The organism is Caballeronia sp. LZ032, from assembly GCF_031451315.1.
Classification (GTDB): Bacteria; Pseudomonadota; Gammaproteobacteria; order Burkholderiales; family Burkholderiaceae; genus Caballeronia.
In genome coordinates, this window is record NZ_JARUXP010000004.1 from 1,125,530 (window position 1) to 1,182,710 (window position 57,181).

At 65.7% G+C, this 57,181-nt stretch carries 52 protein-coding genes and 1 tRNA gene (1 of these 53 only partly in view); 26 read left to right on the forward strand and 27 right to left on the reverse strand.

Going from position 1 to position 57,181, the window contains the following annotated elements:
* On the forward strand, positions 1–548 hold the 3' portion of the coding sequence (locus tag QCE69_RS33010; protein WP_309935131.1) for a dimethylsulfoniopropionate lyase. The gene continues 43 nt to the left of window position 1, outside the view; the window shows 548 of its 591 coding nt (coding positions 44–591); its start codon lies off the left edge, out of view; its stop codon occupies positions 546–548.
* A gap of 13 nt (positions 549–561) precedes the next feature.
* Here the strand turns inward: QCE69_RS33010 and QCE69_RS33015 are convergent, their stop codons facing one another.
* Positions 562–1,848 (reverse strand): diguanylate cyclase, encoded by a 1,287-nt coding sequence (locus tag QCE69_RS33015; protein WP_309935132.1) that lies wholly within the window; start codon positions 1,846–1,848, stop codon positions 562–564.
* A gap of 410 nt (positions 1,849–2,258) precedes the next feature.
* Between QCE69_RS33015 and QCE69_RS33020 the strand changes: the two genes are divergently transcribed.
* Both QCE69_RS33020 and QCE69_RS33025 read left to right on the forward strand, forming a co-directional pair.
* A complete protein-coding gene (locus QCE69_RS33020; RefSeq protein ID WP_309821213.1) occupies positions 2,259–2,462 on the forward strand; it encodes a cold-shock protein in 204 nt (67 codons plus the stop codon).
* A 290-nt stretch (positions 2,463–2,752) separates the two neighbouring features.
* Positions 2,753–2,887, forward strand: coding sequence for a hypothetical protein (locus QCE69_RS33025; protein ID WP_309935134.1), 135 nt, complete (start codon positions 2,753–2,755; stop codon positions 2,885–2,887).
* A 20-nt stretch (positions 2,888–2,907) separates the two neighbouring features.
* Here QCE69_RS33025 and QCE69_RS33030 read toward each other — a convergent pair whose 3' ends face one another.
* On the reverse strand, positions 2,908–3,900 hold the full coding sequence (locus QCE69_RS33030) for a LysR family transcriptional regulator (RefSeq protein ID WP_309935136.1): 993 nt from the start codon (positions 3,898–3,900) through the stop codon (positions 2,908–2,910).
* Between the two features lie 217 nt (positions 3,901–4,117).
* On the opposite strand from QCE69_RS33030, the gene QCE69_RS33035 reads away from it, so the two are divergent.
* The 10 genes from QCE69_RS33035 (at position 4,118) to QCE69_RS33080 (ending at position 15,328) form a co-directional block, all read left to right on the forward strand.
* Complete coding sequence (locus tag QCE69_RS33035; RefSeq protein ID WP_309935137.1) at positions 4,118–4,861, forward strand: ABC transporter permease; 744 nt, start codon at positions 4,118–4,120, stop codon at positions 4,859–4,861.
* Positions 4,858–6,045, forward strand: coding sequence for an ABC transporter ATP-binding protein (locus QCE69_RS33040; RefSeq protein ID WP_309926912.1), 1,188 nt, complete (start codon positions 4,858–4,860; stop codon positions 6,043–6,045). Before QCE69_RS33035 ends, QCE69_RS33040 begins: the two co-directional genes overlap by 4 nt.
* A complete protein-coding gene (locus tag QCE69_RS33045) occupies positions 6,042–6,758 on the forward strand; it encodes an ABC transporter permease (RefSeq protein ID WP_309926914.1) in 717 nt (238 codons plus the stop codon). Before QCE69_RS33040 ends, QCE69_RS33045 begins: the two co-directional genes overlap by 4 nt.
* 23 nt (positions 6,759–6,781) lie before the next feature.
* On the forward strand, positions 6,782–7,714 hold the full coding sequence (locus QCE69_RS33050) for a glycine betaine ABC transporter substrate-binding protein (protein ID WP_309926917.1): 933 nt from the start codon (positions 6,782–6,784) through the stop codon (positions 7,712–7,714).
* Between the two features lie 3 nt (positions 7,715–7,717).
* Complete coding sequence (locus tag QCE69_RS33055; protein ID WP_309935139.1) at positions 7,718–8,599, forward strand: nitrilase-related carbon-nitrogen hydrolase; 882 nt, start codon at positions 7,718–7,720, stop codon at positions 8,597–8,599.
* An 85-nt stretch (positions 8,600–8,684) separates the two neighbouring features.
* The gene (locus QCE69_RS33060) at positions 8,685–9,938 is read left to right on the forward strand and encodes an aromatic ring-hydroxylating dioxygenase subunit alpha (RefSeq protein ID WP_309935141.1); all 1,254 of its coding nucleotides are present in this window, start codon (positions 8,685–8,687) and stop codon (positions 9,936–9,938) included.
* Complete coding sequence (locus tag QCE69_RS33065; RefSeq protein ID WP_309935142.1) at positions 9,931–10,998, forward strand: iron-sulfur cluster-binding domain-containing protein; 1,068 nt, start codon at positions 9,931–9,933, stop codon at positions 10,996–10,998. Before QCE69_RS33060 ends, QCE69_RS33065 begins: the two co-directional genes overlap by 8 nt.
* Positions 10,995–12,398 carry an MmgE/PrpD family protein gene (locus tag QCE69_RS33070; RefSeq protein ID WP_309935143.1) on the forward strand — a complete coding sequence of 468 codons (1,404 nt, stop codon included), beginning with the start codon at positions 10,995–10,997 and terminating at the stop codon, positions 12,396–12,398. The genes QCE69_RS33065 and QCE69_RS33070 overlap by 4 nt, the downstream gene beginning before the upstream one ends.
* Before the next feature lie 32 nt (positions 12,399–12,430).
* Positions 12,431–14,056 (forward strand): FAD-dependent oxidoreductase, encoded by a 1,626-nt coding sequence (locus QCE69_RS33075; protein WP_309926923.1) that lies wholly within the window; start codon positions 12,431–12,433, stop codon positions 14,054–14,056.
* A 60-nt stretch (positions 14,057–14,116) separates the two neighbouring features.
* Entirely contained in the window at positions 14,117–15,328 is a 1,212-nt protein-coding gene (locus tag QCE69_RS33080) for an FAD-binding oxidoreductase (protein ID WP_309926926.1), read from the forward strand.
* A 4-nt stretch (positions 15,329–15,332) separates the two neighbouring features.
* On the opposite strand, the gene QCE69_RS33085 is transcribed toward QCE69_RS33080, so the two are convergent.
* Positions 15,333–16,316 carry a GlxA family transcriptional regulator gene (locus QCE69_RS33085; protein ID WP_309926928.1) on the reverse strand — a complete coding sequence of 328 codons (984 nt, stop codon included), beginning with the start codon at positions 16,314–16,316 and terminating at the stop codon, positions 15,333–15,335.
* 110 nt (positions 16,317–16,426) lie between these two features.
* Here QCE69_RS33085 and QCE69_RS33090 point away from each other — a divergent pair, with 110 nt between their 5' ends.
* From QCE69_RS33090 to QCE69_RS33120, 7 genes are all read left to right on the forward strand, one after another.
* On the forward strand, positions 16,427–17,437 hold the full coding sequence (locus QCE69_RS33090) for a LysR family transcriptional regulator (protein ID WP_309935145.1): 1,011 nt from the start codon (positions 16,427–16,429) through the stop codon (positions 17,435–17,437).
* Positions 17,438–17,578: 141 nt separating this feature from the next.
* Entirely contained in the window at positions 17,579–18,604 is a 1,026-nt protein-coding gene (locus QCE69_RS33095; RefSeq protein ID WP_309935147.1) for an ABC transporter substrate-binding protein, read from the forward strand.
* A 10-nt stretch (positions 18,605–18,614) separates the two neighbouring features.
* Complete coding sequence (locus QCE69_RS33100) at positions 18,615–19,388, forward strand: ABC transporter permease (RefSeq protein ID WP_309935148.1); 774 nt, start codon at positions 18,615–18,617, stop codon at positions 19,386–19,388.
* On the forward strand, positions 19,376–20,161 hold the full coding sequence (locus tag QCE69_RS33105) for an ABC transporter ATP-binding protein (protein WP_309926941.1): 786 nt from the start codon (positions 19,376–19,378) through the stop codon (positions 20,159–20,161). The genes QCE69_RS33100 and QCE69_RS33105 overlap by 13 nt, the downstream gene beginning before the upstream one ends.
* A gap of 114 nt (positions 20,162–20,275) precedes the next feature.
* Positions 20,276–21,463, forward strand: a complete 1,188-nt coding sequence (locus QCE69_RS33110) for an FAD-binding oxidoreductase (protein WP_309935150.1) — start codon at positions 20,276–20,278, stop codon at positions 21,461–21,463.
* Positions 21,464–21,476: 13 nt separating this feature from the next.
* Positions 21,477–22,226: an electron transfer flavoprotein subunit beta/FixA family protein gene (locus QCE69_RS33115; RefSeq protein WP_309935151.1), complete on the forward strand. Its 750-nt coding sequence runs from the start codon at positions 21,477–21,479 to the stop codon at positions 22,224–22,226.
* Entirely contained in the window at positions 22,227–23,156 is a 930-nt protein-coding gene (locus tag QCE69_RS33120) for an FAD-binding protein (RefSeq protein WP_309926947.1), read from the forward strand.
* Between the two features lie 13 nt (positions 23,157–23,169).
* Here the strand turns inward: QCE69_RS33120 and QCE69_RS33125 are convergent, their stop codons facing one another.
* From QCE69_RS33125 to QCE69_RS33160, 8 genes are read right to left on the reverse strand one after another with little or no spacing between them, the layout of a single operon-like run.
* Entirely contained in the window at positions 23,170–23,916 is a 747-nt protein-coding gene (locus QCE69_RS33125; RefSeq protein WP_309926949.1) for an SDR family oxidoreductase, read from the reverse strand.
* Positions 23,917–23,930: 14 nt separating this feature from the next.
* Positions 23,931–25,037: a glycerol dehydrogenase gene (locus QCE69_RS33130; RefSeq protein WP_309935153.1), complete on the reverse strand. Its 1,107-nt coding sequence runs from the start codon at positions 25,035–25,037 to the stop codon at positions 23,931–23,933.
* A complete protein-coding gene (locus tag QCE69_RS33135) occupies positions 25,030–25,707 on the reverse strand; it encodes an HAD family phosphatase (RefSeq protein WP_309935155.1) in 678 nt (225 codons plus the stop codon). The genes QCE69_RS33130 and QCE69_RS33135 overlap by 8 nt, the downstream gene beginning before the upstream one ends.
* The gene (locus tag QCE69_RS33140) at positions 25,704–27,221 is read right to left on the reverse strand and encodes an FGGY family carbohydrate kinase (RefSeq protein WP_309935156.1); all 1,518 of its coding nucleotides are present in this window, start codon (positions 27,219–27,221) and stop codon (positions 25,704–25,706) included. Before QCE69_RS33140 ends, QCE69_RS33135 begins: the two co-directional genes overlap by 4 nt.
* A gap of 1 nt (position 27,222) precedes the next feature.
* Positions 27,223–28,122, reverse strand: coding sequence for an MBL fold metallo-hydrolase (locus QCE69_RS33145; protein WP_309935438.1), 900 nt, complete (start codon positions 28,120–28,122; stop codon positions 27,223–27,225).
* Positions 28,122–28,901 (reverse strand): SDR family NAD(P)-dependent oxidoreductase, encoded by a 780-nt coding sequence (locus QCE69_RS33150; protein WP_309935158.1) that lies wholly within the window; start codon positions 28,899–28,901, stop codon positions 28,122–28,124. Before QCE69_RS33150 ends, QCE69_RS33145 begins: the two co-directional genes overlap by 1 nt.
* 29 nt (positions 28,902–28,930) lie before the next feature.
* The gene (locus QCE69_RS33155) at positions 28,931–29,917 is read right to left on the reverse strand and encodes a shikimate dehydrogenase (protein ID WP_309935160.1); all 987 of its coding nucleotides are present in this window, start codon (positions 29,915–29,917) and stop codon (positions 28,931–28,933) included.
* The gene (locus tag QCE69_RS33160) at positions 29,914–30,555 is read right to left on the reverse strand and encodes a glucose-6-phosphate isomerase (RefSeq protein ID WP_309935161.1); all 642 of its coding nucleotides are present in this window, start codon (positions 30,553–30,555) and stop codon (positions 29,914–29,916) included. The genes QCE69_RS33155 and QCE69_RS33160 overlap by 4 nt, the downstream gene beginning before the upstream one ends.
* A 211-nt stretch (positions 30,556–30,766) precedes the next feature.
* On the opposite strand from QCE69_RS33160, the gene QCE69_RS33165 reads away from it, so the two are divergent.
* The 5 genes from QCE69_RS33165 (at position 30,767) to QCE69_RS33185 (ending at position 36,757) form a co-directional block, all read left to right on the forward strand.
* Positions 30,767–32,170, forward strand: coding sequence for an FAD-binding oxidoreductase (locus tag QCE69_RS33165; RefSeq protein ID WP_309926964.1), 1,404 nt, complete (start codon positions 30,767–30,769; stop codon positions 32,168–32,170).
* A 74-nt stretch (positions 32,171–32,244) separates the two neighbouring features.
* On the forward strand, positions 32,245–33,222 hold the full coding sequence (locus tag QCE69_RS33170; protein WP_309820940.1) for a substrate-binding domain-containing protein: 978 nt from the start codon (positions 32,245–32,247) through the stop codon (positions 33,220–33,222).
* Between the two features lie 65 nt (positions 33,223–33,287).
* Positions 33,288–34,814: a sugar ABC transporter ATP-binding protein gene (locus QCE69_RS33175; protein WP_309926967.1), complete on the forward strand. Its 1,527-nt coding sequence runs from the start codon at positions 33,288–33,290 to the stop codon at positions 34,812–34,814.
* Positions 34,811–35,821: an ABC transporter permease gene (locus QCE69_RS33180; RefSeq protein WP_309935163.1), complete on the forward strand. Its 1,011-nt coding sequence runs from the start codon at positions 34,811–34,813 to the stop codon at positions 35,819–35,821. The genes QCE69_RS33175 and QCE69_RS33180 overlap by 4 nt, the downstream gene beginning before the upstream one ends.
* 78 nt (positions 35,822–35,899) lie before the next feature.
* Positions 35,900–36,757 (forward strand): SIS domain-containing protein, encoded by an 858-nt coding sequence (locus QCE69_RS33185; protein WP_309820946.1) that lies wholly within the window; start codon positions 35,900–35,902, stop codon positions 36,755–36,757.
* A 90-nt stretch (positions 36,758–36,847) separates the two neighbouring features.
* Here QCE69_RS33185 and QCE69_RS33190 read toward each other — a convergent pair whose 3' ends face one another.
* The 13 genes from QCE69_RS33190 to fdhE all read right to left on the reverse strand — a co-directional run bounded on the left by QCE69_RS33190 (position 36,848) and on the right by fdhE (position 51,895).
* Positions 36,848–38,155, reverse strand: coding sequence for an MFS transporter (locus QCE69_RS33190; RefSeq protein ID WP_309926971.1), 1,308 nt, complete (start codon positions 38,153–38,155; stop codon positions 36,848–36,850).
* Between the two features lie 119 nt (positions 38,156–38,274).
* Positions 38,275–39,126, reverse strand: a complete 852-nt coding sequence (locus QCE69_RS33195) for a class II aldolase/adducin family protein (protein ID WP_309926974.1) — start codon at positions 39,124–39,126, stop codon at positions 38,275–38,277.
* Positions 39,127–39,179: 53 nt separating this feature from the next.
* Positions 39,180–40,193 carry a ketol-acid reductoisomerase gene (ilvC, locus tag QCE69_RS33200; protein WP_309935164.1) on the reverse strand — a complete coding sequence of 338 codons (1,014 nt, stop codon included), beginning with the start codon at positions 40,191–40,193 and terminating at the stop codon, positions 39,180–39,182.
* Positions 40,194–40,250: 57 nt separating this feature from the next.
* Complete coding sequence (locus QCE69_RS33205; protein WP_309935166.1) at positions 40,251–41,270, reverse strand: PDR/VanB family oxidoreductase; 1,020 nt, start codon at positions 41,268–41,270, stop codon at positions 40,251–40,253.
* A 62-nt stretch (positions 41,271–41,332) separates the two neighbouring features.
* The gene (locus tag QCE69_RS33210) at positions 41,333–42,877 is read right to left on the reverse strand and encodes a Rieske 2Fe-2S domain-containing protein (protein WP_309935167.1); all 1,545 of its coding nucleotides are present in this window, start codon (positions 42,875–42,877) and stop codon (positions 41,333–41,335) included.
* Positions 42,878–43,179: 302 nt separating this feature from the next.
* Positions 43,180–43,860, reverse strand: coding sequence for a GntR family transcriptional regulator (locus QCE69_RS33215; protein WP_309820977.1), 681 nt, complete (start codon positions 43,858–43,860; stop codon positions 43,180–43,182).
* 85 nt (positions 43,861–43,945) lie between these two features.
* On the reverse strand, positions 43,946–44,491 hold the full coding sequence (locus tag QCE69_RS33220) for a hypothetical protein (RefSeq protein ID WP_309935169.1): 546 nt from the start codon (positions 44,489–44,491) through the stop codon (positions 43,946–43,948).
* 181 nt (positions 44,492–44,672) lie between these two features.
* Positions 44,673–44,768 (reverse strand) — tRNA-Sec (locus QCE69_RS33225).
* A 75-nt stretch (positions 44,769–44,843) separates the two neighbouring features.
* Positions 44,844–45,473, reverse strand: coding sequence for a DedA family protein (locus QCE69_RS33230; RefSeq protein ID WP_309935170.1), 630 nt, complete (start codon positions 45,471–45,473; stop codon positions 44,844–44,846).
* A 31-nt stretch (positions 45,474–45,504) separates the two neighbouring features.
* Positions 45,505–47,508, reverse strand: coding sequence for a VTT domain-containing protein (locus QCE69_RS33235; RefSeq protein ID WP_309935439.1), 2,004 nt, complete (start codon positions 47,506–47,508; stop codon positions 45,505–45,507).
* A gap of 48 nt (positions 47,509–47,556) precedes the next feature.
* Positions 47,557–49,476 carry a selenocysteine-specific translation elongation factor gene (selB, locus tag QCE69_RS33240; protein ID WP_309935171.1) on the reverse strand — a complete coding sequence of 640 codons (1,920 nt, stop codon included), beginning with the start codon at positions 49,474–49,476 and terminating at the stop codon, positions 47,557–47,559.
* Positions 49,473–50,927, reverse strand: coding sequence for an L-seryl-tRNA(Sec) selenium transferase (gene selA, locus QCE69_RS33245; RefSeq protein WP_309926989.1), 1,455 nt, complete (start codon positions 50,925–50,927; stop codon positions 49,473–49,475). Before selA ends, selB begins: the two co-directional genes overlap by 4 nt.
* Positions 50,924–51,895 (reverse strand): formate dehydrogenase accessory protein FdhE, encoded by a 972-nt coding sequence (gene fdhE / locus QCE69_RS33250; RefSeq protein WP_309935174.1) that lies wholly within the window; start codon positions 51,893–51,895, stop codon positions 50,924–50,926. The genes selA and fdhE overlap by 4 nt, the downstream gene beginning before the upstream one ends.
* 255 nt (positions 51,896–52,150) lie before the next feature.
* Between fdhE and QCE69_RS33255 the strand changes: the two genes are divergently transcribed.
* A complete protein-coding gene (locus tag QCE69_RS33255) occupies positions 52,151–52,426 on the forward strand; it encodes an AbrB/MazE/SpoVT family DNA-binding domain-containing protein (RefSeq protein WP_309926994.1) in 276 nt (91 codons plus the stop codon).
* Here QCE69_RS33255 and QCE69_RS33260 read toward each other — a convergent pair.
* The 3 genes from QCE69_RS33260 to fdnG are packed head-to-tail and all read right to left on the reverse strand — an operon-like array spanning position 52,390 to position 57,050.
* A complete protein-coding gene (locus QCE69_RS33260; protein ID WP_309926997.1) occupies positions 52,390–53,040 on the reverse strand; it encodes a formate dehydrogenase subunit gamma in 651 nt (216 codons plus the stop codon). The genes QCE69_RS33255 and QCE69_RS33260 overlap by 37 nt on opposite strands.
* Positions 53,027–53,971 carry a formate dehydrogenase subunit beta gene (gene fdxH, locus QCE69_RS33265; protein WP_309820995.1) on the reverse strand — a complete coding sequence of 315 codons (945 nt, stop codon included), beginning with the start codon at positions 53,969–53,971 and terminating at the stop codon, positions 53,027–53,029. Before fdxH ends, QCE69_RS33260 begins: the two co-directional genes overlap by 14 nt.
* 10 nt (positions 53,972–53,981) lie before the next feature.
* Complete coding sequence (fdnG, locus tag QCE69_RS33270) at positions 53,982–57,050, reverse strand: formate dehydrogenase-N subunit alpha (protein WP_309935176.1); 3,069 nt, start codon at positions 57,048–57,050, stop codon at positions 53,982–53,984.
* Positions 57,051–57,181 lie beyond the last annotated feature (131 nt).

Below are 57,181 nucleotides of genomic sequence, written 5' to 3' on the forward strand. Positions count from 1 at the left end.
CGGAACGCCTGTTCCAGTCCACGCAGCTTCCCGAAGGCGGACGCGTGGTTGCGTCAAAGGTGTTTGAAAAATTACGCACGCCGTCCGACGACGGCACGCGGCGTACGGACCGCTTCCCCGCCTGCGCGTGGTTCGATGCCGCGCTCGCACCGCGCATCGGCGAGGATACGGACCTCGGCGCGGCCGCGCGCGCGCTCAAGGCGCTGGAACCTTCTCTGGGCTGGTCGCGCCGGAATTCGGGTGAGAACGGCAGCGAGAATTACATCGAAGGTCACGTACACGGCATGATCTGCGGAACGGGCGGCGCCGAGAGCCGTCATGACGTGCGGCTCGGCTTCTCCGTGATGGCGCCCGAAGTCCGCTATCCGGATCACTCGCATCCACCGGAAGAAGCCTATGTGCTGTTGAGTGCCGGCGAGTTTCGCCAGCGCGACGGCGACTGGTTCAATCCGGGCATCGGCGGCGGCATCCATAACTTTCCGGGCAGCCGTCATGCGATGCGCTCCGGCCGCGAACCGTTCATCGCCGTCTGGTGCCTGTTGCCGTAAGCCGTACGCCTCGCTATCCCACCTCGACGCGGTTGCGCCCGCGCTCTTTCGCCTGATACAGCGCGCGGTCGGCGCGCCGCATCAAGGCATCGACATCCGATTCGCCCGGCTCGCGCGTCACCACGCCGATGCTCACCGTGAACGGAATCGGCTTCACGCGCCACGCGTGCTCGAAGTCCTGCTGCTCGAAGCGCCGGCGCAGTGCGTCGGCGATCTCACAGGCGAGCCGCGCATCCGCGCCCGGCAGCGCCGCGACGAACTCCTCGCCGCCCCAGCGCGCGAACAGTTTCGACGCATGCGGGATCGACATGCCGACCTGCGCCAGCACGCACAGCACTTCGTCGCCGATATCGTGGCCGTGGCTGTCGTTGATCTTCTTGAAGTAATCGATGTCGAGGATGAACACGGACAGCACCTGATCCGTGCCCAGCACCTTCTCGACAAAATCCAGGAATTCGCGACGGTTCGGCAGGCCGGTCAAGGCATCGGTCGCGGCCTGCTTCCTGAGCAATTCCATGAGTTGCGCGCGCTCGGTAATGTCACGGATCACCGCCGTGAATTCGATCACGCCATCCACCTTGATCTTGGAGATCGCGATCTCCACGGGAATGATCCGCCCGTCGCGATGCCGTCCGTACACGCTGTTGCTTTCGTCCATGCGCGGCGGCGTGATCGAACGCAGGTTCATCTTGTCGGAGTCGGCGAACTGCCTGACATTGCGCGAGTGGTTCGCGCGGAAGCGTTCGGGCAGCAGCGTCTCGATGCGTCGGCCGAGCACTTCGTCGGAGCGATAGCCGAACAGGTTTTCCGCCGCGCGATTGAACAGCGTGATGTTGTGCTGCTCGTCGATCGTGACGATGGCGTCATAGGCCGAATCCACGACCGCGCGAAAACGCGAGTCGCTGACTTCGAGTGCGTGGGTCAGATCGCGCTTCGGGGGATTGACGAAGCCCGTCAGCAGGATCTCCTTCGCGTCCGCACCGCCGAGCGGCTTGAGCGTGAGCCGCCACAGCGGTTCATTCGCGCCGCGCATCACGGGATGCGCCAGTTCCTGCACATCGCCCGACGTAAAACCTGCGTTCAGTTTCTCGCGCAATGCGGACCATCCGTGATCCGGAATCAGCGTATCGAACAGGAACGGAAATGAAAGCGGCTCGGCGTGCGCCACGCCCGCCATCGCGAGGAACGCGTCATTGCAAGCGTTGATGACAAAAGCACCGTGCGCATCGCGCGCGAAGAGAGCGACGCAGATCGTCACGCCATCCGCGGGCTCCTGAGTTGTGTTGGGCAAACCGGACATAGTCTCACCTGGGCGACACCGCCTTACGGTACCGAAAGCAAAAGCGCGTGACGTTGTCGCGGGCGTCACATCGCCCATGGTTATCGGCGCGGAGTCGTGAGCCTTGAGCTTGAAATCGAAGATGATCGACATGGCAAACCGCTTTCGGTCTCCCACGAACGGCTCGCCCTCCAGCGAAAACATGGCGCAAGAACCGTGCTTCGCCCGGCAAGGCCGACGAACTTTCGTTCGAAAATTGTTGACCAATTCACTAAGGATTTGGTAGCATCCGTGGCTGGAGTACAAGAAGTCGATTGCTGTTCATCAATAGTCCGTTTATCTCTTGCGGTATTCGTTGTCCATTCCCTCCTTGCTGCTTCGCCCCGCTCAATCGAGCACTTTTTTTTGTTGTATTTCAATTCAGGATTTTCATGGACACCGGTATTGTCAAGTGGTTCAACGACACCAAGGGTTTCGGTTTCATCACGCCGGACGCAGGCGGCGATGACCTTTTCGCGCATTTCTCGGAAATTCGCGCTGACGGTTTCAAGACCCTGGCAGAAGGCCAGAAGGTAAGCTTCGAAACGAAGCGCGGCCCGAAGGGCATGCAGGCTTCGAACATCAAGCCGCTGTAAATTTGCCGCTGCAGATTTGCCGCTGTTAATTCGCGGCACGCCGGGAGCCTTCAAGACAAGGCTTCCGGCTTCCTCCGGTTCACCTTCGCGGCTCCGCGACACTCCTTCGGCCTGGCCCTGGTTGCCGCCATCTTTCGATCGCGTTAAAGACGCGCATCGCCTCGTGTTCTCTGGTTGCGCCGGAAACACTCACTCTTAAAATTAAAATGACACAACTCAATCAATACCGCGGTTATGCGGTACACGCCTTTACGCATCGCCTGCACGACAAAACGTTTTCCGCGAATGTCATGCTGGAACGTCCCGAAACGCAATCGGACGAATCCACTTATCGCTTTTTCTCGCTGGATTACTTTTCCCAGGAATCCGATGCGATCGAGTATTCGCGCCGCTGGGCGCGCGACTGGATCGACACGCGCGGCTGACGGCATCGCCGACCCATGCATCATGCTGGGCGCAACGCGTCGTCCGGCAACGTCGGCACGGCGCGCACGAGCGCCGGGCGAATCAGATGCTCGAGCACACGTCGCGTGAGCGTCACGGTCTCATCGACGAAACCGTCCCACTCTCCCTGCCGATGCAGCACGAAGAACTCGCGCCGCGCGAGCCGTCCTTCGGGCAGCGGCAACACGGCGATCTCGTCGAGATAATGCCGTGCCTGCCACAGGCACAGCGGCGTCGAGATGGCAAAGCCGAGCTTCGCGCTGACGAGACTCAATAGCGGATCGGTGGCGTCGAATTCGTAGCGGCGCGGGCTTTCGATACCCAGATGCCGCGCAAAGCGATCCACCTGCTGGCCAATCACCGAACGCGCCGTATAGCGGATCAGCGGCAGTTCGTCCGCGAGCGTGGGCCAGTTCGGCGTGCTGCCTTGCGCGTGACCAGCCGCGCGTTCCTCCAGCCAGCGCCGCGACACCACCGCGACGAACGCCTCCGAGAACAACGGCACTTCGACGATGCGCGCGTCGGTCAACGCCGTCTGCGTGCAGACCACGACGTCCACTTCGCGCGCGTGCATCTGCGCCGCCAGCCCGGGCGTCAGGCCCGACCACAGCGTGATCTGTCGCGCCAGACCGGACATCGCGCGAATCAGTTCGGGGCCGACCGTCGCCGCGAAGGAATCGACGCAACCGAGCCGCAAAGGCAACGTCCCCGCCAGCGATTCGGCGCCGAGCCGCGCGCTCACCGTCTGCGCATGTTCCAGCAGCGGGCCTGCGAGTTCGAGCAGCGCGCGCCCGGCGCGATTCGGACGCGGCGGACGGCTGTCACGATCGAAGAGATCGGCGCCCTGTTCGCGTTCCAGTGCGGCAATCGACTGGCTCACCGCGCTCTGACTCAGGCCAAGGCAGCGGGCGGCGGCCGTCATCGAGCCGGTTTCGCAGACGGCGACGAACGCCTGCAACGCGCGCAAATCGATCGGGGCTGGGGTGCGTCTCATCAAGTCTCCGCAAGAAGAACGGCCGCCCGCGCGGCGCTCATCATCAGTTTGCCTTCTACAAAACCGCCACGCGCACTTTAAAACAGAGTCCAGCGCTTTGATGCACCCGCACAGGCCCGGTCGGTTTGGTGACAGTTGATGTCGAGTTTGTGTTGGTTCACGTGTTATTGGCCCGTTACATTCGATCCACACCCGCATCGGGTGCACGGAGGCCGCATTGGATACGCTGGTTTTCATCTGGAGTAATGCGGCATCGATCGGCCAAATGCTGGTCGATCACGTGCTGATCGTGCTGGCCGGCGTCGGCTGCGCGACCGTGACGGGCGTCACGCTCGGCATCGTCATCACGCTCAACGAGCGGCTCGCGCGCGTCGTGCTCTATACGGCCGCGATGCTGATGACGATTCCGTCCATCGCGCTGTTCGGCCTGCTGATCCCGGTGCTGTCGCTGATCGGCCAGGGCATCGGCTTCCTGCCGGCGGCCATCGCGCTGTTCCTCTATTCGCAGTTGCCGATCCTGCGCAACACCTACGCGGCCATCCGCAATCTCGATCCCGCGCTGCGCGAAGCCGCGCAAGGCATGGGCATGACTTCGTGGCAGCGGCTGCGGCGCGTCGAAATGCCCATTGCCGTGCCGATCATCATGGCCGGCGTGCGCATGGCGGTGGTAATGAACATCGGCATCGCGGCGATTGCGACGTATATCGGCGCGGGCGGACTCGGGCGGCTCATCAGCCGCGGCATATCGCAGTCGGACCCGCGGCAGCTGGTGGCGGGCGCGCTGATCGTCGCGCTGCTGGCCATCCTCGCCGATCTCGGCCTGGCCGCGCTGCAATGGCGGCTGACGCCGGAAGGCATGCGGCCGCGCCGGGCGCGCTTTCTGTGGCGCCGCGCCACGGCCCGTCCGCCGCTCGCGGCGCCTCTTGCACACACGCCTGCCACTCCGGCGGAGGGACGATGATCGAGCTTCGAAACCTGACCAAGCGCTTCACTGCGCGCGGCGACAAGGCGGTCGTCGACGACATCTCGATGACGGTCGAGGAAGGCGAACTGTGCGTGCTGCTGGGACCGTCCGGCTGCGGCAAGACCACGACGCTCAAGATGGTCAACCGGCTCGTGCAGCCGACCTCGGGCCGCATCCTGATCGGCGGCGTGGACACGGCGGGCTTCGATATCGTCGAGCTGCGGCGGCGCATCGGTTATGCGATCCAGCAGGTGGGCCTGTTTCCGAACATGACGGTGGCGGACAACATCGCGCTCGTGCCGGAGATGCTCGGCTGGAACAAGACGCGCATCCGCGAGCGCACGGAACAGCTGCTGGCGATGGTCTCGCTCGATCCGGCGACCTTCATGCCGTGCTATCCGCGCGATTTGTCGGGCGGCCAGCAGCAGCGCGTCGGCGTGGCCCGGGCGCTCGCCGCCGATCCGCCCGTGATGCTGATGGACGAGCCGTTCGGCGCGATCGATCCGATCAACCGCACGTCGATCCAGGACGAGTTCCGCCATATCCAGAAGAGCCTGCGCAAGACCGTGATGTTCGTGAGCCACGACATCGACGAGGCCATGAAGATGGGCGACAAGGTAGCCATCTTTCGCGACGGCAAGATCGAGCAGATGGCCAGTCCCGACGAGTTGCTGGCGCGTCCGGCGAGTGCGTTCGTCGCGGATTTCGTCGGCACGGACCGGGCGCTGAAGCGCCTGCGCCTGATGCGCGCCGCCGATGCCGCGCTGGAACCGGCACGCGTCGCGCGACTGGGTTACGCGAGCGCCGATGCACGCACGCTCCTGCGCGATCATCTGGCCGACACGCTGGTCGTCCTCGATGCGCAGAACCAGCCGGTGGGCCATGTCGGGCCGCTGGAACTCGCCGCAGCAGGCGCAACCTTGGAGGCCGTGCGGCTGCGTCCGCTACCCGCCGTGATACGTGCAACCGACGACCTGCGCTCCGTCATGTCGATGCTGCTCGCGCACGGCGTGACGTGGCTGCCGGCCGTGGATGCCGAGGGCGCTTTCATCGGCTATGTGACGCATGAACGCATCGCTTCGATGGCGCGCGCGGCATGCGTTTCGGGCGAAGCATCGCCGCAGGTTGCCGCCGCGCCGCGGGCGGACGATATCGCGCTCGCCGCCGGAGCCGTGCGATGAAGCCGCGCGCCGCTCGCCTTGCGTGTGCTCTGGCGGTGGCATGCGTCAGCGCATCGGCGCATGCGGACAACTGGCTGGCGTCGATCGGCCAGTATCGCGCGGACATCGTCTATCAGGCCGGCCAGCAGATGCTGATGGTGCTGATCGCGGGCGTCGCGGCCATTCTCGTGGCCGTGCCCGCCGGCATCTGGCTGAGCCGTCCGGAGAACGGCCGCGCCGCGCATTTCGTCATGTTCACGCTGAACGCGGGCCAGGCCGTGCCGAAGCTCGCGATCCTCGCGCTCGCCATGAGCGTGCTCGGCATCGGCGCGAAGCCCGCGATTCTCGCGCTGTGGCTCGCCACGCTGCTGCCCATCGCGATGAATACCTACGAAGGCATCCGCGCCGTGCCGCCCGCGCTGATCGAGGCGGCCAACGGCATCGGCATGACGCAGTGGATGATCCTGCGCAAGGTCGAACTGCCCAACGCCATGTTCGTGATTCTCGCCGGCGTGCGCACCGCGCTGGCGATCACCGTCGGCACCGCGCCGCTGGCGTTTCTCGTCGGCGGCGGCGGACTGGGCGAACTCATCTTCACCGGCATCGACCTGAACGACTTCACGATGTTGCTTGCCGGCGCCATCCCGACCGCCCTCCTCGCGGTCGCCACCGACCTGTTCGTCGCGCAGCTGCAGCACTGGCTCGTGCCGCGCGGCGTCAGTCCTCAACGTTGATCCTTCTCCCGGAACCGAAGCCCATGTTCAAGCCGCTGTTGTCACGCACGTCGTGGTCACGCCTGCTCGGCGCATCCCTGTTCACGCTCGCATTCGGCGCATTCAGTGCGTTGGGCGCGAGCCAGGCGGCGCAGGCCGCATCGACCATTACGGTCGGCGGGAAGAACTTCACCGAGCAGGTCCTGCTCGCGGAGATGACCACGGAACTGCTGAAGGCCAAGGGCTTCGATGTCGTGAAGAAGGACGGCATGGGCAGCACGGTGCTGCGTCAGGCGCAAGAGAACGGTCAGGTGGACGTGTACTGGGAATACACCGGCACGTCGCTCATCACCTACAACAAGGTGACCGACAAGCTCGATCCGCAGCAAACCTACGCGCGCGTGAAGGAACTCGATGCGCAGAAGGGCCTCGTGTGGCTCGACCCGTCGAAGGCGAACGACACGTATGGCCTCGCGATGAACCGCGATGTCGCGCAGAAGCTCGGCATCGCGACGCTCAGCGATCTCGCGAAGGTGCTGAACAGCGGCAAGGAACTCACCTTCGCGTGCAATTCCGAGTTCTACGCGCGCCCCGACGGCCTGCGTCCGCTGGAGAAGGAGTACGGCTTCCACTTCGGCCCGGCGCAGATCAAGCGGATGGATTCGGGTCTCACGTATCAGGCGCTGAAGGATCGTCAGGTCGATACCGCGCTGGTCTTCACGACCGATGGCCGCGTGCCCGCGTTCAACTTCATCGTCCTGCGTGACGACAAGAACTTCTTCCCCGCCTATGCGCTGACGCCGGTGGTGCGCAAGGCGACGCTCGACGCCAATCCGAACCTGGCGGGCATCCTGAACGCGCTGTCCGCCAAGCTCGACGACGCGACCATGGCCCGTCTCAACGCCGAAGTGGACGTGCAGAAGAAGTCGCTCAGCGACGTCTCCGGCGCGTTCCTCAAGTCCGCCGGCCTGCTCTGATCCATGCGCGCGCAGCCAGCCTTGCGCGTCGCGGCCGCGCAGATCGAAACCGTTCCCGGCGATCTCGCGGCGAATCTCGCCGTGCATCGGCGGGTGATCGAACAGGCGACGGAAAGCGGCGTGCGGCTGCTGGTGTTTCCAGAACTGTCGCTGGCCGGACACGGCGCCGGCGAGCACGCGCTGAAGCTCGCCCTCACCCGCGATGACGAAGCCTTGCTCGAACTCGCGCGCGGTTGCTCGGAGCTATCGGCGGTAGTCGGGTTCATCGAGGAAGCCCCGGGCGCGCTGTTCTACAACAGCGTCGCGACGCTGCATGCGGGACGCGTGGTGCAGGTGCATCGCAAGATTGCGCTCGCGACCTACGGCAAACTCGACGACGGCAAGTACTACGGACACGGCGAGCGCCTCGATCAGTTTGCGCTGCCGGACGACCCGCGCTGGCGTGTCGCGACGCCGATCTGCGCGGACTTGTGGAGCCCCGCGTTGATGCATCGGCTGGCGCGCGACGGCGCCACGCTGTGCGCCGCGCCGGTGAGTTCGGCGGTGGAAGCAGTCGGCACCGAGTTCGACAACCCGCGCGGCTGGGACACCGTGTTGCGCGCCCATGCACTCGTCTATGGGCTGCCGATCGTGTTCGCCAATCGCGTCGGACGCGAAGGCGCGCTGCATTTCTGGGGCGGCTCGCGCATCGTCGGCCCGCGCGGCGAGGTGCTCGCGCAAAGCGAGACGGCGCACGAGGAACTGGTGATCGCCGACCTCGACTACGGCGCGGTGCGCAACGCCCGCTTCGACCTGCCGACGGTCCGCGATGCCCGCGCCATCGACACGGCTCTGTCTCGCCACGCTTCCGGAAACGATGAAAACGACATCGTGTCGGTTTCGTGATCGGGTAGGTCGTGTGGCTGTCGGCATGCGCCAAATCAGCGGCAGACAATCGGTCTAACTGATCGTTCGCACGGAGAACACGACGATGATCGACCCGACACGCGTGCGCGCCGCCCTCGCGCAACGCCGTGACAACTTCTCGCTGCCGCAGCCGTTCTATACCGACGACGCGTTTCATCAACTCGATATCGACGCCGTCTTCAACAACGAATGGCTCTTCGCCTGCAATAGCTGCGAACTGCGAGAACCGGGCGATTACCTGACACTCGAAATCGGCGCGACCTCGGTCATTGTTCTGCGCGACCGGGACGGTGAGATTCGCGCCTTCTTCAATACCTGCCGACATCGCGGCTCGCGCATCTGTCTCGACGAAAAGGGCCATGCGCACCGCCTCACCTGCGCCTATCACCAGTGGGTCTACGAACTCGACGGTTCGCTGCTGCATGCGCGGCAGATGCCCGCGGACTTCGAGCGCGAAGCGTACGGACTGCGTCCGGTGCATGTCGGGATCGTGTGCGGGATGGTCTACCTCTGCCTCGCCGATACGCCGCCGGACCTCACGCGCTTTCGCGAAGCGGTGACGCCCTACATCGCACCGCATCAGCCGTGGCGCACCAAGGTAGCGGCCGTCTCGACGATGATCGAGGACGCGAACTGGAAGCTCGTCATCGAGAACAATCGCGAGTGCTATCACTGCGCAGGCAATCATCCGGAGCTGCTCGCGACGCTGGTCGAATTCGCGCTGCCCGACGATCCCGCCGGCTCGCGCGACTTCCGTTTGCTGATGGACACGCAGGCCGCCAAGTGGGAACGGCACGGCCTGCCGCATCTGCCGGCCGATGGCGGCGACGAGTTCCGCTGCATCCGCCTGCCGTTTCATCGCGGCGCGGTGTCGTTCACGCCGGATGGCTCGCCTGCCTGCGGCAAGCTGCTCGGCGATCTCACCGAGCCCGACCTCGGCTCGGTACGCATGTTCCGCGTGCCGAACAACTGGAATCACTTCCTCGCCGATCACATCATCCACTTCCGGATCCTGCCGCTGTCGGCGTCGCGCACGATGCTGCGCACGACCTGGCTCGTGCATGAAGACGCGGTGGAAGGCGTCGATTACGACGTCGATACGCTGACCTCCGTGTGGAACGCCACCAACACGCAGGACGCGCGGCTCGCGGCCAACAATCAGCTGGGCGTCGGCTCGATCGGCTACACGCCGGGACCGTATGCGCCATCCGAATTCATGTTGCGCAACTTCACCCACTGGTACGCGAACAAGCTGGCGACGTATCTGGACGGCTCGCATCCGCATCGCTCGATTGAACTGAAGGTGTCGAATGGCTGACGTGCTGATCGACCCCGACACCGTGAATGCATTCGATGAAGCCGCCGCGCGCACGCTCGAATGCATCGGGGTGCGTGATGAAGCGCCGGGCGTGCGGACCTTTTTCCTGCGCGATCACCATGCCGACGGCGCGCGCCGCCATGCGCCCGGACAAGCCATGTTGCTGACGCTCGATATCGACGGCGTGCGGCATGACCGGACCTTCTCGATTGCGTCGTCGCCGCTCGGGCGCGGCGTGATCGAGCTGACCATCAAGGCGCAGCGCGACGGCGTCGTGACGCGCTGGCTGCATGAACATTGCGTGCCGGGCCTGCAAATCGAGGCACGCTATCCACTCGGCCGCTTCACGCTCGACGTGGCAAATCCGGAGCCGCTTGCGCTGGTGTCGGCGGGATCGGGCGCCTCGCCGCTGATGTCGATGCTGCGCACGCTCGCACACAGCCGGCCGGATGCGGACGTCGCCTGGCTGCACAGCGCGCGTCATGCCGACGACATCCTCTTCGCGGCCGAACTCGCCGCGCTGCAGGCGCGCATGCCGAACCTGCGGATCAGCGTCTGGCTCAGTGCGCCGGAGCCGGGCTGGTTCGGCCTGCGCGGACGCATGACGCGCGGCACGCTTTGGGCGATGACGCCGGACTTCGGCCGCCGCACGGTGTACTGCTGCGGCCCGGCGGGCTTCATGCAAGGCATCCGGCAGATTCATGCGGCGGAAGGCGCGCGACGCGCGGCGTTTCATATCGAGCATTTCGGACCGGCACCCGTCGATCCGGCAACACCGACGCCCGATGACACGACCGGCGTCATCCATCACGCCACCTTCGGCGACAAGCGCTTCGACGTGCGCGCGGGCGAAACGCTGCTCGTCGCGGCGACGCGTCAGCAAGTCGTGATTCCCTGCGGCTGCGCGAGCGGCATGTGCGGCACATGCAAGGTCCGCCGCGTCTCCGGCGAAGTCTCGATGCAGCACGCGGGCGGTTTGTCCGCCGCCGAGGAATCGCAAGGCTGGATTCTCGCGTGCTCCAGCCGCCCTTCCACCGACATCGAGATCGCGCTCAGATGACACGCACCGCCGCTCTTTTGCAAGACGACGCCAGCCGCTTCACACATGCGTTGCGTTTCGACATGCTGCCGGATACGGTGGTCCGCGACGCACAGCGCCGCCTGCTCGATCTCTTCGGCATCGCGGCGGCGGGCACGAGCACGCGGATGTCGTCGATTGCGCGCGAACATGCGCTCGACTGTTTCGCCGCCGGCCGCAGTCCGGCGCGCATGCTGTTCGACGGGCGGCTCGCTAGCGCGGCGGGCGCGGCCTTCGCGGGCGCGGCGACCATCGACAGTTTCGACGGCCACGACGGCCACGCCCTCACCAAGGGCCACGCAGGCGTCACGGTGCTGCCCGCACTGCTCGCGATGACCGAACGCGCGCCCGGCATGAGCGGCCGCGAGTTCATCGTGCAGACGGTGCTCGGCTATGAGCTCGGCACGCGCGCGGGGATCGCGCTGCACGCGACGAGCCGCGAATATCACACGTCGGGCGCGTGGAATGCGCTTGCGGCGGCGGCCATCGCGAGCCGCGCGCTCGGCTTCGATCTGCCGACGACGCGTCACGCGCTCGGCATCGCCGAGTATCACGGACCGCGCTCGGACATGATGCGCTGTATCGATCATCCGACCATGCTGAAGGACGGCTCGTGCTGGGGCGCGCTCGCGGGCATCAGCGCGGCGTGGCTCGCGTCGCGCGGCTTCACCGGCGCGCCGGCCACGACCGTCGAACGCGATGCGCCCGCCGTCTGGGCCGATCTCGGCGAACGCTGGCTGATCCTCGAACAGTATGTGAAGCCGTATCCGGTGTGCCGCTGGGCGCACGCTTCGATTGCGGCGGCGCTCGCGGTGCGCGCACAGGCCGGTTTCGATGCGGCGGACATCGTGCGCGTGGAAATCGAGACCTTCCATCAAGCCGCGCGCCTGTGGTCCGACGCGCCGCGCACGACCGAAGAAGCGCAATACGGCGTGCTGTTCCCGGTCGCCGCCGCGCTGCTGCATGGACGCGTGGATGCGGACACCATCGGCGATGCGGGTCTCGCCGATCCCGCGGTGCGCGCACTGCTGCCGCGGCTCGTCACGCGCGAACACGCGGACTTCAACGCAGCCTTTCCCGCCGAGCGCTGGGCGCGTGTGGGCGTCGAACTGAGCGACGGACGCCGCCTCGATTCCGGTCCGATGCAGGCAGGCGGCGACCTCACGCGCCCGCTATCGCCCGGCGTCGAACGCGACAAATACCGCAGCCTGACGAGCGCGCGTTTCGGCGCTCGTTTCGCGAGCGAACTCGAAGCCGCCGTCGATGCACTCGCCGAACCCGATGCAAGTGCCGCCCGCTTGTGCGAACTCGTGCTGAACGCGCCGCCCGCCATCGAAGAAGCCGATGCACGCGCCTGCGACGACCAGGCCGTCCCCTCCTGAACGATCGAACCGAAACAGTGGAAAACGAAGCCATGCACACGCCGTTCCATGATCCCGCCAGCGTCGCGGGCAAGGCGCCGCCGGTCGGCGAAGCGACCGATCTGCTCATCGTCGGCGCGGGTCCCGCCGGCATTGCGGCCGCGCTCGAAGCGGCGGGACGCGGCATCGGCGTGACGCTCGTCGATGAAAATCCGGTGCCGCTGGAAACCATGGGCGAGGACGTGCCGTTGCACTTCGGCGGACGCATGGGCGCGACAGCGGGCAATGCCAACGCGATGCTCGAAGCGATGCTGGAGGCGCGTCCCGAACTCGGCGACGCGCTGGAAGCGGGCGTCGACGTCAGACTCGGCACGGCGGTCTGGGGACTTTTCCCGCACGGCCCGGCGCGCGCGTGGATGGACACCCACGCCGCCGGTCTCGCCGATGCCTCGCATGCGTGGCTGATGAGTTTCAAACAGGTGATCGTCGCGTCCGGACGGCGTGACATGGGCCTCGCCTTCGACGGCTGGCAGCGGCCCGGCGTGATGGGCGCGAGCGCCGCATGGCGGCTCGCGGTGCTCTACGGCGCACTCGATGCGCGCCGCGCGGTGCTCGTCGGCAGCGATACGGATGCACTGAACGTGGCCGTCGAACTGATGGCGCGCGGGGTGCGCATTGTCGCGGTGATCGAACAGTCGGAGGCGATTCTCGGCGATCCGGCGCTCGCCTCGCAACTCGAGGCAGGCGGCGCGCGGCTGCTCGTGCGTCATGCGGTGCGGCACGCGCACGGCGACGCCTACGGCGTGACCTCGGTCGAAGCGGCGTCGCTGGATACGGGCGCATCGACCGCGTTCGAGTGCGACACGGTGTTGCTCGGCATCGCCGCCCTGCCCGCGATCGAACTGCCCGAAGCAGCCGGCTGCGCAACGACGTTCGATGCCGCGCGCAGCGGTCATGTCGTGATCGTCGATGCGATGCAACGCACATCGCTGCCGTTCATTCACGCGGCCGGCGACTGCGCGGGCGTGTGGGCAAGCAAGAGCCGTGATGAAGATGTCGCGCGAGAGGAAGGCCGGCGCGCAGCGCGCGCGGCGCTCGAAGCGCTGGGCGCTTCCCGGGACGAAACTGCCGCGACCAAGCCGATTGAACCCGACACGCCCGCATACGACATCGCGCAGGCACGCGTGGCATGGGTCCAGGCGAGCGTCATCGGCGCGGCGGGCGAGCCGTTCGTGTGCCAGTGCGAGGAAGTAACCGCGCGCGAGATCCTCGATGTGCGTCCGCCGCGCTATCTCGACTGGCATCCCGCCGATGCCGCGCACGACACGCGCGGCGTCGCCGGGCTGGCGCAGAGCGGCCCGCCGAATCCCGATGCGGTCAAGCGCCTGACACGCGCCTGCATGGGTCCGTGTCAGGGCCGCCGCTGCCGCGAACAAGTGGCGGCGCTGCTGGCCATCGGTTCGGGCTGCGCGCTGCCGCAGATTCCGCTCGCCACCTTCCGCGCGCCGGTGCGTCCGCTCGCATTGCGCCAGCTGGCCGAAGTCGCCGAAGCCTCATCGACCGCCGCGCATTGGGACAGCTGGTTCGGCATGGCCTCGCAATGGGTGCCGTTCTGGCGCGTCGAGCCGCTCTATCGCGCGGGCACGCGCCAGGTCGGCGAAGCAGTGGCGAGCGAATAACATGACGTCGACTCCATCGCATCCAAAGGCAACTCCCAATCGCAATCGAGGCACGCAGGCATGAACACATCGGCAGCAGGCAAGACCACGGACGGCGGCACGGTCAAGGGCGCATCGGTCGTCATCGTCGGCGGCGGGGTGACGGGATTGTCGGCGGGATGGTGGCTCGCGCGCGAGGGCATCGACGTGCTGGTGCTCGAAGCAGGCATGCTGGGCTGGGGCGCGTCGGGGCGCAACGGCGGCGGCTGTTCGCATCATCACAGCCCGCTTTTCATGGAAGAGCAGCGCCTCTGGCCGATGATGGACGAACTGCTCGGCTATCCGACCGAGTTCTGCCGCGAACGCATCCGCATCGCACTGGACGAACAGCAGTTCATCCTCTACCGGCGCGCGCTGGAGAACGGCGAACATCACGGACTGCGCTCCGACGTGCTCGACGCGAAGCAGGTGCGCGAACTCGTGCCGCTCGCGGGCGACAACGTGCATGCCGGTTACTTCTATCACTTCGGCGGCCATGCGAATCCGCATCGCACGTTGCAGGCTTATGCGTGGGCCATGGAGGATCACGGCGGGCGCATCCTGCAACACACGCCGGTGACGGGTTTCGTCTCGCAAGGCGGACGCGTCTCCGCGGTGCAGACGCCCGCAGGGGAGTTTGCCTGTGACCATCTGGTCATCGCGGCCGGACCGCATACCGGCGTGCTGGCGGCGCAGCTCGGCATCGACGTGCCGCTGGCGGCCGCGCGCGCGGAGATGATCGTCACCGAGCCGCTGCCGCTGATGCCGCTGGGCGGTATCGACGGCAACGGACTGTATGGACGGCAGACGCTGCGCGGCAATCTTGCGTATGGCGGCGGACCGCACGAATGGCTCGCGCTCGACGACGTCCCGAAAGTCCGTCCACATTCGACGCCGCTTCAATGCAGCATCGCGGCCCGGCTCGCGGCCCTGCTGCCGAAGGCCGCGCATGCGAAGGTCATCCGCAGCTGGGCGGGCTATATCGAGAACACGCCGGATGGACGGCCCGTGATCGATCGGCCGGCGGCGCAAAGCAACGTGACGGTCGCGACCTTGTCGAGCGTGGGCTTTGGCTTGTCGCCGGCGAGCGGGCACGCAATCCGCGATCTCGTCGTGGACGGGCATTGCGGGTTCGCCGATCTGTCATCGCTCTCGCTCGCGCGCTTCGCCGAACTGGAGCCGAACTGGCGCGAATTGCAGGGCTGGCTGCCGTTGCCGTTGCGCGCTGCGGCGCCCGTACTGGAAGCCGCGTAGAAGCTCAGGAGCGCGGCTGCGCCGCGCGCAATTCCGTCGGGCTGATGCCGTACGCCCGGCGCACCCAGCGCGCCAGATGCGACGGCGACGCAAAGCCCGTCGCCACCGCCACATCGGCTACGGGCACGCTCGAATACGTCAGCATGTCGTGCGCGCGCTCCAGCCTTAGCTGCACGTAATAGCGCGCGGGCGTCGCGTTCAGATGCCGCAGGAACAGGCGCTCCATCTGCCGCGACGTCATGCCGATCGCGGAACCGATATCGTTGATCTGCACCGGCGTCTCCACGTTCGCGCGCATCATCTCGATGGCCCGGCGAATGCCGCGCGGCAGGCTCGCGTGATTCTGGTCGCGCCAGCCGCGCTGGTTGTCGGCGGTGTCGCGCATGCGTTCGTGGTGGAACTGGTTGGCGACGCGCACCGCCAGATCGCTGCCATGCTGCGTCTTGATGAGCTGCAGCATCATGTCCATCGCCGCGATGCCGCCCGAGCACGTCATGCGGTCGCGATCGATGTCGAACAGCCGGCTGCTGCACAGCAGATCGGGAAAGGCTTCCGTAAAGGCCGGCAGGTTCTCCCAGTGAATCGTGCAGTGATAGCCGTCGAGCAGGCCAGCAAGCGCGAGCAGCCAGGTTGCCGTCGACAGCGAGCCGATCACCGCGCCCGTGCGCGCCGCGCGCTTCAGCGCCGCGACGAAGGCCGGTTCCTGCGCGGGCGCGAGACGCAGGCCGCCGCAGATGAACACGTAGTCGGCCTCCTTATACACGTCGTCGAAGCTGCGCGCCGCCAGCGCAATGCCATTCGATGACTCGACCGGCTCGCCATCGAGGCTCGCAAGCGTCCAGCCGTAGAGCGTTTCTCCCGCGAGGCGGTTGGCCGAGCGCAAAGGCTCGATGGCGGACGAGAGGCTCATCATCGAGAGGCCTTCGGCCAGCAGGAACACGAACCGGCGCGGCGGCACGGCGGCGGATGAAGAAGAGTGAGTGACCAAGGCGCGCGACGTGGGGTTGACGATGCAAGCCTTCGCTGAGCAGCAAGCGCACCCGCGAAGACGCCGTGTTCGATGCTTGTGCCCGCTATTATGGCGCGCAGGAGGATGCCATGCGAAATACATTCGTCGGGGTGGACCTGCGCGCGTTGCAGGCGTTCGTCGCGGTATGCGAGACGCGCTCGATGACCGAAGCCGCCCGCGTGCTCGGCGTCACGCAGAGCGCGGTGAGCCAGCTGATCGCCGCGCTGGAGCGCGAACAGGGCGTCGCGCTGTTCGACCGCGAGTTCCGGCCCGTGCGGCCCAACGCGGCGGGACGCATCCTGTTCGAGCAGGCGGGCGGGCTGCTCGAACATGCGCAGGCGGTCTCGCACAACGTGCGGACGGCGACGAGCGAAGGCGTGTCGAGCCTGCGTATCGGCTGCGTGGACTCGTTCGCCGCCAGTGTCGGGCCGTTCATCGTGCAGCGGCTGGCGGAGCGCATGAAGACGCTTTCGATGTGGTCCGGTCTCACGCCGATCCTGAGCGAACAACTCGCCAACCGCGAACTCGATCTCGCCATCTGCACGGACGCGACACTCGATCCGCGCCGTGTCGAATTGCGTCCGCTGTTTTCGGAGACCTTTGTCGCCGTCGCGCCGAAGGCCTTCTGCGCGGAACACCCACCGCGCAACTTCCACGACGTCGTGCGTGAACTGCCGCTGTTGCGCTACACCGGGCGCTCGCTGATCGGGCAACAGGTGGAGCGGCTCGTCAAGCACATGAACTTCCACGCGCCGAACCGCTACGAGTTCGATGACACCGATCCGCTGCTCAGTCTCGTCGCGTCCGGCTTCGGTTGCGCGATCACTTCGCCGCTGTGCCTGTGGCAATCGCGTGCACATCTGCCGGACGTGACGGTCGTGCCGCTGCCTCTCACGCGCATCGGGCACCGGGACTTCTACATCCTCACGCGCCGTTCCGAATGGTCCGCGATGGCCGAAGCCGTGTCGCGCGAGTCCATCGCCGTGACGCGCGACGTGATCGCGCCCGGTCTGCATGCGGCCCTGCCGGGCATGCCCGCCCATCTCTTCGATACCCACGCGGCAGAAGCCGGAGCAGTGGGCAATGCAGCATCGAATTAGCGCAACTGCTTCAAAACATAAGAGTTGCTGATTCGGCAACCCGCTTTATGGCGAGCACGCGTTCGCCACTACCATCGATGGCGGACCAGATCACCCCGGGCACGCCGCCGGTTCAAACCTCTCATTCGGACGGACATAACGATGACAAGCAGTCGCCGCACTTTTCTGAAGCAGGCTTCCTGGATCGGCGCGGCCGCCGCCACGGCGGGCATCTCGGCAGGCTTCGCGCCGCTGGCGCGCGCGGCGGCTGTCCCCGTCAACTACGGCGGCTCGGCATGGCTCGGGCACTACGCGGCCTATGTCGCGATGAAGACCGACATCTTCACGAAGCTCGGCATCGACTGTCGCTGGCAGTCGTTCTCGACCTCCTCCGCGCGCATGGGCGCGGTGATGTCGGGAAACCTCGATATCGCCGGCACGGGCGTCGTCTCGGCGCTCGCGCTGATGGCCAACGGCGCGAAGCAATTTCAGCTCATCACCACGCCCAACAACTTTGGCAAGTCCGAAGGCTTGCTGGTGCATGCGAACGTGAAGTCGCTCGCGGATCTGAAAGGCAAGAAGATCGGCGTCACCTATGCGTCGAGTTCGCATGTGCTGCTGCTCGACGTGCTGCGCCAGGCCAACATGGACCCGACCAAGGACGTCAGCATCATCAATCTGCCGGCCACTGAACTGCTCACCGCCTATCGCGGCAACCAGATCGACGCCGCCGCCGCATGGACGCCGACCTTCGACCGCATCCGCGCCCTGCCCGACACGAAGCTGCTGCTCGACGATTCGTCGTTCTCGCTCTACAAGCAGTTCCAGCTGACGCCGGGACCGGACGTGCTGCTGGTCCGCACGGCCTTCGCGAGCGCGCATCCCGAAGTGCCGAAGGCCTTCCTGCAAGGCATCGCGCAAGCCAACGACCTGATGATGCAACAGCCCGAAAAAGCCGCGCCGATCCTGATGACGCTCACCAGCCTGTCCCAGGACGAACAGATGGCCGTCCTCAAGCAGACCCAGTGGTATTCGCACGCGCAGCAGAAGGCGCTCTTCGTGGGCAACGGCGGCAAGCCGGGGCCGTTCGTCGATGGCGTGCAGAAGCTCTCGGACATGCTCGTCGACCTGAAGCAGATCGATCAGTCGCCGAAGGTGGCGGACTGGATCAACGCAACTTATCTCTGAGCGCGCGCGGATGGCCTCCAATCGTAGATGGCGTGACGGCGGCGGTCTGTTCGTCGTCAGCGCCTGCTCGTTGATCGGCTTCCTGCTGCTGTGGGAACTCATCTGCCGCGCCGGCCTGGTCGATCCCGTGTTCCTGCCCGCGCCGTCGCAGGTGCTGGCGCGCGGCATCCGCATGTGGAACCAGCATGCGCTGCTCGACCACGTGCTCGCCTCGACGCGCCGCGTGATGGTCGGCTTCCTTGCGGCCGCGCTGGTGTCGATCCCGCTCGGCATCGTGCTCGGCACGTCACGCGTGGCGCGCGCCGTGTTCGATCCGCTGCTGTCGTTCCTGCGCCCGCTGCCCTCGATGAGCTGGATCCCGCTGTCGCTGCTGTGGTTCGGCATCACCGAAACGCAGAAGTACAGCATCGTCTTCATGGGCTCGTTCGCGCCCGCGCTGCTGTATGTGATCGACGCCACACGCCGTATCGACCCGATCTTCATCCGCGCCGCGCGCAATCTCGGCGCGAACCGCTGGCAGGTGATGGTCGAAGTGATCCTGCCGGGTTGCATCCCGCAGATCCTGTCCGGCATGAAGGTGATTCTCGGCCTCTCGTGGACCTGCGTGATCTCCGCCGAACTCGTCGCCGCGCAGCAAGGCCTGGGCTTCATGATCATGAACGGACGCGAGTTCTTCCAGACCGACACGGTCGTGCTCGGCATGGTGCTCATCAGCATCACGGTGCTGATTACCGATGCCGTGTTTCGCCTCATCGAACGCGGGGTGCTGTCATGGCAACGATGAATGCGCCGATGATCCGCCTCGAAGGCGTCGCGAAAAGCTATGGCGCGTTGCAGGTGCTGAAGGAAGTCAACCTCGATATCGCCCGGGGCGAATTCGTCGTGCTGCTCGGCGCATCGGGTTGCGGCAAGTCGACGATGCTCAACATGATCTCCGGCTTCGAGCAGCCGACGCAAGGCCGCGTGCTCGTTCACGACAAGGTGGTGAAGGACATCGAGCCGGCCTGCGGCATGGTGTTCCAGCAATATGCGCTGTTCCCGTGGAAGACGGTCAGCGAGAACGTGGCGTTCGGTCTCAAGATGCGCGGCGTCAGCAAGGCGGAGCGGCGTGAGGCCGCGCGCCGTCATATCGAGGCGGTGGGCCTGAAGGGCTTCGAGGACAGTTATCCCGGCAGGCTCTCGGGCGGCATGAAGCAGCGGGTGTCGATTGCGCGCGTGCTCGCCAACGACCCCGACGTGATGCTGCTCGACGAACCCTTCGCCGCACTCGATGCCATGACGCGCCAGGTGCTCCAGGAACAGCTTCTTTCGCTGTACGAGAAGAGCGGCAAGACCATCGTCTTCATTACGCATTCGATCGACGAAGCGCTGATGCTCTCCACGCGCATGATCGTGATGGGCGCGAAGCCGGGACGCATCGTGCAGGACATCCGCAACGACCTGCCGATGCCCCGCTCCGCCGAAGTGCAGCTCTCGCCCGCGTATCTCGAGATGAAGAAGTCGATCTGGGAAACCGTGCAGGCCGAAGTCATGAAGGGACTGGAAGGCGCTGCCTGACACCCGTGGCGTGCCCGCGCTTCTGCTTAGCATCGTTGTTCCTTATGAACGCCGCGCGGCGCAGGCGGCGCGGCACACTGCATCCATCATCCGCATCGCAAAGGAAGCGCAACCGTGAATACTTATGACGTGGTGGTAATCGGGGCCGGCGTAGTCGGCACGTCGGTCGCGTTCCACCTGCAAAAGCTCGGCGCGAAGAACGTGCTCGTGCTGGACCGCGCGACCATCGGCGCGGGCACGACCTCGCAATCGTCCGGCATTCTGCGCACGCATTATTCGGTGAAGGAAAACGTCCAGCTCGCGCGCAAGTCGTGGGCCGTGTTCAACGACTTCGCGGCATATCTCGGCGACGACGAAGCGTCATGCGGCCTCGTGAAGAGCGGCTACATGATCGTCGCGGCCGAGGGCGACAAGGTCGAACCCTTGCGCGCCTCGCTCGAACAGCAGCAGCAACAAGGCATTCCGCTCGAATTGCTGAGCGCGCAGCAGGCGCACGAACTGATGCCGATCGCCCGCTTCGACGATGCCGCCCTGATCGGCTTCGAACCCGAAGCCGGTTTCGCCGATGCCTATCTGACCGCGACGAGCTTTGCGCGCGCCGCACGGCGCGGCGGCGTGACGATACGCGAGAACGTCACGGTGAACCGCTTGTTGATCGACAACGGCAAGGTGCGCGGCGTCTCGACCAGCGCGGGCGATTTCGCCGCCTCGATGGTCGTCAGCACGCAGAACATCTGGACGCCCGAACTCGCCGGCTGGACCGGCCAGACCTTGCCGGTCTCGCCCGAACGTCATGCGGTGCTCGCGCTGGAATGCGCAGGCGCCGCTTACACGTACCAGATGCCGGTGTTCAAGGACCTCGCGTCGCCGGGCATGCTCTATTACCGCAGCTACGGCGGCAATCAGATGCTGGTGAGCGAAGGCACCGCCGGCGAAAAGCTCGACCACGCCGACACCGAACAAGGCGACATTCCGATGGACTATGTCGTCGAAGTCGGCGCGCAGGTCGCCGAGCGCTTTCCGGCCTACGAAGCGGCGGGCATTGCCTCGTCGTGGACCGGCGTGTACGACGTCACGCCCGACTGGAATCCTGTCCTCGGCGGCTTGCCCGGCATCGACGGACTGGTGATCGGCTATGGCTTTTCCGGTCACGGCTTCAAGCTCTCGCCGACCGTCGGCCTGGTGCTCGCGCAAGCCGCGCTCGGCCTGCCGACCGAGGTCTCGCTCGCGCCGTATTCCATCGAACGTTTCGCGACTGGCGCCTTGCTGACCGGCAAGTACGGCGTCGGCGCGGTTTCCTGAGGAAGGTCCAGGCATGAAAGTCATGGCAGCAGTGAAGCGTGTCGTCGATTACAACGTGAACGTCCGCGTGAAGGCGGACCACAGCGGTGTCGAGACGAGCAACGTGAAGATGTCGATGAACCCGTTCGACGAGATCGCCGTGGAAGCCGCCGTGCGGCTGAAGGAAGCCGGTCATGCAAGCGAAGTGATCGCGATGACCTGCGGCCCGGCGCAGAGCGCGGAGACGCTGCGCACGGCGCTGGCCATCGGCGCGGATCGCGGCGTGCACATCCACACCGATGCGGAATTGCAGCCGCTGGCCGTCGCGAAGCTGCTGAAGGCGGCGGTCGAGCGCGAAGAGGCGCAGCTGGTGATTCTCGGCAAGCAGGCCATCGACGACGATGCGGGCCAGACCGGCCAGTTGCTCGCCGCGCTGCTCGACTGGCCGCAGGCCACGTTCGCCAGTCGCATCGAGATCGGCACGGACACGGCCACGGTCACGCGTGAAGTGGACGGCGGGCTCGAAGTGATCGAACTCACGTTGCCGGCCATCGTCACGACGGACCTGCGCCTGAACGAGCCGCGCTACGTGACGCTGCCCAACATCATGAAGGCGAAGAAAAAGCCGGTCGATACGCTGAGGCCGGCGGAACTCGGCGTCGATCCTGCGCCGCGCCTGAAGACGCTCACCGTGAAGGAACCGCCCGCGCGCCAGGCCGGCGTGCGCGTGATGGACGTGGCCGCGCTCATCGACAAACTCCGCAACGAAGCGAAGGTAATCTGAATGACCACTCTCGTCATTGCCGAACACGAAGGCGCCCGCATCAAGGCCGCGACGCTCAACGCGGTGAGCGCCGCGCAGCAGTTGCAGAACGGTGTGCATGTGCTGGTCGCGGGTCATGATGCACGCGGTGCGGCGGAAGCGGCCAGCGCCATCGAGGGCGTGGAGCGCGTGATCCTGATCGACGCGCCGCAACTCGCCGACGGCCTCGCCGAAGCGCTCGCCGCGCAGGTGCTGATGCTGGCGCCGTCGTATACGCATCTGTTCTTCGCGGCGACGGCGGCGGGCAAGAACGTCGCGCCGCGTGTGGCCGCAAAGCTCGATGCGTCGCAGATGTCGGATGTCATCGCCATTCACGACGCCGATACCTTCGATCGCCCGATCTATGCGGGCAATGCGATCGCCACCGTGCAGTGCGGCGACGCGATCAAGGTCGCGACGATCCGCACCACCGCGTTCGATGCTGCCGCCGCGTCAGGTGGCAACGCGCAAATCGACACGCGCGACGCGGTGGCTGTGAACGGCCGCGCCCGCTTCGTGCGCCGCGAGATTGCCGTCAGCGAGCGGCCCGAACTGACCTCGGCGCGCATTGTCGTGTCGGGCGGGCGCGGACTCGGCAGCGCGGATAACTTCGCCATCCTCGACCCGCTCGCGCAGAAGCTCGGTGCGGCCGTGGGCGCGTCGCGCGCGGCCGTGGATTCAGGCTTCGCGCCCAACGACTGGCAGGTCGGACAGACCGGGAAGATCGTCGCGCCGCAGTTGTACGTGGCGGTCGGCATCTCGGGCGCGATCCAGCATCTGGCCGGCATGAAGGATTCGAAGGTCATCGTCGCCGTCAACAAGGATGCCGAGGCGCCGATTTTCAGCATCGCGGACTATGGACTCGTCGGCGATCTGTTCGAGGCCGTTCCGCAAATCACGCAACAGCTATGACCCGCGCGCGGCCTCACGCGCCGGTCAGATAGCCGCCGTCCACGGGCAAGGTAACGCCCGTGACGAACGCCGCAGCCGGCGATGCGAGAAACGTCACCGCGCCCACCAGATCCTCCGCCTCGCCCCAGCGCTTGAGCGCGCTGCGCGCCGCGATCTTGTCCGCCTTCGCCGGGTCCTGCCACAGCGCCTTCGTCATGTCCGTGCGATGGTATCCCGGCGCCACTGCATTGACGCGCACGCCCGCCGGTCCGAAAGCATGGGCCAGCGCGCGCGTCAGCCCGACGATGCCCGACTTGCTCGCGCAATACGCGGGCACGTCGGCGTCGGCCATGAAACTCAGCATCGAGGCGATGTTGATGATCGCGCCGCGCCGGGATTCGAGCCGGTCGCGCGCCGCCATCGAAAGACGCATCGCCGCGCTCAGGTTCACGTCGAGCACTTCCTGGAACACCGCGTCCGTGTATTCGTCGGCGGGACGTGCGACGCCCGCGGCATTCACCAGCACATCGAGTTCATCCAGTTGCGCGACGAAGTCCACGATGTCGCCGGGACTGCGCACGTCGAGCTTCTCGAAACGGATGCCTTCCAGCGTGCGATCCGCGCGCAGGGAAGCGAGCTTCGCATCGGAACTGCCCGTGGCGATCACTCGCGCCGAGAGCGCCGCAAAGCCGCTTGCAATCGCGAGGCCGATACCGCTCGTCGCGCCCGACACGAGCACGGTCCTGCCTTCGAAAAGTCCTGCGCGAAATGCCTGTTCCATGTGATCGTCCTCGTTCAAAGGGTGGTGGCGGGTTCGGCGTGATCCATCAACGCGGCGTAGCGATCCATCGCATCGAGCGCGGCGACGACCATGCCGGCGTTCACCGGATACGGTTCGTTATGAATGATTTCGCCCTCGCGACACGCACGCTCCGCGACGCGCAGCAATGCCGTACGGTCGGCCGCGTCCACGTGGATATCGGCGAGACGCGTCGGCAAGCCCACCGCCTTGCAGAACGTGAACACGCGGCGGCGTTCGCTGTCCGCGCACGGCCACAGGAACAAGGAAGCCAACGTGCCGATCGCCACTTTCTCGCCATGCAGGACGCCGTGCGTGCTGTCGAGTTGCGCCAGTCCGTGATGGATCGCATGCGCCGCCGCGACGCCGCCCGACTCGAAGCCGAGCCCCGACAGCAGCACGGTGGCTTCCAGCGTCGCGTCGAACGCCAGCGTCACGGTCTTGCGCCTGCAATCGGCGACGGCGTCCACCGCATGCGCGAACAGCGTGTCGCGGCACAGCCGCGCGGCCTCGAAGGCGAGCGCGGTGCCCACGCCGCCGCACAGATTGCGCGCGCCGGAGCGCCGGCAGGCATCGGCTTCGTAGAAGGTCGCGAGGGCGTCGCCGATCCCCGCGATGAAGAAGCGCACCGGCGCCGCGACGATCAACGCAGTGTCGAGCAGCACGAGATCGGGATTGCGCCGCACGAAGCGGTCGCGCACCACGTGCCCCGCTTCGTCGTAGATGACGGCGAGCGCCGAGCACGGCGCATCCGACGCCGCGATGGTCGGCACGCAGACGAACGGCAGCCGCAGATCGTCCGCCGCCGCGCGGCCGATATCCACGACCTTGCCGCCGCCGAACGACACGACGATATCCGCGCCGCAATGCCTGACCCACGCGGCCGCATCGGCGATGGCGCGTTCGGTGCAGGCCGCGTCCTGCTTGCGCATCTGCACGCGCACGCCGTCGGTCTTCGCCAGTGCAGGTTCGATCAACGCGGCAACGCTGCTGTCCACGAGACACGCCGCGTGCGTGCCGAGGCGCGCGAGTTCCGCGCCAAGTTGCTCGAGTGCGCCCGCGCCCTGCACATAGCGCGAAGGAAAGATGCTGGTTCTAGGCATGATCGTCCGTCTGTCCGGCGAGGGAGACATCAGTCAGGCCGAGCGCCCGCGCCAGTTTGTCCGGCGTGAAGACGATATGCGCTTGCGGCGGAAACAGCGCGGCGCCGGCTTCGTCGGGCGGCCAGCCGAGCACGCGCATGTTCGCGGCGATGGCCGCGCGCGCACCGGTCGGACTGTCTTCGACAACGATCACCTCGGCGGGCAGCGCGCGCATCAGCCACGCGGCGCGTTCGTAGGGCTCGGGGCTGGGCTTGCCCATGCGCACGTCGTTGGCGCTCACGGTCACGAGCTGCGGCTCTTCGAGGCCGAGCGCGCGCAGATTGGCTTCGAGCAACATGCGCGACGAGTTCGACACGATGCCTTGCGCAATCCCCGCCCGTTGCGCCGCGCGATACACCTCCAGCGCACCCGGACGCGGCACGAGATGCGGCGCGCCGTCGAGATAGGCGCGGGCGCGAAACGCGGACCACGCGGCAAACGGCGTGGACAGGCCGAACCGCTCGCAGCACAGCGCATGCACTTCGCGCCCGGTCTTGCCGAAGATCAGCGGATGCATTTCGTCGCCGGCTTCGATGCCATGTTCCGCCAGCACCGCGATCAAGGTGCTGAGATGCAGCGCCTCGCTTTCGGCGAGGGTTCCGTCCATGTCCCAGAGAATGGCTTTGATCATCGTGTGGGTTCTTGAGAGTCGAGGGCGAGCCGGTCGAGGTCGTCGTAGAACTGCTGCGCGTTCAGGTACAGGCGCTCAAAGATCGGCATCATGCGATCGTAGGTGTCGCTGGCGCGTTCGTCGGGCAGCACTTCCTGCTCGAAGCTCACGAATGCGCTGACGGCATCGGCGAGACGCGCGAACTGTCCATGCGCGGTGGCGGCGAGAATCGCGCAGCCCGTCACGCCGCACTCCACTTGCGTGGGCACCAGGATCGGCGTGCGATACATGCTGGCCTTGATCTTCAGCCACAGCGACGCCTTCGCGCCGCCGCTCGCCGCGACGAGCCGTTCCGTCTTCGCGCCGTCCGGTTGCAGCAGCGCGATATGCCGACGCACGCCGAACGCGACGCCTTCCAGCACCGCGCGATGCAGATGCGCCAGCCCATGCTTCGCCGTGATGCCGAAGAACTGCGCGCGCGAATTGGTGTGCTCGCCGAGACGCTCGCCGGTCAGGTACGGCAGGAAGAACAGCCCTTCGGCGCCCACCGGTGCGCTCGCCGCCTTCTGCGCGACGTTCTCGTAGGACAGCGCGTTTTCGTGGAAGGCGCGGCGCGCCCAGCGCATCGCATCGCCGCCGGAATCGAGCAGCATGAAGCGGCCCCAGGAGCCGTCGCAGGTCACGAGGTTCGATACTTCGGGATGCAGCATCGGCGTATCGGCGATGACGGTGATGATCGACGACGTGCCCGTGATGTCCGAAGCCTGCCCTGCGCCATAGACGCCCGAGCCCAGCACCGACACCGGATAGTCCGCGCCGCCGACCAGCACCGGCGTGCCTTCACGCAGGCCGGTCGCCGCGGCGGCTTCCTTGGTCACGGCGCCGAGCAGGTCGAGCGGCGCGCGGATCGGCGCGAGCTTCGCGGCATCGAGTCCGAGAAGGTCGAGCATGTCGCGCGACCACGTGCGCGTGACCGGGTCCATCAGGAAGCTCGTCGATGCATCGCTCCAGTCGCAGGCGCGCTCGCCGGTCAGTCGGAAGTTCACGTAGTCCTTCGGCATGAACACCGTGGCCGCGCGTTCGTACGCCTCCGGGTCGCGCTCCTTGATCCATTGCAGCTTGAACGCGGGCCATGCGGGCGTCGCGGGATTCGCGGTCTTGTGCAGATAGCGCTGTGCATCGTGACTCGCGCGGAACTGCGCGACCTGACCGAAGGTGCGCTTGTCGTTCCAGAGCGGCGCGGTGTCGCGCGTGAGTTGTCCGTCGGCGTCGATCAGCACCGTGCCGTGCATCTGCCCGCACGCGCACACCGCCACGACGTTCGCCGCCGCGACGGGCACGCTGTCGAGCGCCTCGCGGATGGCACGCGCCGCGCCCGCCCACCAGTCGGCCGGACGCTGCTCCGACCAGCCATAGCGCGGCACGATCTGCTCGTGCTCATGCGCCGCGATGTGCCGCACCACGCCGCGCGAATCGACGAGCGCGGCGCGCACGCTGCCCGTGCCCACGTCGATCGCGAGATAGAAGGTCTCCATGTCATTCACCCATTCGTGCGCGCCGAGGCGTCGATGCGCCGATGTGCCACGCGCAGCCGGTCTGCGCTCGGTGTATCGACAATGCGCCGTGTTCGCGTTCATCGTCGATACGTGCGTCGATCACTTCGGGCGCGAGCGTATTGAAGTCGAACAAGCCGTGATGATGCGCGATCAGCGCGGGAATGTGCGCGGCGCGCGCGAGTTCCACGGCTTCGTCGAGCGTGAAATTGCCCGGCACGCCGTTGCCGCTGCGCGTGGCGTCGCGGCCATTCACAGGCAGCAGCGCGACATCGGGCGCGGCCTGCCGCACGCGCTCGTGCAACTGCGGATACGGCACGCAATCGCCCGAATGATAGAGGCGCACGCCATGCAGTTCGATCACATAGCCGAGCCACGGATGGCGCCCTGCTTCGTCCGTGTCGAGCGTTTCATGCGCGGACGCGATCGGCGACACCGTGCAGCCATCGAAGAGCGGCACGCGCTGCCCTCCATCGACCGGGATCAGCCGCTCGCGGCTCGCGCCGGTGCGCCTGAGCGCTTCATCGAGCGATGCTTCCGGCACCACGAAGCGCAGCGACGGAAAGCGTTCCGCCAGCGGTTGCAGCGTGCCCGGGTCCATGTGATCCGTGTGCCGGTGCGTGCACAACACCAGATCGAGGCGATCGAAATCATGCGGCGCGATGGGCGCGGGCATCATGCGCTCATGCGGAAAGCGCGTGCCGCGATACTTCTGCGCGAGCGAGTCCGACAGATACGGATCGATCAACAGCCGCGCTTCCGGCGTATCGATAACGAAGCCCGCCTGGCCCAGCCAGTACAACACGACCTCGCCCGCGCGCGGCGCATGACGCGCATCGGCCAGACGCGCGGCGAGCGGCGTATCGAAGGATTCGGCGTGCATCACCAGCACGCGTAGCCGCCGTCCGCGAGCACGATCGCGCCCGTCATCAGGCTCGCCGCATCGCTGGCGAGGAACAGCGCCACGGAGGCCACTTCATCGACGCGTCCGAGACGGTTCATCGGCGTGCCGCCCACCCAGTGGCGATACATCTCCTCATTCTCTTTCTTGTACACGTACTGGTTCATTTCCGTGTCGATATAAGTCGGCGCAACCGCGTTCACGCGCACGCCGCGCGCGCCCCATTCGGCGGCCAGCGAACGCGTCAGATGATGCACGCCCGCCTTCGACGCGTTGTAGTTCGCCTGTTCCTGCGGCCGGTTGACGATGAAGCCCGACATCGAGCCGACGTTCACGATGCTGCCGCCGCCGTGCTCCAGCATGCCCTTGCCGAACGCGCGGCAGGCACGGAACACGCCGTTCAGGTTTACGTCGATCACGCGGTCCCACACTTCGTCGCTCATCGTTTCAGCGGGATGATTCGAGATCGCGATGCCCGCGTTGTTGACGAGCACGTCCACGCGTCCATGACGCGCGACCACGGCATCGTTGACGCGTTGCGCGGCGGCGGGATCGGTGACGTCGAACAGCTCGCCTTCCACCTGCGCGCCTGACGACGCCAGTTTCGCGAGGGCTTCGTCCAGCGCTTTCGCGTCGAAGTCCGTCAGCACGACGCGCGCGCCGGCTTCGCCGAGCGCTTCCGCAATCGCAAAGCCGATGCCGCGTGCCGCGCCCGTCACGACCGCGATCTTGCCGTCGAGCCGGAATTTGTCCATGTACATGTTCAGCGTTCCCTTGATGACGAGTGCTTTTACGAGGCTGCGCGCGGCGCGGGCTTGCCTGCGTCGGCGGCGATGCGGCAGATTTCATCGAAGGCCGGACCGCTCGACGCGATATCCCGATGAAACACTTCCGCGATCACGCGTGTCCAGCCATAAATGAAGTAAGTCCAGCCGTCTTCGACCTGCAAGCGCCGCTCGCGCTCCTGCGCGCGCGCCTGATCGAGATACACCAGATCGCCGCGATAGTTCAGATCCCACGCGATGGCGCGTTCGGGAAACACCGCCGCATCGGTCAGCGGCGAGCCGGGCGCGTCCTTGCCCAGACCCGTTGCGTTGATCACGAGCGCGCCGGGCGACAGCCGCGCGAGCACCGCATCATTGTCCTCGGGGCGCGGCGCGGTGACGTATTCGCACGGCACGCCGAGATCCAGTTCGCGATGGATGCGTTCGATTTCCTCCAGCCGCCCCGCCGAACGGTTCGACACGATCACCTTCGAAGGCCGGTCCGCGCCGCGGCTGCGCTGCATCAGATGCCAGGTGAGCGCGATGGTCGAACCGCCCGCGCCCATCGAGAAGACTTCGGCGCCGGTCGTCGCGAAATGCCCCTCCGGCAGGAAGCCGTCGAGTGCGAAGCCCGACGTGATCGGATCCTTGGCGTGGCAGACGAACTTGCCGTCGCGCTTCGAGAGACAACTGGTCTCGCCCATGATGCGCGCGTAGTCGTCGATCTCGTCGAACAGGTCGCGGCAGGCCGCATACAGGTCGATCTTGTGCGTCGTGACCAGCGCGCCGAGCGAGAGCGGATCGTCGCGCAGGAAACGCACCGCTTCCCGATACGCTTCCGGACTCGAATGCGGCTTGAAGTCGATGCCCCTGATCTCGACATCGCCCAAACCCAGATGTTTCGCCCATGCGGGAAACACCCGCATGATCGAACTCTGCGCCGTCGTCACGCCGATGAAATAGAAGGTCGGGCGGCGCGCCGCCTCGTATGTCGTCGTGGCAACCTGGGTCATCGCGTGGCTCCTTCGCTGGCGCGCTCGATCAACTGGTCGATGTCCGCGCCGCTGCGCGCCACATACGCCGGATTGGGTTCGGTGCGATAGCCGCCCGCGCCGTCATCGACGACGCGCAGCTTCATGCCACTCGACTTCTCGATGATCGCGTAGTCCTGGCCCGAATCGGCGGGATAGCAGAACAGCATCACGAAGTCCTCGCCGCCGAAATTCACCGAACGATGGATCCAGCGCGGCGGCACATAGCACACCGTGTTCGCGCGTATCTCGATGATGCGCGTGTCGCCGTCCGGCGACTCCATCAGCATCAGCCCCGTGCCCTTCAGGCCGAAGTACAGCTCCGGCCGGTCGATGTTCGCGTGGATATGTCCGCGCGTCATGAAGTACTCGTTGCCCACCTTGCCCGGACTCATGCGCGTCACGCCGGTAATGAGATCGCCGGGCGCCGCGCTCGGGCGATGGTCGGTCACGTCGTACACCACGTCGTCGCCGCGCTGGGCCGCGAGCGCGGCGAAGGCGGCGGCATCGGCATAGAGGCCGTCGAGATCGCGCAGATGCTTCCGGTAACGCGTGTCCGTGCCGTCCATGAGGCCGGTTTCCAGATCGACGTCGAATGCTCGGGGTTCAGGCCAGCTCATGAGGCGCTCTCCAGGATCAATGTCCCGCCGATTCTAACGTTACTTTTAGTAAAGTTAAAAGATAAGTTTTGACGTTTTATGACCGGGTTTTCCCCGAGAAATTGCTGCTTCACAGCACGCAAACGCTAGTGATACGATCTGTCAACGTTCACATAACTAACGATATTCACTGGCGCCAGGGAAAGCCTGTTGGCCTCGCCGGGAGACATCCATGCACAACTCAGACTTGCCAGCGGTAGTGGCCGCGCTGCATGAGGCGCTCGGCGCCGGCATCGTGACGCTGCCCGCCGATTTCGCCGGCCGCAAGCACGCCGACTGGAGCCGCACGCCGAGCGCCGATCCCATCGCGTTGATCCGGCCGCGCACGACCGCTCAGGTGGCCACGGCGCTGCGCATCTGTCATGCGCACCGGCAAGCGGTAGTCACGCAAGGCGGCCTGACGGGCCTCGCGGGCGGCGCATGCATGCTGGGCGGTGAAGTCGCGCTGAGTCTGGAGCGCATGACCGGCATCGAGGAGATCGATGCCGTGGGCGCCGCGATGACGGTACTGGCCGGCACGCCGCTGCAAACGGTGCAGGAAGCAGCCGATGCGGCGAACTTCATGTTCCCGCTCGATCTCGGCGCGCGCGGCAGCGCGACCATCGGCGGCAATCTCGCGACCAATGCAGGCGGCAACCGCGTCATCAAGTACGGGATGATGCGCGAACAGGTGCTCGACCTCGAAGCGGTGCTGGCGGACGGCACCGTGGTCGGCGGCCTGCGCAAGATGATCAAGAACAACACCGGCTACGACCTGCGCAATCTGTTGATCGGCAGCGAAGGCACGCTCGCGGTCATCACGCGCGCGGTGCTGCGGCTGCGTCCGAAGCCGCGCGCCGTCTCGACCGCATTCTGCGGCGTCGGCAGCTACGACGCCGTGACCGCGCTGCTGCACGCCGCGCAGGAGCGGCTGCCTGCGGGCGTCTCCGCATTCGAGGTGATGTGGCCGGGCTATTACGACTTCGTGCTCGGCCGTCTTCCGGAACTGCGCGCGCCGCTCGAAGAACGGCATGCGTACTACGTGCTGCTGGAGAGCAGCGGCGCGGACCCGGCGCGCCAGGCGGAAGCCTTCGAGGACTTCCTCGGCGAGATGCTCGAAAACGGCGTGATCGCGGACGCGGCGCTGGCCGCGAGCGAAGCGGACGCCGCCGCGTTCTGGGCGATCCGCGACGCGCCCGGCGAATATCCGCGCCTGATTCCGGGCCGCGTGTCCTTCGACGTGAGCTTTTCGATCGCCGATGTCGGCGAAGCGGCGCGCCGTGCCGAAGCGAAGCTGCGCGAGCAATGGCCGCGCGCGACGATCCTCATCTACGGCCATCTTGGCGACGGCAATCTGCATATCGTCGTGCAGGAACCCGACTGGCCCGCCGATACCGCGCCGCGCGTGCAGGCCGTGGTGTATGGCGTCACGGCGGAGTTCGGCGGCTCGGTGTCGGCGGAGCATGGCATCGGCTTGAAGAAGCTCGGCGTGATCGCGCTGTCGCGCACGCCCGCCGAACTCGCCGCGATGCGCGCGGTGAAACACGCGCTCGACCCGCTGAACCTGCTGAATCCCGGAAAGCTGCTTCCGGCCTGACCCGCTTCATTCGACGACGCAGCAGTCGATCACTCGCATCACACCCGCGCGCTCGCGCTCATAAAGGAGGAGACATGTCCCGTGTCATGAAGAAAGCAGCCGGCGCCATCGCACTTGCGGTCGCGGCCATTGCGCTGTCGTCGTCCGCGTTCGCCGCCGACAAGATCAAGGTCGGCATCTCGATGAAAGTGCTCAACGCGCCCTACTTCGCCGCCGCGATGGAATCCGCGAAGGCACGCGCCACCGAACTGGGTCAGGACGTCATCGTCGCCGACGCGCAGGGCAAGATGCAGAAGCAGATTGCTGATGTGGAAGATCTCGTGACGCGCGGCATCAAGGTGCTCATCATCGATCCCGCCGATCCGAAAGGCCTCGTCAACGCGGTGAACGCCGCGACCGCCGCCGGCGTGAAAGTGGTCGTGATCGACAGCACGCTCGATCCGAAGGCCAACTACCTGACGCTGGTGCAGTCGTCGAACCGTGAGAACGGCTCGCTGGTCGGCCAGTGGGTCGTCAACACGATGGGCGACAAGCCGCTCAAGATCGCGTTGATCTCCGGCGAGAAGGGCAACCCGGTGGGCAAGGAACGTCGCGACGGCGTGCTCGAAGGGATCATGGAAGCGCAGCTCGCGAAGACCGGCAAGGTCAACGTGCAGGTGGTCGGGCAAGGCTGGGGCAACTGGTCCGACGAAGGCGGCCTGAAGGCGATGGAAGATCTGCTGGTCGCCAACAAGGACATCAACATGGTGCTCGGCGAAAACGACAGCATGGTTCTCGGCGCGCGCCGCGCGATCGAAAGCGCGAACCGCCAGGGCATCACGCTGGTGGCGGCGGCGGACGGCCAGAAGGAAGCGCTCGCGCTCATCAAGCAGGGCAAGTACGGCGCCACCGCGCTCAACGACCCGGCGCTGGTCGCGCGCACGGCGGTGGATATCGGCGTGAAGGCGGCGCAAGGACAGGCCGTGAGCGTGCCGAAGATCTCCTATACGCCTTCGGCGGTCATCAGCAAGGACAACGTCGACAAGTTCTACAACCCGAAGGCGATCTTCTAAAGCCGGACCGACCGCACGCTGCGCGCGCCGTCATGCGCGCAGCGTGCTGGAGTGGAGAACCCAACATGCTTCCGTTTATCGCTCTCTCGGGCATCGCCAAGCGCTTCGGCGGCGTGCACGCCATCGAGGGCATCGACTTCGACGTCCACGCGGGCGAGGTCCATGCGCTCGTCGGCGAGAACGGCGCGGGCAAGTCCACGCTGATGCGCGTGATCGGCGGCGGCCATCAGGCGGATGCGGGCACGATACGCGTCGAAGGCCGCGAGATCACGTTCCGCAATCCGCATGCGTCGCTGGCCGAAGGCATCGCCGTGATTCATCAGGAGACCGCGCTCGCGCCCGATCTCTCGGTGGCCGAGAACGTGTTCCTCGGCGCGATGCCCGCCGTGCTCGACTGGCGCGCGCTGCGCATGAAGGCCCGTGCGTTGATCGAGAGCCTCGGCTTCGAGATCGATCCGGCCGCGCTCGTCGAAACGATGTCGGCGGCGCAATGCCAGGTCATCGAGATCGCCAAGGCGCTGAGCGGTACGCTCAAGCTGCTGGTGCTCGACGAACCGACCGCCGCGCTCGCGCCCTCGGACGCCAACCGTCTGCTCGATATCGTCCGCGACCTGAAGGCGCGCGGCGTGGGCATCGTCTATATCTCGCACCGGCTGGAAGAGGTCTTCGCGATCGCGGACCGCATCACGGTGCTGAAGGACGGCAAGCGCGTCGATACCGTTACGCCCGGCGACATCACGCGCGACGAACTGATCCGCAAGATGGTGGGCCGTCCGCTGTCCGTGCTGTTTCCCGAACGCCATGCGACGCCCGGCGCAGAAGTGCTGAAGGTCGAGGGGCTGACGCGCGGCCGCGCCGTGCAGGATGTGTCGTTCTCGTTGCGCGCCGGCGAAGTGGTGGGCCTGGGCGGGCTGATCGGCTCGGGGCGCACGGAAGTCGCGCGGCTCATCTTCGGCGCGGACACGCGCGACGCAGGTCATATCGAACTGAAGAACAAGCCGCTCCATGCGCGCTCGCCGATGGCCGCCGTACGCGCGGGCATCGGCTTCGTGCCGGAGGACCGCAAGGGCCAGGGCGCGGTGCTCGGGATGCCGATCCGCATCAACGCGACGCTCGCCGCGCTCGATTCGGTGAGTGGGCCGTTCGGCTGGCTGGCCTTCCGGCGTGAACGCGCGGCGGTGGCGAAGCTGATGGACGCGCTGCGCATCAAGGCCCGCTCGATGGACGCGGATGTCTCCACGCTGTCCGGCGGCAATCAGCAGAAGGTCGTGCTGGCGAAGTGGTTCCACGCCGACGGCGATCTCATCATTCTCGATGAACCCACGCGCGGCGTCGACGTCGGCGCGAAGGTCGAAATCTACACGCTGGTCAATCAACTGGCGGAACGCGGCAAGGCCGTGCTGGTGATCTCGTCGGATCATCAGGAACTGATGGGCCTGTGCGATCGCATCCTCGTGATGGGCGAAGGCCGCATTCGCGGACAACTGAATCCCGACGACTACAGCGAGGAACGCATCCTCGCGCTGTCGCTGCAACGCGAGGCCGGCGAAGCGCCCTCGCTCACTCATACCCATGCGGAGATGACATCATGAATCACAGCGCCGCCACGCCGGAATCGTCCAGTGCGCGCACGCAGCGCGCCGCGGCCGCCTCATGGTGGACCGCCGCGCGCCGCTTCAATACGGTCGCGATCCTCGTCGTGCTCGTGATCGCGGCATCGTTCGTGTCGAGCGACTTTCTCTCCGTGCCGAACCTCGCGAACATCTCGCGGCAGGTCGCGGGCGTCGGCATCATGTCGGTGGGCATGCTGCTGGTCGTGCTCACGGGCGGCATCGATCTCTCGGTGGGCTCCGTCGCCGCGCTCGGCAGCGTGCTGTGCGCGCTGCTGATCCCCGAACACGGCCTCTGGTTCGCGCTGCTCGCCACGCTCCTGACCGGCGCGCTGTGCGGCTTCGTCTCGGGCGCGCTGGTGGCGTGGTTCCGGCTCACGCCGTTCGTCGTCACCCTCGCGATGATGACCGTGGCGCGCGGCATCGCGCTGATCGTGTCGAACGGCTCGCCGATTCTCGTCGACGATCCCGGCCAGGCGCTGCTCGACTTCGGCCGTCATTCGTATCTCGGCATTCCGGGACCGACGCTCGTGATGCTGCTGGTGTTCGTCGGCGGCGGCATCGCGCTGAACCGGCTGCGCGCGGGCCGCGTGGTGCGCGCGATCGGCTCCAACGAGGAAGCCGTGCGTCTCTCCGGCGTGCCGGTCGCGCGCCACGTGCTCGGCACCTATGTGGCGTCGGGCGTGCTCGCCGCGATGGCCGGCATCATCTCGACCTCGCGCGCGGGCGTCGGCGCGCCGACCGTCGGCGTGGGCGACGAACTGACCGTGATCGCGGCGGTGGTGATCGGCGGCGCGAGTCTCGCGGGCGGCAAGGGCGGCGCGCTCAACACGCTGATGGGCGTGCTGATTCTTGGCGTGATCGGCAACATCATGAATCTGGCGAGCGTGCCGGGCTATCACCAGCAGGTGGTGATGGGCGTGATCATCATCGCGGCGGTGCTGTCGCAGCGCGGCGGCGGCTTCTGGCGCCGTTTCTCGTTCCGATAAACTGTTCCTTTCGCGTGACCCCGCCGGACGCGCCGCCGTTGAAGCCCGCGCGTCCGGCGTCCTTCAAAGGAACATCGAGTGTCCGACATCAACGTTCTCGAACTGATCGACCGCGCACGGCCGGGCCTGAAGCGCGGCAGCCGGCAGGTCGCCGAGTTCATCCTTTCGAATCTCGATACCCTCCCCGACCTGAGCCTCGCCGAACTCGCGCGGCTCGCCAACGTCAGCGAGCCGACCGTGCTGCGCTTCTGCACGACGCTCGGCTGCAACGGCTTTCGCGACTTCAAGATTCGAGTGGTGCAGAGCCTCGCGCTCGGCGCGCCCGCCGCGCACTCGGTGCTCTCCAACGACGACACGCCCGAGGCCGTCGCCACCAAGATCTTCGACTACACGATCACGAGCCTCGACTGGGCCCGCAAGAAGCTCGATTTCGCGGCCGTCGGACGCGCGGTCGATCTGCTCGCGAAGGCGCGGCGCATCGAGTTCTTCGGCTTCGGGGCGTCGGGCATCGTCGCGCAGGACGCGCAGCAGAAGTTTCCGTTGTTCGGCGTGCCGTGCGTCGCGCATCAGGATTCGCATCAGCAGTTCATCGCGGCCTCGATGCTCGAAGCGGGCGATGCGGTCGTTGCCATTTCGAACACGGGTTCCACGCGCGGGTTGATCGAGATTGCCCGCACCGCGCGCGAACGCGGCGCGGGCGTGGTCGTCATCACCGGTTCCGATAGCCCGATCACGCGTTACGCCGACGTCGCGGTGATCGCCGAGACGCTCGAAAACACTGACGTCTATACGCCGACTACCTCAAGGCTCGCGGCGCTGGTCGTCATCGACATTCTTTCGACCAGCGTCGCATTGAGGCGCGGTGAGAACCACACGCGCGACGTCATGCACATGAAGAAGCGGCTCGCGCATCTGCGGGCCACCGGGGAAATCTGAGCGTTCAGCAAATGGCTTTCGACGCACAAGAGAGCGCAAAGCCGGCACGGCGTTCAGCCCGTGCCGGCTTTTCAGGTGTGCAACCTGAAGTTACCGCCTGCGGCTATTCACCAGTGCAGCAGGCACCAGCAGCACCAATATCCCGCCGATCACCAGACTCACCGAAAGCGCCAGCACGCCCGCCCCTGCCGATCCCGTCGCTTCCTTCACCAACCCGATCAGCGACGGACTCACCACACCCGAAATACTGCCGACCGAATTCGCGAGCGCGAGCCCCGCTGCTGCCGCCGCCCCGCCCAGGAACGACGGCGGAATCACCCAGAACTGCGAGATGGTGGTCATGACGCCCATCGTGCCGATGGTCAGCGCGATCATCGCGAGCACGGTCGAGTGAGAGAACACGACGCTCATCGTCAGGCCAAAGGCCGCAACCAGACCCGGCACGATCAGATGCCAGCGACGCTCACCGGTCCGGTCCGAGTTGTGGCTCACGAACACCATCGCCAGCGCGCCGGCCGCATACGGAATCGCCGTCAGCAAGCCGACATGCAGCGGGTCGGCCACGCCACTGGACTTGATGAGCGTCGGCAGCCAGAAGCTGACCCCGTACAGCCCCATGGTGTAGAAGAAGTAGATGACACTGACGAGCAGCACCTTCGGGTTCATCAGGCCGTCTTTCATCGAATGCAGCCCGCTCTTCGGCTGTTCGACCTTGAGCGCGGTCTCGAGCGTGTCCTTCTGCGATTCCGTGAGCCACTTTGCGTCGCGCACCCGGTCGTCGAGGTAGAAGAACGCCATCACGCCCAGCACGGCGGTCGGGATGCCTTCGACCAGGAACAGCCACTGCCATCCCGCAAAACCATGCGAGCCGTTCATCGCGGTCATGATCCAGCCGGACAACGGCCCGCCGATCACCCCGGACATCGGAATGCCGGTCATGAACAACGCCGTCACCTTCGAGCGCCGCGAAGCCGGGAACCAGTAGGTCAGATAGAGCACGATGGCCGGAAAGAAGCCCGCCTCCGCGACACCGAGGAAGAAGCGCATGACATAGAACATCGTCGGTGTCTTGACGAACATCATCGCCGCTGAAATCAGCCCCCACGTGACCATGATCCGGGCGATCCAGCGGCGCGGACCCACGCGGAGCAACAACAGGTTGCTGGGCACTTCGAACAGCAGATAGCCGACGAAAAACACACTCGCGCCAAAGCCATAGACGGCCTCGCTGAAGCCGAGGTCGCTCAGCATCTGGAGCTTGGCGAATGCAACGTTGATGCGGTCGAGATAAGCGAAGAGGTAACAGACGAAGAGGAAGGGAACGAGACGCCACGCGGCTTTGGTAAAGACGGACGTGTCGGCGCCTTCCACGAAGGTGGCTGGGCTTTGGGAACTCAAGTTGTGTCTCCTGTGGGGCCATCGAGTGACCAGCGGTGTCCTGTACCGGACGGTTCTCCGCCAGCGCTTGAGATGCGCGCGCCAGACCTGGCGCGCGCATCCCGCACTACCCTGCGTACTCAGTCGAACATGTCCGGCTGGGTTTCGACCAGCTCGCTCCAGATGGTCTGGAAGTGCAGCCAGCCGATGTAGTCGCTGCCCACGTGCTCACGGCTGTAGCGCGCGCGCTCGGGCGTGACTTCCTTCGGCGTGATGCCGGTGGCTTCGATCATCAGTTGCTGCTGGCAGCAGCGCTCGAGCGCGATGAACCAGAACGCGGCCGAGTCGATGCTGTGACGGCTCGCCGTCAGCAGGCCGTGGTTCTGGTGAATGGCGGCCTTCACGCCCTTGAACGCGTTCGCGACCTTGTTGCCGCCCTTCACTTCCACCGCGACCTTGCCTGCCTCATCGCCGATGACGACGTGGTCCTCGAAGAAGGCGGCCGCATCCTGCGAGATCGGCGCCAGCGGCTTGCCGAGCGAGGCGAATGCCGTACCGTAGGTGGTGTGCGCATGACACATCGCGACGATGTCCTGATGCTGCTCATGCACCGCGGCATGCAGGACGAAGCCGGCGCGATTGATCGCGTATTCGCCTTCAACCACCTTGCCCTCGTGGTCCGCGCAGATGAGGTTCGACACCTTCACCTGCGAGAAGTGGACGGCCATCGGATTGGTCCAGTACAGGCCCGGATGCTCCGGGTCGCGCACCGTCAGGTGGCCCGCGAAGCCGTAGTCGAAACCTTGCAGCGCGAAGGCGCGGCATGCGGCGACGAGGCGTTCCTTCAGATACTTGCGATGCTCGGCGTGGTCCTTGAACTCAGGCATGCGCGGGAAAATCACGCCTTCCTGATCCGGCTCGTAGATCGAGATCTTGCCGGGCTTCAGAATCGATTCCTGCGTGGCTTGCTTCGGTTCATCGATGGTGGACATCAGATACTCCTGTTGTTGATTGGGGGACACTGGAACTTCACGAGAGCGGCGGCCTAGTTCCTGGAGCGGTCGACCAGTGCGTCCCGGGCGATCCACGGCATCATTGCGCGCAGCCTGGCGCCGACGATTTCGATCGGATGCGCGGCGGTGATACGTCGGCGCGACTGAAGGGTCGGCGCCCCGGCCTTGCTTTCGAGGATGAATTGCTTCGCGTACTCACCCGTCTGGATGTCGTGCAGCACGTCCTTCATGGCGGCCTTCGTCTGCGCGGTCACGATGCGCGGGCCAGTGACGTATTCGCCAAACTCGGCATTGTTGGAAATGCCGTAGTTCATGTTGCCGATGCCGCCTTCGTAGATGAGATCGACGATGAGCTTCACTTCGTGCAGGCATTCGAAGTACGCCATCTCGGGCGAATAGCCGGCTTCCACCAGCGTTTCGAAGCCCGCCTTGATGAGGTCCACCAGACCGCCGCAGAGCACGGCCTGCTCGCCGAACAGGTCGGTTTCGGTTTCCTCCAGGAAGCTGGTCTCGATGATGCCGGCGCGGCCACCGCCCGTCGCCGCCGCATACGCGAGCGCGATGTCGCGCGCCGAGCCCGAGCGGTCCTGCGCCACGGCGATCAGATGCGGCACGCCGCCGCCTGCGGCGTAGGTGCTGCGGACCGTGTGGCCGGGTGCCTTCGGCGCGATCATGATGACGTCCAGATCCGCGCGCGGGCTGACCTGCCCGTAATGGATGTTGAAGCCGTGAGCGAAGCCGAGCGCCGCGCCCTCGCGGGCATGCGGTTCGACGTCCGTGCGATAGACCTCGGCGATCTGCTCGTCAGGCAGCAGCATCATGACGATGTCGGCTTCCTTGACGGCATCGGCGATGCGCTTGACGGTCAGGCCGGCGCGTTGCGCCTTCTCCCACGAAGGGCCCTGGCGCACGCCGACGCAGACGTTGATGCCGCTGTTCTTCAGGTTGAGGGCATGCGCATGGCCCTGCGAACCGTAGCCGATGATGGCGACGCTGCGGCTCTTCAGAAGGGCAAGGTCGGCATCCTTGTCATAAAAGACTTTCATGCGGTTTCCAGATGGGTGCGATGGAAGGGTTGATGTCGGCCACGCGAGATGCGTGGTCTACAGGTCCAGGATCAATGTCTTGCTGATGGGCCTGGAGACGCATACCGTCAGGAATTCCCTGCGTTCGTCTTCGTCCAGAATGAAGTCGTTGTGCTCGACTTCGCCTTCGAGATAGCGGACCTTGCAGGTTGCGCACAGGCCGGCACAGCAGGACGTGGGCACTTCGACACCCGCCTCGCCCAGCGCTTCACTGAAGTTCTGCTCCGGTCGCACATGAATGACCTGACCCGTGCTGGCGATGGTGACGTCGCAACCGTCGGCGTTCTCGGTGCCCGAAGGCTCGCGCTTCGGCTGCTCCGGCGCCTTGAAGTGCTCGAAGTGCACCGTGCCCTTCGGCCAGTGACTCGCCGCGTCGGCGCAGGCCGCCATGAATCCGCCCGGCCCGCAGTAATAAACGTGCGTGCCCGGCTGCGGCTCGGCGAGCAGCGCACGCAAGTCCAGGCGATCGGCTTCCGCGCCATCGTCGAAGTGATAGTGCAGCTTGCCCGCGCGCAACATGCTGGCGAACTCAGGACCGAATGCCGCTGCATCCTGGCTGCGCGCGCAGTAGTGCATGTCGAAATCCACGCCGCGCTGTTCCAGCTCATGCGCCATCGCCTTCAAGGGCGTCACGCCGATACCGCCCGCAATCAGCACGACCTTGCGTGCGCCCTCGGCCAGCGCGAAATGATTGCGCGGCTTGCTGATGGTGACGATGTCGCCAGCGCCGATGCTTTCGTGCACCGCGCGCGAACCGCCCCGCCCGCTCTCGTCCTTGAGCACGGCAATGACATACCGGTTGCGCTCAGCAGGTGAATTGCACAGCGAGTACTGTCGGATGACGCCGCTCTTCAGATGAACGTCGATGTGCGAGCCCGCCTCGAAGCGAGGCAGCGCCTGGCCGCTCGGGTTCGTGAGTTCGTACGAGTTGATGCCCTTGCCTTCGTAACGAATCTGCTTGACGCGGACATCGAGCGTACCGGCTTCGCTATCCGCGACCGCTTCTTCCTGTTCCAATCGTTCCAATACCGTGTCCATGATCCTTGCTCCGTGGCGGATGACCGGCCGCGCGTACAGACGGCCGGCACCCGGCGCGCCGATTAGCTCTTCAGCGACTGTTCGAGGTCCTTGAACTTGTTGCGCACGAATTCACCGCGCGCTTCGCCTTTCAGGCTGTCGCTCTCGGTCAGGATCTGGACGACGGTCTTCAGCACCTTGCGACGGCGCGCCACTTCTTCTTCGACCGTCGCGCCCTCTTCGATTTCGAACACGTTGCCCGAGCAGAAGCTGTTGGGCGCACCGCCCAAAGCGCGGAACCATTCGGCGAAGCCCTGCGCCGAGGCCGCCGAGTTCGTGCCGCGCACTGCATCGCGCAGCATCTTGCGGAACTGGTACAGGCCCGCGTCGAACTTGGTCGGATTCTCGAGTGCATGAACGGCGATCGGACGCTGGCTGATGATCGCCTCGTAGTCGCCCGGTGCGTACTGAGCCTGCTTGTAGATGTCGCGTTCGCGATGGTTCGGGGGAATCGGCGGCATGTCTTCGAGCTTGTACTTGCCGAAGCGCTCGGGACGGCGCATCGCCACCTGTCCTTCCAGGAAGTCGATGGTTTCGTAACCGACCATCTCCTTGTTGCCGATGCCGCGTGTGTCGATGCCCGGGCCCATGACGCGCCAGCCGATCATCTTGCTGTTCTCGTCATCGACGGGCACGGTCCAGCGGATGATGTGGAAGCGGCTGAAGTACTTCTTCTTCGAGCCGTCTTCCGACGTGTAGGCATGCAGGCTCAGGTTCGGCAGCACCTGATGCTGGACGCGGACGAACAGCCGGTCCTTGTTGACGCGACGCGCACCGGCGCACGCCAGACTGCGGCCGCCCTGCACCGGCACGAAGTTCATGTCGGGCGCGACTTCCATGGATGCAGCGCCGACTTCGTCGAAAGTCGTTCCCTGATAGTTGCCGTCGACGACGTTCTTGCCCGCGTGCAGTGCGGTCGGATGGTAGTTGTCCGCCGCGTTGTCCTGGACCTGCAGCCAGTTGCAGTGCTGGAAGTTGCTGTAGGGCACGAGCTCGTCGCCGGGCGATACCGTGTAGTCGCCTTCCCATTCCGGAAACGGCGGCTCCTCTTCCGGCGGTCCCATGTAGGCGAACACGAGGCCGTTGCGCTCGACCGCCTTGTAGGCGCCCTGGCGGATCGAACACGCGTAACGCTCGGCTTCCTTTTCCTCGCCCTTGGGGAACGGCACGTGGAGGCAGGCGCCGTCCACGTCGAACACCATGCCGTGATAGCAGCACATGATGCCGCGCTCCTGGATCGCGCCGTATTCGAGCGATGCGCCGCGGTGAACGCAGTGCGCATGCAGCACGCCGACGCGGCCGCTCTTGTCGCGGAAGGCGACCAGCTCTTCGTTGAGGATCTTGAGGAAGCGCGGCGTGTCGGTCAGTTCCATCGACATGCAGACCGGATGCCAGAAGCGGCGCATGTATTCGCCAGTCGGCGTGCCCGGGCCGGTTTCCGTCAGCTCGGGATCATGCTCCGGCGTCTTGTTGGCGTAATAGCCCCCGAATGGAATCAGCTTCTTCGCCAACGGCGCCGAACCTCCGGTGCGCTTCTGGTCGTCCATCTTGTCCGATTTGACGCTCATGTCCTGCCTCCAATGATTGTTAGGGACCACATCGGTTGTTCTTGTCAGAGCGGTTTCCGTCGTCGGTGTTCTGTGCTCTGAACTCTGTATCCAAAGATTAGGCGCATACGAGGGCGATGTCTCTATGGGTAAACACGGATAAGAGTGTTTCCGGGCGTTGCCGGAGACGCATTAGCGTTGCGCGGAAAGTGTCACGCGCACGTCGCGAGGACGTGAAGTTGGTGGCAATGCAGACAGGTGCAGAAACGCGGGATTTTCAGAAGAGATGACGGCCGCAGGACCCAAGCGGCCGGTATTGCGACTCAGGAAGTAGCCTGAGCGATTTCGCTGTTCGTGCTCATGTGCTTCACGAGATTCGCTCGCGCCGCCTCGACGTGCAGCACGCTCAGGCGCGCGGCGAGTTCTTCGTCGCCTGCGGCGATTGCGTCGGCGATGGCCGCGTGCTCGTCCCAGACCACCTTCCTCTGGCCGACGACCTGATGCACCGCGCCCATCACGCGCCTCAGATGCATCCAGTGCAGCCGGGCATTTTCCAGGATCAACGGATTGCCTGAAGCGGCATAGATGGCCAGATGAAATGCCATGTCGGCCTCGACCATGGCCTTGATGTCGTCGCCGCGCATTGCCTTGCGGCCATTGGCGATCAGCGACTTGTCGAGCCGCACGGAACGCCGGGCGGCGAGCTTGGCGGCGAGACCGTCGAGCGCTTCCCTGAATTCATACAGATGCCCGACCCGTTCGACGTTGAGCGGCGTGACCTGCAAGCCGCGCCCGGGTGCGTCCTCGACCAGTCCGTCTTTCTTGAGCAAACGAAACGCCTGAAGCACGGGCGAACGAGATACCGAGAGCTGTTCGGCAATCTCCTCCTGCACGATGCGCGTTCCAGGGGCGATGGAGCCTTCGCTGATGGCGTCGAGAAGGATGTTGTAGACCTCGTCGACGTAATCGGTACGAGCCTGAATCTTGACGAGTTTGGCCGGCATGGCAAATCAGAATCGATATTGAATACCGAATCCTATCAGCTTTCCACAGGGATTTTGCTCCGGCAAATTGCCACGTCGAGGGCGCTCAGCTCATCGACAGGAGCGCGACGCCGAGCGTTTCGTTTTCGGCGGCATGCTTCTCGTAGAGCACGTCCGGCGCGACATCACGCATCTGCAAGACCTCTTCCATGACCGCGCGTGCGCGTGCCAGGCCGGATTCGGAATGGGCCTGCACCAGCACGAGCGATTGCGACGCAAAGTAACGTCTCGCCTGCTTCAGCACGAAACTCGCATCCTCGATGAATGCCGCTGCGGTGAAGTCGCGCGCGTCGCGTACCAGGATCGACACCAGCCCGATTCTCGCGCGGGCCAGTATCCAGGCGGCGTCGTAATCCGTACGCGTTTCAGATCGCATGAGCACGCGCGAGAGCCCCTCGAGTTCCCTCAATGAGGATTTTGCATTCAAAACGCATTGTGCCGAAGCCGGAAACGCGTCGGAGTCTGTCCACTGTGCGAGGGCATGAGGCGGTCGGCGGAGGCCGCCGAAAGCGCCATCGCTATGGCTCAGGGTTTGACATTCGACGGGAGGGCCTGCATCGGACCGGAGAACGAGATAGTTGGGGACGTCCATTTTTGGATCTGCCGATTGACGCTGTGGAGACGTGCGATGTCCATGCCTTCAGGCGGCATGACTACCGTACTCTAAATTCTGTATACAAAGAGTACGTCCGCAAAGGGGTCGCTCCCATCAGGGAAAACACTATCTCTTTCGGTGGGACTAAAGGGTGAGCGAGAAGATGCCACGAGCCACATGGCGGAAGGCAGCCGGAGTCGAACCGACCTGGGAATGTCTGACATCCCCAACTGGGTTTGAAGCCCAGCCGCACCACCGGATACGGATGCCTTCCGTGCGTCACACTGCGCCGCCGTCAAAACTTCGCGGGGGGCGACCGATTATAACGACGTCATTCGTCGAGCATGAGTCAGGGTCCGCCGCCCTTGTCCTTCATGTGCCGTCGCGGCTGGCGCCTCCGCAACAGCCGATAGACGCAGTACAGCAACGCCACGGCCACGAGCAGATCGACCACCGTGGTGCCGTGCGCCTGCAATTCGAGCAGCGCGAGATGCAATTGATGCTCGAAGAGCGCGCCGCCGAGCAGCCAGAACGCCGCCCACGCGACGATCCCCGCCGTGTCCCAAAAGAAGAACGCCGGCACCGCGATCTGCGTGGTGCCCATCAACGGCGGCGTGACGAGTCCAAGTCCCGGAACGAACTTCGACAGCGCCACGATCGGCGGCCCATGCCGTTCGAACAGTTCGCCGGTCGTGCGCATGCCCGAATCCACCGCATACGATCTGCGCGAGAGCGCCGCGACCAGCTTGCGCCCATAGATGCGCCCTGCGGCAAACCACACGCCATCGCCGAGCAACGCGCCGCACACCGCCGCGAGCAGCACATGCGAGAACGCGAGCCGCCCGCTCGCCACCGCCGATCCCGCGAACACCAGCAACGGCGCGGACGGCAACGGCACGCCCAGTCGCGTGAGCAGCACGTTCGCAAAAACGGCCGCGCCGCCCCATTGCACGATTGCCGACGGCGGGATCTGAATCAAACAACACCTCGCGAACGCTGGTTCCAACGCATCATTCCGCCCTCGACTCAACGAGCATCACCGGCACATTGCCGCATCCCGCGCTACTTGCAATTTCGATGCCTTGCCACGGCGAATTCTTGCCGTGGTCGAAGGCCATCGGATCGACGCGCCGGTCGGGCCTCAGCACATTGAACGGCCACGAAGGACGGCGGATCCGCTCGTGCACCACGGCGCCGAGCCAGATGGGCGTCGGCGCGACGCCCGGACGCTCGCGCACCTCGTATGGCGTGGACCAGAAGCGCAGCACGTCGCGCTCGTCGGCGCCGTAGGGCGAGCGCGCGAACACGAGCTTCGACGGCTCGCCATTGTTCAGGCGCGGCAGCGCCGGCAGATCGATGGCGGGCGCATTCGGCAGCACCACCGACAACACGCTCTTCAGCGACACATGCGACACCTCGGTCCAGCCGCGGCTCAACAACTGCGCGCGGATCTGCGCGGGCGTCGCGGCCCACTGCACGGTGATCGGCTCGCGCCGGTCGCCTTCCATGTTCGCGCGATAACACGAGAAGGTCCGCCAGACCGAATCGGTCCATTGGATCGGCGTAATGACGACGGACCGGGGCGGCGCGCTGCGCGCTTCAGTGTCGTCGCTCAGTTGCAGCGCCACGCTCGCGCAGATCACGACCAGCACCGCGACCAACATCAACGGCCGCGGCTTCGGCTTGGCCGGATTGCGCCACACGGCCGTCAACGCGATCAGGAACACCCACACGGCCGCGAGCGCCGCGCTGCCGAGCGCATCCGAGATCGTGAAGCGGCCGAAGTAGAGCCCCGCCAGCGCCACCGCCGTCACGATCGCCGACGTCCCCATCGCGACCAGCACGCCCGTCAGCAGCCGCACGCGGCGCAGCAGCAGGAACGCGAGGAAGCCGTAGATCACGACCGTCGCCGCGACGTGACTGCTTGGAAAGCGGTGCGTCGAAGGCGCGAACGACACGGCCAGCGGCTCGTGCGCGGTGAAGCGGATCGCGGCCACCAGCAACTGCGAGAACGCCAGCGCCGCGACCCAGTAGGCGACCGTGCGCCAGCGCCGCTCGATGCTCATCCACACGATCACCATCACGCCCAGCACGAGCAGCGTCTCGGTGCTGCCGAGCGTGGCGGCGGCATCGAGGATGGAGTCGGTCCAGGTGGAGCGGAACGATTGCAGCAGCCGATACACCGACACATCCACCTGCACGATCGACGCCCCGCGCGCGACATTCGCGAGCACCGAGAAAAAGAGCACCGCCGAGGCAAGCAGCAGCGTCGAGATCATCACGATGAGGCCGGTGGCCGGATTGGCCGGATCGAGCGCGCGCGCGACGAGCCGCGCCGGCAGGCCGCGGCTGTCGCGGGCCCAGGCGAGCAGCGCATCGCGCGACAGGATGCTCCAGCGCATCGCATGCGAAACCAGCACGCGCACGATGTTGAACACGACCCACGCGAGCGCGGTAAGGATGATGAGGATCACGACGAGCCGGATCGAAACCGCACCCGCCAGTTCGATCGACGCGCCGAACACCACGCCCGGCAGGATATGCGTCGGCGCCCAGACCAGCGCGCTCAGGATGTTGACGGCCAGGAAGCGCGCGGGCGTCATGCCCGTCAGGCCCGCGACGACCGGCACGACGGCGCGCATCGGCGCGACGAAACGCGCCAGCACGACGCTCTTCGCGCCATGCTTCTCGAAGTACTTCTTGCCTGCCGTGAGCGCGCCGGGATGCGTCCGGAACGGCCACATCTGCGCAATGCGGTCCGCGTAGCGCTGACCAAACCAGAAGCTCGCGGCATCGCCGGCAATTGCGCCCCCGATCGCGCAGACGAATACCCAGCCGAGATTCAACGCGCCCGTGCCGACCAGCGCGCCCGCGATGAACATCGCCGTGCTGCCGGGCACGAAGGTGCCGATGAACGCGACCGATTCCAGGAACGACGCGAGCAGCACCACGGCGAGCGCCCATTCCGGGTAACTCGCCAGGACATGCAAGAGCTTGAAGTAGTAATGCTCCATCGCGATCAAGGGTGAACCCGGCCAGGGACAGGACGGATCAGACGGACATCAGACGGACTCGTGCCAGCGGCTGTCGGTGCGCAACAGGTGGAGGTCGCGATGGAATCGAGTGTATCCAACCCGGTCGAAGAACTCCAAAAGCTGTATTGCGCGCTTGCGGCCGAGACCCGTTGCATCGCGGAAATGGGCCGCACCCAGCCCGCCGCCCTGCGCCGCCGCCTGTTCGGCCACGAGCCGCGCCAGTGCGCCGATCGTCGCGCGGTCGTAGAACAGGTCGCGCACCACCTGATGCGCGTCGCCACGCCGCGCGAGTTTCTTCAGCAGCCGGCGCATGTCCTCTTCCGCGACGCCGTGCGTTCGTGCAAGATCGCGCACCCACGGCGGATCGAACCGGCCTTGTTGCAGCGACGCCAGCACCGCGTGCGCCAGCGTTTCCTCGCGCGCATCGAGCGTCACCGCGTGCGTCGGCAGATGCAGCCATGGACCGCTTCGCGCAATCGTCTTCTGCGCCACGGCGTCGTCGACGAGCGCGCGCCACAGTGCATCCGGCGCGAGCGGCGCGGCCATGCGGCGCAGGCGCGCAACGTCAGGGCCCTGTTCATCGGGGAAGCGTGCGTGAAACGCGCCCAGCGCGTCGATGAGCCGTGCGTTCAGCACGTTCCAGTAAGCAGCCGACACGTAGAGCACATCGTTCTGCAGCGGAATCTCGCGCATGTCGGCCGGCAAGGCGAGCGCCGCCATCGGCACGCCGCACAGATGCTCGATCAGCGAACGCGGCAGGCCGTAAGGCGCCTGTTCGAACAGCGCATCCACACGCTGGGTATCGAGCCACGCCGCGAGCGCATCGAGCCAGGCGCGGCGTTGCGGCGTGCGGCGCTTCCTGGCAGGCGCGAACGGATCGAGCACGCGGCCGCCGCCGACCGTGCGGCTCGCCTGCGCATTGCGCACGATGAAGCGGTCGCCGGGCAGCGCGCACACCGGGGTATCGAAGACGAGCTGCACGCGCGCCGTGTGCCCCGGCTGCAAGGTGTCGCCGTCGAGCAGCGCGACGTGCGCCACGCGATGCGTCGTGCCGAGATGAACATGCAAGGGCGACCAGTGCTGGAGCGTGAGAGCCGCATCGTCGAGCAGGCTCAGTTCGACGTCGATACGCTCACACGCACGCGCCAGCCGCGCATCGACGATCCAGTCGCCGCGACCCAGCGCATCCTTCTCGATGCCAGCGAGATTCAACGCGCAGCGTTCGCCCGCGCGGCCCGTCTGCGTCGCGCGATTCTGCGCATGAATGCTGCGCACCCGCACGGCCTCGCCCGAGGTTCCGCGCGGCGCGAGCGCGCACACGTCGCCCGTCGCCACGCGGCCCGCGAACACCGTGCCGGTCGCGATCGTGCCCTGCCCCGCCAGCGTGAACACGCGATCCACCGCCAGCCGGAACCAGCCGTCGTCGCGGCGCGCGCGCTCGTGCGCCGCCGCTTCGTGCAGATGCGCGGCCAGCGCGGCGACGCCGGCATCGTATTCGCGCGTGGCGTCGGTATCGAAGCGCGGCGCCGCATGCAGCGGACTGCGCGCGAGCAGCGCGTCGATGTCCGCCTGCACCTCGCGGCGGCGCGCGGCGTCCACGCGATCGACCTTCGTCACCGCCACCGCGCCCCGCGTCACGCCGAGCAGTTCGAGGATCGCGAGATGCTCGCGGGTCTGCGGCATCACGCCGTCGTCGGCGGCGATCACGAGCAGCGCGAAGTCGATGCCGCACGCACCCGCCGCCATCGTATGAACGAGTTTCTCGTGCCCGGGAACGTCGATGAACCCGAGCACGCCGCCGCCTGCCAGCGGCACGTATGCATAGCCCAGTTCGATGGAAATGCCGCGCTCCTTCTCCTCCTTCAGACGGTCGGTATCGACGCCCGACAGCGCGCGCGTGAGCGTCGTCTTGCCGTGATCGATATGTCCCGCCGTGCCGACGATCATCCTTCTTCGCCTCGCGCCCCTGGCCCTCGCAGTTGCGCGATGAACAAGGTTTCGTCGCCTTCTTCGAGGCAGCGGAGGTCGAGCCGCAAGGCGCCGTCGGCGATGCGTCCGATCACGGGCCGCGGCAACTCGCGCAGCCGCTTCTCGATGCGGTTCAACTGGCTGCCCGGACGCTTGCCGTTCGCGAGGCGCACGGCCAGGCCGTAGCTCGGCAGGACATCGACGGGCAATGCGCCGCTGCCGATCTGGCTGAACATCGGTTCGGCGCTCACGACGAAGGCATCGCCGATCCATTGCTGCAGCGCGGGCTGGATGCGTTCGGCGCAGAGACGCATGGCGTCGGCGGGACGCGTGAGCAGGCGCAACGTCGTCAGGCGTTCGCGGAGATTCTCCGGTGCCCGATACAGCCGCAACACGGCTTCGAGCGCCGCGAGCGTCAGCTTGCCGACCCGCAGCGCGCGCTTCAGCGGATGCTTCTTGATCTTCGCGATCAGCTCGCGACGGCCGACGATCAGCCCGGCCTGCGGGCCGCCCAGCAGCTTGTCGCCACTGAAGGTGACGAGATCCGCGCCGGCGTCGACGGTCTCCCGCACCGTCGCTTCGCGCGGCAGGCCCCACTGCGCGAGATCGACCAGCGTGCCGCTGCCCAGATCCACCGCGATGGGCAAATCACGCGATTTGGCCAGCGGCGCGAGTTCGGCGAGTGTCACTTCCCTGGTAAAGCCGGTGACGGCGTAGTTGCTGCAATGCACCTTCATCAGCAGGGCGGTCTTCGGGCCGATGGCTTCGTCATAGTCCTTGAGATGCGTACGATTCGTCGTACCGACTTCGCGCAACCTTGCGCCTGCGCGGCTCATGATGTCGGGAATGCGGAACGCGCCGCCGATTTCCACCAGTTCGCCTCGCGACACGATCACTTCCTTGCGCGACGCAAGCGCCGACAGCGTCAACAGCACGGCCGCCGCATTATTGTTGACGACGGTCGCTGCCTCCGCGCCCGTCAACTCGCAGATGAGGCCGTTGATGAGGTCATCGCGATCGCCGCGCGCTCCGGTGTCGAGATCGAATTCGAGGTTCGCGGGCCGCGTGAGGACTTCCGTCACCGCGCTGACGGCTTCGTCCGGCAGCAGCGCGCGGCCCAGATTCGTATGCAGCACGGTTCCGGTGAGATTGAAGACGCTGCGCACCGCGCTGCGCGCCCGAGCCGAAAGCGCCGCGCTCACCGCTTGCGCCAGTGCGGCGTCGCTCAATGCATCGACGGTTGCCCGGCCGGCCTGCGCATCGCTGCGCCAAGCATCCAGCGTGGCGCGCAGGGCCGCGAGCGTCTGTGTGCGTCCATGGGCGGCGATCACGTCCGCGAATTCCGCCGCGCCCAGCACGCGCTCGACCGACGGCACGCGCGCCATCAACGCACGCAGTTCACCGCCGTCGCTTCCCCGGACGTCGCTCATGATTCGTCAGGCTGTTCGGGCCACAGCCAGGGATGCGGCGCGGCACGGCGATAACCGGCATCGCCCATCAACAGGTCGAGTGTGAGGCTCGCGAGATCGTCGGCGTAGGGTTCGAAGTCGAACGCCTTGTCCTGGTAGCCGATCTTGCGATACGTGCTGCATTCGTCGCACGACTCAGCCTTGAGCGCCGCGCGTTTCGCCTGCTCGGCCTTGTCGTCCTCGCTTTCGTCGCCCGTGCCCATCGCGTGATAAGCGATGCCCTTGGTCGAATCGCAGTTCGTGCATTTTGCGCGGACCACGTGCAGCTCCGTCGCGCACAGCCCGCACTGCACAAAGCGATACCCTTCATACGGACCGCCGACGCGCACGATGCTCGCCACCGGCACCGAGCCGCACACGGGACAGACGCCGGGCGCGTCGAGGTACGGCACGTCGCGCATGTTGACGCGGCTCGCGAGATCGGTCCAGACGACTTGCAGCGCCGCCGCGACGAAGGGCGCGGCGGCCGGATCGATCTCGGCGAAGCGCAAGGCAAGGATGGCGTCGGCCTGATTGTCGAGCGTGGCGGTGTCCATCGTGCGCAGACGCGCCACCAGTTGCACGAGCGCGGGCGTCAGCGCGCCAGCCGCCTCGATGCCGTCGAGCAGCATGAACAGCACGTCGCGCCAGGCGGGATCGCGGTGATCGGTGAGTGCGGGGATGATCGGCATCGAATGCCGCTGATTCATTTGAATCGATTCGCGCGCGGGCATCGGCGCCTGGAACTGGGACAGAACGCGCTGCTGCGTGTCGGCGAGCGCGGACATCAGCCGCAGATAGCCGCCGATGGGACTGCTCGCCTCCGCGAGTTGCAGCAGCCGTGCGGCGCGTGAAGCGAACACCGTGGCACGCTCGGGCATGCGCAATCTAGGGATCGCCGAGGGATCGAGCGACTCGATCTCAGCGGCTTCGATGATGCGTTGGACCACGGCGGCTCCTGGATGGAAGTATCGGGCAACAAGGCAGTCTGTTCGAACGGACACGCGCGTCAAGCATAGCAGTATCCATGCGCGCGCTCAGAGCAGTCTGAAATCACTGTGTTTTGCTTAAAAACACGTTGCAAGGGCCGCCTGAGAGAAAGACATCGCGTCGATGAGCGCTACGATTTCGCGTAGCTTGAGTCAAGACACATTGAGGAAATCAAGATGGAACTGTCGATTCAGAAGTGGGGGTAAAGTGCCGCTTTGCGTTTGCCCGCCGCGCTGCTCGAGCAAGCTCGCGTCACCATAGGTGACAGGCTCGTCGTTGAGATCCGTTCGGAGGGAATCGTGCTTGCGCCGGCACGACCCCGATACTCTCTGGATCAGCTTATCGCGCGCTGCGACTCCAAGGCACCGGTTTCCGATGACCTGGTGAATTGGATCAGCATCAAGGACGCGGGACGTAAAACATCCTGCTCCCGCCTGAGCCTGAGACGAACCCCCTACTTCCCGATCATCTCCCGAAACCACCTCGGATGATGCTTCCGCGCCCATCCGAACGTGACCGTGCCGCGCGTCATCGCGCCGATCGATCCCTTGATCCACAGCGCCGCATAGATATGCACGATGATCGACACGATCAGCACGAAGGCCGTCGCCGCATGCACGACCGACGCCACGCGCACCACCGTGATCGGAAAATAGAACGCGAAGTAACGCCGCCAGATCACGATCCCGCTCAGCAGCAGCAGCACGAGACTCGCCACCATCACGAAAAACAGCAGCTTCTGCCCGGCGTTGTACTTGCCGATCTCCGGCAGCCGGTCCTCGCGGTTCGTGAGCACGTCGCCGATCTGTTTCATCCACTGCACGTCGTTGCGGTCCAGATAGTTGTGATGCCAGAACCGCAGCGCGAGGATCAGGAACGACACGAACATCACGCAGCCCACAAACGGATGCAAGATGCGCGTCCACTGTCCGCCGCCGAACACCGCGTAAAGCCACGCCATCGAAGGATGAAACATCGCGAGCCCGGAGAGCGCGAGCAGCACGAAGGTGATCGCGGTGATCCAGTGATTCGTGCGCTCGTTCGGCGTGTAGCGCTGTATCAGCCGATGCCCCTTGACGTCACGCAGTTCGCTATCGTGTTTCATCGCTTCGCTCCTGTCCGCCCTCACGGCGGTGACGCACTTCATCCGCCTCGCGCTGCGCCTCGATTTCGTCTTCGTCGCTGACTTCGTTCGGCCCGATACGCGTGTAATGGAAGAACCCGGCCAGCGCCGCAATGCCGATGCCGATCATCGCCAGCGGCTTCGTCACGCCCTTCCAGATCGACACCAGCGGACTGATATGCGGATCCTTCGCCAGACCGTGATAAAGCTCCGGCTGATCCGCGTGGTGCAGCACGTACATCACGTGCGTGCCGCCCACGCCCGCCGGATCGTACAGTCCGGCATGCTCGAAGCCGCGTTCCTTCAGGTCCTCGACACGCTCCGCCGCCTGCTGCTGCATGTCCACCTTGGTGCCGAACATGATCGCGCCGGTCGGGCAGGTCTTGACGCACGCGGGCTCCTGTCCCACGGCGACGCGGTCCGAACACAGCGTGCACTTGTACACGCGATGATCTTCCTTCGAGAGCCGCGGAATATTGAACGGACAGCCCGTGATGCAATACCCGCAGCCGATGCAGTTCTCCTCGTGAAAGTCCACGATCCCGTTGGTGTACTGCACGATCGCGCCCGGCGACGGACACGCCTTCAGGCAGCCCGGATCCTCGCAGTGCATGCAGCCGTCCTTGCGGATCAGCCATTCGAGATCGCCCTTCGGGTTCTCGTATTCGGTGAAACGCATCACCGTCCACGAGTGCTCGGTCAGGTCGCGCGGATTGTCGTAGATGCCGGTCGTATGACCGATGTCGTCGCGCAGGTCGTTCCACTCCATGCACGCCGTCTGGCACGCCTTGCAGCCGATGCACTTCGACACGTCGATCAGCTTCGCGACCGTGCCCGTGACGGGCACGCGGTCGCCGGGCGGCGGCGTGGTGGTGGCCGAGAGGCGCTTGATATCCAGCGATTGCAATGCCATGCCGTCCTCCCTATGCCTTTTCCACTTTCACGAGAAACGACTTGAACTCCGGCGTCTGCGAGTTCCCGTCGCCTACGGAAGGCGTCAGCGTGTTGACGAGATAGCCCGGCTGCGCGAGGCCCTTGAAGCCCCAGTGCAGCGGCAGGCCGACGGTATGGACCTTCTTGCCCTCCACCATCAATGGCTTGATGCGCTTGGTGACGAGCGCCACCGCGACGATATGTCCGCGATTGCTCGATACCTTCACGCGGTCTCCCGCCACTACGCCCACTTCCTTTGCGTGTTCCTCGCCGATCTCCACGAACTGCTGCGGCTGCACGATCGCGTTCAGGCGCGCGTGCTTGGTCCAGTAGTGGAAGTGCTCGGTCAGACGATAGGTCGTGCCGGTGTTCGGGAACTTGTCCGCCGTGCCGAACGCCGCGCGGTCATCCGGAAACACGCGCGCCGCCGGATTGCTCGTCACCGCCTTGTTGTCCGGGAAGAACGGGTTATAGCCGATGGGCGTCTCGAACGGCTCGTAATGCACGGGGAACGGGCCTTCGTTCATGCCGTCGCGGGCGAAGAAACGCGCTACGCCCTCGGGGTTCATGATGAACGGGCTCATGCCCTTGTCGGGCGGTTCGTCGACCTTGAAGTCGGGGATATCCGGACCGGTCCACGCGCGCCCGTTCCATGCGATCAGCTTGCGCGACGGATCGAAGGGCGTGCCGTTCACGTCGCACGACGCGCGGTTGTACAGCACCCGCCGGTTCGCCGGCCACGCCCAGGCCCAGCCGAGCGTCTGGCCGATGCCGGTGGGGTCCGCGTTGTCGCGCCGGCCCATCTGGTTGCCCGCCTGCGTCCACGAGCCGCAGAAAATCCAGCAGCCGCTCGCGGTCGAGCCGTCGTCGCGCAATTGCGCGAAACTCGCCAGCTGCTCGCCTTGCTTCGCGAGCACCTTGGTCTTGTCGGCGGGATCGGTGACATCGGCGAGCGCGCGGCCGTTGAACTCCATCGCGATCTCTTCCGGCGTCGGGCTTTCCGGATCGGCGTAGGGCCAGCTCATCTTGAGGATCGGATCGGGATACGCGCCGCCCTTTTCCTGATAAGCGCGACGCATGCGCAGCCACAGACCCGACATGATCTCCAGGTCGCTGCGCGCCTCGCCCGGTCCCACCGCGCCCTGCCAGTGCCACTGCAACACACGCGACGAGCTGACCAGCGAGCCGCGTTCCTCCGCGAAACAGGTCGTGGGCAGCCGGAATACCTCCGTCTGGATCGTCGACGAATCGACATCATTGAACTCGCCGTGGTTCTTCCAGAACTCGGACGTCTCGGTCGCGAGCGGATCCATGATGACCAGCCACTTCAGCTTCGACAGCCCGAGCCCGACCTTCGCCTTGTTGGGCGCCGCGGCCAGCGGATTGAAGCCCTGGCAGATGTAGCCGTTCATCTTGCCCGCGGCCATCAGCTCGAAGACCTGCAGCATGTCGTAGGACTTGTCGAGCTTGGGCAGATAGTCGAAGCCGAAGTTGTTGTCGGCGGTGGCGTTCTCGCCCCACCATGACTTCATGAAGCTCACGTGGAACGCCCGATAGTTCTTCCAGTAACTCAGCTGGTTCGGCCGCAACGGCTGCGACGCGCGCTTCGTGATGTAGTCGTCGAAGTCCTGTTCGGCTTCCATCGGCAGGGTCATGTAGCCGGGCAAGAGGTTCGACATCAGGCCGAGATCGGTGAGGCCCTGGATGTTCGAGTGCCCGCGCAGCGCGTTCATGCCGCCGCCCGCTATGCCGATGTTGCCAAGCAGAAGCTGCACCATCGCGCCCGTGCGGATCATCTGCGCGCCGACCGAATGATGCGTCCAGCCGAGCGCGTAGAGAATCGTGCCCGCGCGATTCGGCGCGGCGGTCGTGGCGAGCATCTCGCAGACCTTGAGGAACTTGTCGGTCGGCGTGCCGCAGACCTTGGTCACCATCTCCGGGGTGTACGAAGCGTAGTGCTGCTTCAGCAGGTTGTAGACGCAGCGCGGATGCTGCAAGCTCGGATCGGTCTTCACATAGCCGTCGTCGCCGCGCTCGTAGTCCCAAGTCGACTTGTCGTACTTGCGATGCTCGGCGTCATAGCCCGAGAACAGGCCGTCCTTGAACACGAAGTCCTCGCGCACAATGAACGACATGTCCGTGTAATTCTTCACATACTCGTGCTGGATCTTGTCGTGCGTGAGCAGATAGTTGATCACGCCGCCCAGGAACGCGATGTCCGAGCCGGTGCGGATCGGCGCGTAAAAATCCGCGACCGATGCTGTGCGCGTGAAGCGCGGATCCACCACGATGAGACGCGTCTTGCGATGCGCCTTCGCTTCGGTCACCCACTTGAAGCCGCACGGGTGCGCCTCGGCGGCATTGCCGCCCATCACGAGAATCACGTCCGCGTTCTTGATGTCGACCCAATGGTTCGTCATCGCTCCACGGCCAAACGTCGGGGCAAGACCTGCCACCGTCGGGCCATGTCAGACACGCGCCTGATTGTCGAATGCGAGCATTCCCCAGCTGCGCACCGTCTTGTGCGTCAGATAGCCGACCTCGTTGCTGCCCGCCGACGCCGCCAGGTAGCCCGAGGTCAGCCAGCGATTGACCGTCTTGCCGTCCGCCGTCTTCTCGACGAAATTGGCATCGCGGTCTTCCTTCAGAAGCGTAGCGATGCGGTCGAGCGCGTCCTCCCACGACATCCGTTTCCACTCGCTCGACCCCGGCGCGCGGTATTCCGGATGAAGCAGACGGCTCGGGCTGTGAATGAAGTCGATGAGCGAGGCGCCTTTCGGACAGAGGGTGCCGCGATTGACCGGATGATCCGGGTCGCCCTCGATGTGGATGATGCTGGCCTTGGCGTTCTTGGCGTTGTCGCCGAGGCCATACATCAGGATGCCGCATCCGACTGAACAGTACGGACAGGTATTGCGCGTTTCCGTGGTGCGCGACAGTTTGTATTGCCGGACTTCGGCAAGCGCGGGAGCCGGAGAGAAGCCCATTGCCGCCAGGCTCGATCCGGCGAGCGTGCTCGCGGAGACCTTGAGGAACTGTCGCCGTGACATTTGGAGCATGATTGCCCTCGGCGTGTCGTAAAGTGGGTTTCCAGAGTGTAAGGGTGCTCGGTGACACCTGCAGTAAAGATGCAGTGGCGGCAGCGTCTTCATGTCCGGAACGTCCCGATGAAGCAATGTACGCGCCTGAG

Excerpts from the sequence above, each read along its gene's own strand:
- QCE69_RS33015 (WP_309935132.1), bottom strand. The coding sequence starts at position 1,848 with ATGTCCGGTTTGCCCAACACAACTCAGGAGCCCGCGGATGGCGTGACG.
- QCE69_RS33020 (WP_309821213.1), top strand. The coding sequence starts at position 2,259 with ATGGACACCGGTATTGTCAAGTGGTTCAACGACACCAAGGGTTTCGGT.
- QCE69_RS33025 (WP_309935134.1), top strand. The coding sequence starts at position 2,753 with ATGCTGGAACGTCCCGAAACGCAATCGGACGAATCCACTTATCGCTTT.
- QCE69_RS33030 (WP_309935136.1), bottom strand. The coding sequence starts at position 3,900 with ATGAGACGCACCCCAGCCCCGATCGATTTGCGCGCGTTGCAGGCGTTC.
- QCE69_RS33040 (WP_309926912.1), top strand. The coding sequence starts at position 4,858 with ATGATCGAGCTTCGAAACCTGACCAAGCGCTTCACTGCGCGCGGCGAC.
- QCE69_RS33045 (WP_309926914.1), top strand. The coding sequence starts at position 6,042 with ATGAAGCCGCGCGCCGCTCGCCTTGCGTGTGCTCTGGCGGTGGCATGC.
- QCE69_RS33050 (WP_309926917.1), top strand. The coding sequence starts at position 6,782 with ATGTTCAAGCCGCTGTTGTCACGCACGTCGTGGTCACGCCTGCTCGGC.
- QCE69_RS33055 (WP_309935139.1), top strand. The coding sequence starts at position 7,718 with ATGCGCGCGCAGCCAGCCTTGCGCGTCGCGGCCGCGCAGATCGAAACC.
- QCE69_RS33060 (WP_309935141.1), top strand. The coding sequence starts at position 8,685 with ATGATCGACCCGACACGCGTGCGCGCCGCCCTCGCGCAACGCCGTGAC.
- QCE69_RS33065 (WP_309935142.1), top strand. The coding sequence starts at position 9,931 with ATGGCTGACGTGCTGATCGACCCCGACACCGTGAATGCATTCGATGAA.
- QCE69_RS33070 (WP_309935143.1), top strand. The coding sequence starts at position 10,995 with ATGACACGCACCGCCGCTCTTTTGCAAGACGACGCCAGCCGCTTCACA.
- QCE69_RS33075 (WP_309926923.1), top strand. The coding sequence starts at position 12,431 with ATGCACACGCCGTTCCATGATCCCGCCAGCGTCGCGGGCAAGGCGCCG.
- QCE69_RS33080 (WP_309926926.1), top strand. The coding sequence starts at position 14,117 with ATGAACACATCGGCAGCAGGCAAGACCACGGACGGCGGCACGGTCAAG.
- QCE69_RS33090 (WP_309935145.1), top strand. The coding sequence starts at position 16,427 with ATGCGAAATACATTCGTCGGGGTGGACCTGCGCGCGTTGCAGGCGTTC.
- QCE69_RS33095 (WP_309935147.1), top strand. The coding sequence starts at position 17,579 with ATGACAAGCAGTCGCCGCACTTTTCTGAAGCAGGCTTCCTGGATCGGC.
- QCE69_RS33100 (WP_309935148.1), top strand. The coding sequence starts at position 18,615 with ATGGCCTCCAATCGTAGATGGCGTGACGGCGGCGGTCTGTTCGTCGTC.
- QCE69_RS33105 (WP_309926941.1), top strand. The coding sequence starts at position 19,376 with ATGGCAACGATGAATGCGCCGATGATCCGCCTCGAAGGCGTCGCGAAA.
- QCE69_RS33115 (WP_309935151.1), top strand. The coding sequence starts at position 21,477 with ATGAAAGTCATGGCAGCAGTGAAGCGTGTCGTCGATTACAACGTGAAC.
- QCE69_RS33120 (WP_309926947.1), top strand. The coding sequence starts at position 22,227 with ATGACCACTCTCGTCATTGCCGAACACGAAGGCGCCCGCATCAAGGCC.
- QCE69_RS33125 (WP_309926949.1), bottom strand. The coding sequence starts at position 23,916 with ATGGAACAGGCATTTCGCGCAGGACTTTTCGAAGGCAGGACCGTGCTC.
- QCE69_RS33130 (WP_309935153.1), bottom strand. The coding sequence starts at position 25,037 with ATGCCTAGAACCAGCATCTTTCCTTCGCGCTATGTGCAGGGCGCGGGC.
- QCE69_RS33135 (WP_309935155.1), bottom strand. The coding sequence starts at position 25,707 with ATGATCAAAGCCATTCTCTGGGACATGGACGGAACCCTCGCCGAAAGC.
- QCE69_RS33140 (WP_309935156.1), bottom strand. The coding sequence starts at position 27,221 with ATGGAGACCTTCTATCTCGCGATCGACGTGGGCACGGGCAGCGTGCGC.
- QCE69_RS33145 (WP_309935438.1), bottom strand. The coding sequence starts at position 28,122 with ATGCACGCCGAATCCTTCGATACGCCGCTCGCCGCGCGTCTGGCCGAT.
- QCE69_RS33150 (WP_309935158.1), bottom strand. The coding sequence starts at position 28,901 with ATGTACATGGACAAATTCCGGCTCGACGGCAAGATCGCGGTCGTGACG.
- QCE69_RS33155 (WP_309935160.1), bottom strand. The coding sequence starts at position 29,917 with ATGACCCAGGTTGCCACGACGACATACGAGGCGGCGCGCCGCCCGACC.
- QCE69_RS33160 (WP_309935161.1), bottom strand. The coding sequence starts at position 30,555 with ATGAGCTGGCCTGAACCCCGAGCATTCGACGTCGATCTGGAAACCGGC.
- QCE69_RS33165 (WP_309926964.1), top strand. The coding sequence starts at position 30,767 with ATGCACAACTCAGACTTGCCAGCGGTAGTGGCCGCGCTGCATGAGGCG.
- QCE69_RS33170 (WP_309820940.1), top strand. The coding sequence starts at position 32,245 with ATGTCCCGTGTCATGAAGAAAGCAGCCGGCGCCATCGCACTTGCGGTC.
- QCE69_RS33175 (WP_309926967.1), top strand. The coding sequence starts at position 33,288 with ATGCTTCCGTTTATCGCTCTCTCGGGCATCGCCAAGCGCTTCGGCGGC.
- QCE69_RS33180 (WP_309935163.1), top strand. The coding sequence starts at position 34,811 with ATGAATCACAGCGCCGCCACGCCGGAATCGTCCAGTGCGCGCACGCAG.
- QCE69_RS33195 (WP_309926974.1), bottom strand. The coding sequence starts at position 39,126 with ATGTCCACCATCGATGAACCGAAGCAAGCCACGCAGGAATCGATTCTG.
- ilvC (WP_309935164.1), bottom strand. The coding sequence starts at position 40,193 with ATGAAAGTCTTTTATGACAAGGATGCCGACCTTGCCCTTCTGAAGAGC.
- QCE69_RS33205 (WP_309935166.1), bottom strand. The coding sequence starts at position 41,270 with ATGGACACGGTATTGGAACGATTGGAACAGGAAGAAGCGGTCGCGGAT.
- QCE69_RS33210 (WP_309935167.1), bottom strand. The coding sequence starts at position 42,877 with ATGAGCGTCAAATCGGACAAGATGGACGACCAGAAGCGCACCGGAGGT.
- QCE69_RS33215 (WP_309820977.1), bottom strand. The coding sequence starts at position 43,860 with ATGCCGGCCAAACTCGTCAAGATTCAGGCTCGTACCGATTACGTCGAC.
- QCE69_RS33220 (WP_309935169.1), bottom strand. The coding sequence starts at position 44,491 with ATGGACGTCCCCAACTATCTCGTTCTCCGGTCCGATGCAGGCCCTCCC.
- QCE69_RS33235 (WP_309935439.1), bottom strand. The coding sequence starts at position 47,508 with ATGGAGCATTACTACTTCAAGCTCTTGCATGTCCTGGCGAGTTACCCG.
- selB (WP_309935171.1), bottom strand. The coding sequence starts at position 49,476 with ATGATCGTCGGCACGGCGGGACATATCGATCACGGCAAGACGACGCTC.
- selA (WP_309926989.1), bottom strand. The coding sequence starts at position 50,927 with ATGAGCGACGTCCGGGGAAGCGACGGCGGTGAACTGCGTGCGTTGATG.
- QCE69_RS33260 (WP_309926997.1), bottom strand. The coding sequence starts at position 53,040 with ATGAAACACGATAGCGAACTGCGTGACGTCAAGGGGCATCGGCTGATA.
- fdxH (WP_309820995.1), bottom strand. The coding sequence starts at position 53,971 with ATGGCATTGCAATCGCTGGATATCAAGCGCCTCTCGGCCACCACCACG.